The sequence below is a fragment of the Vibrio sp. JZG10 genome, from assembly GCF_054064075.1.
The window spans coordinates 1-57,671 of the sequence record NZ_JBSUGE010000022.1 but is presented as its reverse complement, the minus strand read 5'-3'; the positions used below and the strand labels follow the sequence as shown (position 1 = coordinate 57,671).

47 protein-coding genes, 1 tRNA gene and 1 pseudogene (1 of these 49 running past the window's edge) are annotated in these 57,671 nt (G+C 43.1%); 14 read left to right on the top strand and 35 right to left on the bottom strand.

Going from position 1 to position 57,671, the window contains the following annotated elements:
* Both ACWYVB_RS20175 and ACWYVB_RS20170 read right to left on the bottom strand, forming a co-directional pair.
* Positions 1-791: the 5' end (the start) of a methyl-accepting chemotaxis protein gene (locus ACWYVB_RS20175; protein ID WP_012841645.1), read on the bottom strand. 1,093 nt of this gene lie to the left of the window's left edge; the window shows 791 of its 1,884 coding nt (coding positions 1-791); the start codon lies at positions 789-791; the stop codon falls past the left edge of the window.
* 230 nt (positions 792-1,021) lie between these two features.
* Entirely contained in the window at positions 1,022-2,593 is a 1,572-nt protein-coding gene (locus ACWYVB_RS20170) for a BCCT family transporter (protein ID WP_005394723.1), read from the bottom strand.
* A gap of 387 nt (positions 2,594-2,980) precedes the next feature.
* Between ACWYVB_RS20170 and ACWYVB_RS20165 the strand changes: the two genes are divergently transcribed.
* Positions 2,981-3,457 carry a MarR family winged helix-turn-helix transcriptional regulator gene (locus tag ACWYVB_RS20165; RefSeq protein WP_031780419.1) on the top strand — a complete coding sequence of 159 codons (477 nt, stop codon included), beginning with the start codon at positions 2,981-2,983 and terminating at the stop codon, positions 3,455-3,457.
* A 40-nt stretch (positions 3,458-3,497) separates the two neighbouring features.
* On the opposite strand, the gene ACWYVB_RS20160 is transcribed toward ACWYVB_RS20165, so the two are convergent.
* The 6 genes from ACWYVB_RS20160 to ACWYVB_RS20135 all read right to left on the bottom strand — a co-directional run bounded on the left by ACWYVB_RS20160 (position 3,498) and on the right by ACWYVB_RS20135 (position 9,501).
* Positions 3,498-4,136 carry a response regulator gene (locus tag ACWYVB_RS20160; protein ID WP_005394727.1) on the bottom strand — a complete coding sequence of 213 codons (639 nt, stop codon included), beginning with the start codon at positions 4,134-4,136 and terminating at the stop codon, positions 3,498-3,500.
* Positions 4,129-5,484, bottom strand: a complete 1,356-nt coding sequence (locus tag ACWYVB_RS20155; RefSeq protein WP_005394729.1) for a cache domain-containing protein — start codon at positions 5,482-5,484, stop codon at positions 4,129-4,131. The genes ACWYVB_RS20160 and ACWYVB_RS20155 overlap by 8 nt, the downstream gene beginning before the upstream one ends.
* Before the next feature lie 151 nt (positions 5,485-5,635).
* Entirely contained in the window at positions 5,636-6,922 is a 1,287-nt protein-coding gene (locus tag ACWYVB_RS20150) for a TRAP transporter large permease (RefSeq protein ID WP_005394731.1), read from the bottom strand.
* A gap of 12 nt (positions 6,923-6,934) precedes the next feature.
* On the bottom strand, positions 6,935-7,474 hold the full coding sequence (locus tag ACWYVB_RS20145; protein ID WP_047009966.1) for a TRAP transporter small permease subunit: 540 nt from the start codon (positions 7,472-7,474) through the stop codon (positions 6,935-6,937).
* A gap of 115 nt (positions 7,475-7,589) precedes the next feature.
* Positions 7,590-8,681 carry a TRAP transporter substrate-binding protein gene (locus ACWYVB_RS20140; protein WP_074191503.1) on the bottom strand — a complete coding sequence of 364 codons (1,092 nt, stop codon included), beginning with the start codon at positions 8,679-8,681 and terminating at the stop codon, positions 7,590-7,592.
* A 415-nt stretch (positions 8,682-9,096) separates the two neighbouring features.
* A complete protein-coding gene (locus tag ACWYVB_RS20135; RefSeq protein ID WP_005394736.1) occupies positions 9,097-9,501 on the bottom strand; it encodes a hypothetical protein in 405 nt (134 codons plus the stop codon).
* A 273-nt stretch (positions 9,502-9,774) separates the two neighbouring features.
* On the opposite strand from ACWYVB_RS20135, the gene ACWYVB_RS20130 reads away from it, so the two are divergent.
* Positions 9,775-10,440 (top strand): DUF2982 domain-containing protein, encoded by a 666-nt coding sequence (locus ACWYVB_RS20130; protein WP_048625698.1) that lies wholly within the window; start codon positions 9,775-9,777, stop codon positions 10,438-10,440.
* An 18-nt stretch (positions 10,441-10,458) separates the two neighbouring features.
* Here the strand turns inward: ACWYVB_RS20130 and ACWYVB_RS20125 are convergent, their stop codons facing one another.
* From ACWYVB_RS20125 to nrfB, 15 genes are all read right to left on the bottom strand, one after another.
* Complete coding sequence (locus ACWYVB_RS20125; RefSeq protein ID WP_048625699.1) at positions 10,459-11,115, bottom strand: MBL fold metallo-hydrolase; 657 nt, start codon at positions 11,113-11,115, stop codon at positions 10,459-10,461.
* Between the two features lie 95 nt (positions 11,116-11,210).
* Positions 11,211-11,759 carry a DUF882 domain-containing protein gene (locus ACWYVB_RS20120; RefSeq protein WP_074191505.1) on the bottom strand — a complete coding sequence of 183 codons (549 nt, stop codon included), beginning with the start codon at positions 11,757-11,759 and terminating at the stop codon, positions 11,211-11,213.
* 166 nt (positions 11,760-11,925) lie between these two features.
* Positions 11,926-13,488, bottom strand: coding sequence for a L,D-transpeptidase family protein (locus tag ACWYVB_RS20115; RefSeq protein ID WP_456300799.1), 1,563 nt, complete (start codon positions 13,486-13,488; stop codon positions 11,926-11,928).
* 120 nt (positions 13,489-13,608) lie between these two features.
* Complete coding sequence (locus ACWYVB_RS20110) at positions 13,609-14,691, bottom strand: DUF1513 domain-containing protein (RefSeq protein ID WP_395219246.1); 1,083 nt, start codon at positions 14,689-14,691, stop codon at positions 13,609-13,611.
* Complete coding sequence (locus ACWYVB_RS20105; RefSeq protein ID WP_457529913.1) at positions 14,672-15,709, bottom strand: imelysin family protein; 1,038 nt, start codon at positions 15,707-15,709, stop codon at positions 14,672-14,674. Before ACWYVB_RS20105 ends, ACWYVB_RS20110 begins: the two co-directional genes overlap by 20 nt.
* Before the next feature lie 10 nt (positions 15,710-15,719).
* Complete coding sequence (locus ACWYVB_RS20100) at positions 15,720-17,102, bottom strand: di-heme oxidoreductase family protein (protein WP_167426426.1); 1,383 nt, start codon at positions 17,100-17,102, stop codon at positions 15,720-15,722.
* A gap of 97 nt (positions 17,103-17,199) precedes the next feature.
* Positions 17,200-18,462, bottom strand: coding sequence for an imelysin family protein (locus ACWYVB_RS20095; protein WP_047009973.1), 1,263 nt, complete (start codon positions 18,460-18,462; stop codon positions 17,200-17,202).
* Between the two features lie 176 nt (positions 18,463-18,638).
* Positions 18,639-19,295, bottom strand: a complete 657-nt coding sequence (locus ACWYVB_RS20090) for a GTP cyclohydrolase II (RefSeq protein WP_005394759.1) — start codon at positions 19,293-19,295, stop codon at positions 18,639-18,641.
* Positions 19,296-19,511: 216 nt separating this feature from the next.
* A complete protein-coding gene (locus ACWYVB_RS20085; protein ID WP_005394761.1) occupies positions 19,512-19,688 on the bottom strand; it encodes a hypothetical protein in 177 nt (58 codons plus the stop codon).
* Between the two features lie 146 nt (positions 19,689-19,834).
* Entirely contained in the window at positions 19,835-20,245 is a 411-nt protein-coding gene (gene nrfF, locus ACWYVB_RS20080) for a heme lyase NrfEFG subunit NrfF (protein ID WP_005394762.1), read from the bottom strand.
* Entirely contained in the window at positions 20,232-20,765 is a 534-nt protein-coding gene (locus tag ACWYVB_RS20075; RefSeq protein WP_457529910.1) for a DsbE family thiol:disulfide interchange protein, read from the bottom strand. Before ACWYVB_RS20075 ends, nrfF begins: the two co-directional genes overlap by 14 nt.
* Complete coding sequence (locus ACWYVB_RS20070) at positions 20,743-22,647, bottom strand: heme lyase CcmF/NrfE family subunit (protein WP_085343485.1); 1,905 nt, start codon at positions 22,645-22,647, stop codon at positions 20,743-20,745. Before ACWYVB_RS20070 ends, ACWYVB_RS20075 begins: the two co-directional genes overlap by 23 nt.
* Before the next feature lie 9 nt (positions 22,648-22,656).
* Positions 22,657-23,628: a cytochrome c nitrite reductase subunit NrfD gene (nrfD, locus tag ACWYVB_RS20065; protein ID WP_301640048.1), complete on the bottom strand. Its 972-nt coding sequence runs from the start codon at positions 23,626-23,628 to the stop codon at positions 22,657-22,659.
* Entirely contained in the window at positions 23,625-24,311 is a 687-nt protein-coding gene (gene nrfC / locus ACWYVB_RS20060) for a cytochrome c nitrite reductase Fe-S protein (RefSeq protein WP_257896802.1), read from the bottom strand. The genes nrfD and nrfC overlap by 4 nt, the downstream gene beginning before the upstream one ends.
* A gap of 1 nt (position 24,312) precedes the next feature.
* The gene (nrfB, locus tag ACWYVB_RS20055) at positions 24,313-24,915 is read right to left on the bottom strand and encodes a cytochrome c nitrite reductase pentaheme subunit (protein ID WP_256949198.1); all 603 of its coding nucleotides are present in this window, start codon (positions 24,913-24,915) and stop codon (positions 24,313-24,315) included.
* Positions 24,916-25,382: 467 nt separating this feature from the next.
* Here nrfB and nrfA point away from each other — a divergent pair, with 467 nt between their 5' ends.
* Positions 25,383-26,792: an ammonia-forming nitrite reductase cytochrome c552 subunit gene (gene nrfA / locus ACWYVB_RS20050; RefSeq protein ID WP_457529938.1), complete on the top strand. Its 1,410-nt coding sequence runs from the start codon at positions 25,383-25,385 to the stop codon at positions 26,790-26,792.
* A gap of 87 nt (positions 26,793-26,879) precedes the next feature.
* On the opposite strand, the gene ACWYVB_RS20045 is transcribed toward nrfA, so the two are convergent.
* The 3 genes from ACWYVB_RS20045 to gyrA form a co-directional block, all read right to left on the bottom strand.
* Positions 26,880-27,434 carry a hypothetical protein gene (locus ACWYVB_RS20045; protein WP_258651771.1) on the bottom strand — a complete coding sequence of 185 codons (555 nt, stop codon included), beginning with the start codon at positions 27,432-27,434 and terminating at the stop codon, positions 26,880-26,882.
* 42 nt (positions 27,435-27,476) lie between these two features.
* Positions 27,477-28,100: a TPR domain-containing protein gene (locus ACWYVB_RS20040; protein WP_085343491.1), complete on the bottom strand. Its 624-nt coding sequence runs from the start codon at positions 28,098-28,100 to the stop codon at positions 27,477-27,479.
* A 123-nt stretch (positions 28,101-28,223) separates the two neighbouring features.
* Positions 28,224-30,944 (bottom strand): DNA topoisomerase (ATP-hydrolyzing) subunit A, encoded by a 2,721-nt coding sequence (gene gyrA, locus ACWYVB_RS20035; RefSeq protein WP_085343492.1) that lies wholly within the window; start codon positions 30,942-30,944, stop codon positions 28,224-28,226.
* 480 nt (positions 30,945-31,424) lie between these two features.
* Here gyrA and ubiG point away from each other — a divergent pair, with 480 nt between their 5' ends.
* From ubiG to yfaE (ACWYVB_RS20010), 5 genes are all read left to right on the top strand, one after another.
* Positions 31,425-32,132, top strand: coding sequence for a bifunctional 2-polyprenyl-6-hydroxyphenol methylase/3-demethylubiquinol 3-O-methyltransferase UbiG (gene ubiG, locus ACWYVB_RS20030; RefSeq protein ID WP_457529905.1), 708 nt, complete (start codon positions 31,425-31,427; stop codon positions 32,130-32,132).
* 501 nt (positions 32,133-32,633) lie between these two features.
* Positions 32,634-34,916 (top strand): class 1a ribonucleoside-diphosphate reductase subunit alpha, encoded by a 2,283-nt coding sequence (gene nrdA, locus ACWYVB_RS20025; protein WP_005394788.1) that lies wholly within the window; start codon positions 32,634-32,636, stop codon positions 34,914-34,916.
* An 81-nt stretch (positions 34,917-34,997) separates the two neighbouring features.
* Complete coding sequence (locus tag ACWYVB_RS20020; protein WP_074191521.1) at positions 34,998-35,147, top strand: ferritin family protein; 150 nt, start codon at positions 34,998-35,000, stop codon at positions 35,145-35,147.
* 146 nt (positions 35,148-35,293) lie between these two features.
* Positions 35,294-36,427, top strand: coding sequence for a class Ia ribonucleoside-diphosphate reductase subunit beta (gene nrdB / locus ACWYVB_RS20015; RefSeq protein WP_140167530.1), 1,134 nt, complete (start codon positions 35,294-35,296; stop codon positions 36,425-36,427).
* On the top strand, positions 36,427-36,675 hold the full coding sequence (gene yfaE, locus ACWYVB_RS20010) for a class I ribonucleotide reductase maintenance protein YfaE (RefSeq protein ID WP_074191523.1): 249 nt from the start codon (positions 36,427-36,429) through the stop codon (positions 36,673-36,675). The genes nrdB (ACWYVB_RS20015) and yfaE (ACWYVB_RS20010) overlap by 1 nt, the downstream gene beginning before the upstream one ends.
* An 87-nt stretch (positions 36,676-36,762) precedes the next feature.
* Here the strand turns inward: yfaE (ACWYVB_RS20010) and ACWYVB_RS20005 are convergent, their stop codons facing one another.
* Entirely contained in the window at positions 36,763-37,254 is a 492-nt protein-coding gene (locus ACWYVB_RS20005) for a hypothetical protein (RefSeq protein WP_074191524.1), read from the bottom strand.
* A gap of 199 nt (positions 37,255-37,453) precedes the next feature.
* Here ACWYVB_RS20005 and ACWYVB_RS20000 point away from each other — a divergent pair, with 199 nt between their 5' ends.
* On the top strand, positions 37,454-38,491 hold the full coding sequence (locus ACWYVB_RS20000) for a ComEC/Rec2 family competence protein (RefSeq protein ID WP_140167531.1): 1,038 nt from the start codon (positions 37,454-37,456) through the stop codon (positions 38,489-38,491).
* Between the two features lie 148 nt (positions 38,492-38,639).
* Positions 38,640-40,859, top strand: coding sequence for a ThiF family adenylyltransferase (locus ACWYVB_RS19995; protein ID WP_180793370.1), 2,220 nt, complete (start codon positions 38,640-38,642; stop codon positions 40,857-40,859).
* Positions 40,860-41,020: 161 nt separating this feature from the next.
* Here the strand turns inward: ACWYVB_RS19995 and ACWYVB_RS19990 are convergent, their stop codons facing one another.
* The 3 genes from ACWYVB_RS19990 to ACWYVB_RS19980 are packed head-to-tail and all read right to left on the bottom strand — an operon-like array spanning position 41,021 to position 46,654.
* The gene (locus tag ACWYVB_RS19990) at positions 41,021-41,671 is read right to left on the bottom strand and encodes a hypothetical protein (RefSeq protein WP_140167533.1); all 651 of its coding nucleotides are present in this window, start codon (positions 41,669-41,671) and stop codon (positions 41,021-41,023) included.
* Positions 41,661-45,233, bottom strand: coding sequence for a VPA1269 family protein (locus tag ACWYVB_RS19985; protein ID WP_140167534.1), 3,573 nt, complete (start codon positions 45,231-45,233; stop codon positions 41,661-41,663). The genes ACWYVB_RS19990 and ACWYVB_RS19985 overlap by 11 nt, the downstream gene beginning before the upstream one ends.
* Positions 45,230-46,654 (bottom strand): site-specific integrase, encoded by a 1,425-nt coding sequence (locus ACWYVB_RS19980; RefSeq protein WP_074191529.1) that lies wholly within the window; start codon positions 46,652-46,654, stop codon positions 45,230-45,232. The genes ACWYVB_RS19985 and ACWYVB_RS19980 overlap by 4 nt, the downstream gene beginning before the upstream one ends.
* Positions 46,655-46,780: 126 nt before the next feature.
* Between ACWYVB_RS19980 and nrdB (ACWYVB_RS19975) the strand changes: the two are divergent.
* Together nrdB (ACWYVB_RS19975) and yfaE (ACWYVB_RS19970) are read left to right on the top strand one after the other, a co-directional pair.
* Positions 46,781-47,785: pseudogene (nrdB, locus tag ACWYVB_RS19975) on the top strand (class Ia ribonucleoside-diphosphate reductase subunit beta); the annotation flags it as partial.
* Positions 47,785-48,066: a class I ribonucleotide reductase maintenance protein YfaE gene (gene yfaE, locus ACWYVB_RS19970; protein ID WP_005376817.1), complete on the top strand. Its 282-nt coding sequence runs from the start codon at positions 47,785-47,787 to the stop codon at positions 48,064-48,066. The pseudogene nrdB (ACWYVB_RS19975) and the gene yfaE (ACWYVB_RS19970), both read left to right, overlap by 1 nt.
* Before the next feature lie 95 nt (positions 48,067-48,161).
* On the opposite strand, the gene ACWYVB_RS19965 is transcribed toward yfaE (ACWYVB_RS19970), so the two are convergent.
* Complete coding sequence (locus ACWYVB_RS19965) at positions 48,162-49,394, bottom strand: CinA family nicotinamide mononucleotide deamidase-related protein (RefSeq protein WP_457529900.1); 1,233 nt, start codon at positions 49,392-49,394, stop codon at positions 48,162-48,164.
* A 193-nt stretch (positions 49,395-49,587) separates the two neighbouring features.
* Here ACWYVB_RS19965 and ACWYVB_RS19960 point away from each other — a divergent pair, with 193 nt between their 5' ends.
* Both ACWYVB_RS19960 and ACWYVB_RS19955 read left to right on the top strand, forming a co-directional pair.
* Entirely contained in the window at positions 49,588-50,490 is a 903-nt protein-coding gene (locus ACWYVB_RS19960) for a DUF3943 domain-containing protein (RefSeq protein ID WP_074191814.1), read from the top strand.
* Positions 50,491-50,716: 226 nt separating this feature from the next.
* Positions 50,717-51,229 (top strand): glycine cleavage system protein R, encoded by a 513-nt coding sequence (locus ACWYVB_RS19955; protein WP_005394795.1) that lies wholly within the window; start codon positions 50,717-50,719, stop codon positions 51,227-51,229.
* A gap of 78 nt (positions 51,230-51,307) precedes the next feature.
* On the opposite strand, the gene nspC is transcribed toward ACWYVB_RS19955, so the two are convergent.
* The 4 genes from nspC to ACWYVB_RS19935 all read right to left on the bottom strand — a co-directional run bounded on the left by nspC (position 51,308) and on the right by ACWYVB_RS19935 (position 57,671).
* The gene (gene nspC, locus ACWYVB_RS19950; RefSeq protein ID WP_005394797.1) at positions 51,308-52,441 is read right to left on the bottom strand and encodes a carboxynorspermidine decarboxylase; all 1,134 of its coding nucleotides are present in this window, start codon (positions 52,439-52,441) and stop codon (positions 51,308-51,310) included.
* Positions 52,442-52,544: 103 nt separating this feature from the next.
* Positions 52,545-53,789 (bottom strand): carboxynorspermidine synthase, encoded by a 1,245-nt coding sequence (locus ACWYVB_RS19945; protein ID WP_005394799.1) that lies wholly within the window; start codon positions 53,787-53,789, stop codon positions 52,545-52,547.
* A gap of 18 nt (positions 53,790-53,807) precedes the next feature.
* Positions 53,808-56,684, bottom strand: coding sequence for a diaminobutyrate--2-oxoglutarate transaminase family protein (locus tag ACWYVB_RS19940; protein ID WP_457529897.1), 2,877 nt, complete (start codon positions 56,682-56,684; stop codon positions 53,808-53,810).
* 911 nt (positions 56,685-57,595) lie between these two features.
* Positions 57,596-57,671, bottom strand: a tRNA-Gly gene (locus tag ACWYVB_RS19935).

The window sequence follows — 57,671 nt, the reverse complement described above, 5'->3', positions numbered from 1 at the left end:
GTTGCGCGATCCATTTCAATCGCGAACATCCAATGCGTGCCAGGTACTTTATTAAAGTAGTAAAGCTTCTCTTTGCCTTTGATTACCGTATCTTCGATACGACCTTCATCTGCAGCGCGCTCGATTGCCTCTTCTGAAAAGTCTTTTAGAACACTGGTGATAGGCTTAAGCGTTAAGCTTTTATCAGGATGCGCTAGGAACGTACCTTCGTTCATATCGATTAACATCGCATGCGCGTTTTCACCTGCATCTAGGTTAATCACGTCGCTGATGAGCTGATCGATCAGTACATCTGCACCAACAACACCAACAAACTGACCATTTTTCATTACTGGCTCAGCAATGGTTACAAGCAGCGCATTAGTGATTGCATCTTGATATGCAGCTGTGATGATCTGCTTACCTGCGGCGTTAGCATCTTTGTACCAAGGACGAGTACGAGGGTCGTAATCAGCACGGTTACGCTCAGGGTGAGAGCGATACATATCACCGTTTGGTGTACCAAGGAAGATGTCATCAAAGCCACCAGCCTTGCGAGCTTGTTGTAGGAAAGGGACAACGTCTTGCTCTGTCGAGTAGTCGTTGAATGCGGTAGCAATATCTTTACGGATATTGACCCAATCAGAAATTCCTTCTGACGCAGTAGTACTTAGACTTTGCGCACGTGAATAGACACCTGAACGAGTCTGATCAAATAATTGACCAGCCGACAACCAAGTAAGTGCTGTTGCCATCACAACAACAGCAGAAAGGCTTGCGCCAATAAGCTTTTGTTTTAATGATAATTTCATATTTATAGTTTTTGAGTTGGGAGAACAGTTAAGGTGTGTGAATATTACACACTTTTTCACGACTATTCACTAATTTTTAAAAAACAAAATAGCACATTAACTCTTTGTAAAATATGAACTTTCATGTGTCATTTTTTTGTCTCACCGTCATAAAAACCGCACAAAAAAAGCCAGCAAAATGCTGGCCTTTTGATTACTTGTTACTCAGACAGATTTATAAAATGCCTGAGTTATTGACGTTCTGTTCTCATACCCATCAATAAGCTCACACACATTGCAAGCAGAATGAAGGTAAACGGTAGTGCTGTAGAAATTGCACCTGCCTGAAGCGCTTGAACTGCTTCTGAGCCACCAATCCACAGTAGAGCAACCGCAATTGCACCTTCCATAAATGCCCAGAAAACACGTTGAAGTACAGGAGCGTCGACTTTACCGCCCGCTGTGATGCTGTCGATAACAAGTGAACCAGAGTCAGAAGACGTGATGAAGAACACAAGTACCAACACAACAGCAATGATTGAAAGCATGCTACCAAATGGAAGAACATCGAACATTTGGAACATAGCAAGTGAAACGTCAGTCAAACCATTCGTGCCCAACTCACCTACTTTATCAACAACTTGCTCGATCGCTAGACCACCAAATACTGACATCCAAACAACAGTAACAGCGGTTGGAACCAATAGAACGGCTGTAATGAATTCGCGAACGGTACGACCGCGAGAAACACGCGCAATGAACATACCTACGAATGGTGACCATGAAATCCACCAAGCCCAGTAGAATACTGTCCAGCCTTGGAACCATGCCTCATCTGTACGGCCAAACGGGTTACTTAGCGGAATAATATTCTCTACGTATGCCATAAGTGTGGTTGGAATCGAGCCTAGACTCGCCGCCCAACCGATAAGACCAACAAGAATCAGTAGCAAGAACGCCACAACCATGTTGATGTTACTAATGACTTTAACGCCACCATCAATACCACGTACGACTGAAACAACAGCAAGCAAAGTTACAACGGTAATGACGACGATTTGTAGGCCCAGGCCTGGCTCAACACCAAATACGTGATGAATACCACTTGCCGCTTGTTGTGCACCTAAGCCCAGTGACGTTGCAAGACCAAACAAGGTCGCAAGAACGGCCAAGATATCCACGATATGACCAGCCCAGCCCCACGCGCGATCACCCAGAAGCGGGTAGAAGATCGAGCGCATAGAAAGCGGTAAACCTTTGTTGTAGGCAAAGAATGCTAAAGAAAGTGCTACAACACCGTAAATTGCCCATGGGTGAAGACCCCAGTGGAACATCGTCGCACCCAGTGCCAATCTCGCTGCTTCTGGTGTGTTTGCTTCAACACCGAGTGGCGTTTCATACCAACCAGTGAAGTAAGCGACAGGTTCTGCGACACTCCAGAACATTAAACCGATACCCATACCAGCCGCAAATAGCATTGCAAGCCATGACATGAACGAGTAATCGGCAACAGCGTCTTTACCACCTAGGCGGATTTTACCCATTGGCGAAACGATAAGTGCCAAACAGAAAATAACGAAAATATTACCTGCAATAATGAACAACCAATCGAATGAACCAATGATCTTCCATTTCAGCCCATCAAGTGCCGTCTTTGCGGTATGTGCATCTAGAACTAATGCAGCGACAAGAAACAGCGCAATTAAACCTGCACTAATACCAAAAACTGGGTTATGAACATCAAAACCCCATTTTTGAACGTTGTCTTGACCTACCGTATAGTCGGTACTATCGATACTGTACTTATCTATACCCTTTGTCATCGTTCCTCTCTATTTTTGTACTGTTTTTACGTACCAAACAAAAAAATCTTTCGAACACGATACGTTTTACATTCCGTGAAGGCGCAAGATCCTATCATTTGACACGTTTTTGTCTATCTTTTTGCTATGAAAAAATCCAATAACTTACTTTTCACTCAGCAATTTCCGCCTTTAAAAGGATAAACCACTAGCGCAATAGTTAGACCACAAACATTTATTGCTATAATAATTTTAGGTCTTCTTATTTTGTCTACACGACGCGACAAAATGAAATTGGAGACACTACTTAAAATTGTAGTGGTAATTTTTGATTCCACCCCTTTAAATAAGGGCGCATTTAAGTTAGTGTCGCCTCGATAAATGTTCCCTACAGACTGGATGAATAAATTGGAAAAGTACGAAGAAGTATTGGTCTCGATTCGTCAGATCATCCGCGCTATTGATTTACATTCTAAAAAGCTGAGCAAAGAGTCTGGATTGACCGCTCCACAGTTGATTTTGATGCGTGCTATCAATGAGTTAGATAACGTAACGATTAAACAGTTGTCTAGCCACACTAACATGAGCCAAGCGACCGCAACGACCATTCTAGATAGACTAGAACGAGGCCAGTTTGTTGAGCGTCAACGCAGTGTTCAAGACAAGCGTAAAGTGCATGCTGTACTTACGAGCAAAGGCCAAGAAGCCCTAAAGCAAGCACCAACGCCATTGCAGGAACACTTCATTAATCGATTCCAAAAATTGGAAGAATGGGAGCAGTCTCTGCTGCTATCTTCCGTTCAACGCATCTCAACAATGATGAATGCAGAGGATATCGATGTCGCTCCAATGCTAGAGCTTGGCAGCATTACAAAAGTCGATTAATTTCGCTCTCACGTGCTCGCTTTTTGCGGGCACTACTCTCCTACTCCGTTAACCCTGTTTCAAACGCATATTTCGCTAGCTCCGCCGTCGAATGTAAATCCAACTTGTGCTTAATGTTGTGGCGATGCGTCTCTACCGTTCGGTAGCTAATGTTAAGTAGTGTGGCGATTTTCTTACTGCTGTTTCCTTGAGCGACTAATTTAAGCACCGCTTCTTCCCTGCGGCTAAGTGGATTCGTTTTTTGAGTGGCTGGCACCACCTCTTGGGTAAAAAGCGTTTGTGTGACAGACTCACAGAAATACGTTGAACCTTGATTCACCGTTTTTATTGCTTGCACCATTTTCTCGGCCGAGATTTCCTTGAGCATGTACCCTACTGCGCCAGCTTGCATGACCTTCATGATGTATTCACGGTTATCGTGCATGGTCAGCATAAGTATTTTGCTCTCTGGTCGCTCTTCTTTAATTACCCCAGTCGCTTCAATACCGTTCATTATCGGCATGCTAATGTCCATCAAGATGACATCAGGCTGAAGGTGCTTTGCGACTTCAATCGCTTCCAGCCCATTGCTTGCCGTACCGACCACTTCAATGTCAGGCTCTAACTCCAAGCGAGCCATGAAGCCATCTAAGACCACTTGATGATCATCAACAATCACCACACTAATCGGTTTATCCATAAACTAATTCATCCAAATTAAGCAGCACGGTAATCTCTGTTCCTAAACCAAGCTCACTCATCAGTTCAAACTCACCACCAATGAACTCTACACGCTCTTGCATGTTCCTTAACCCAATCCCTTGTTGGTGCACTGCTTGGTTAACCACAAAGCCAACACCGTCGTCACGTATGAGTAATTGCAGCATATTGCCCATTTTTTGCAAAGTAACCGTCACTTTTTTCGCTCTTGCGTGTTTTTCGATGTTGTTCAAAGACTCTTGAGCAACACGATACAAGGTCGTCGCGACCTCCGACGTCAGTTTGTACTGCTGAGTATCAAAATTACTCTCGATATCGATCCCAGAGTGAGAGTGAAAGTCTTGCAGTAAAGTGGTCAGTGCCGCCTCTAAGCCGATATCATCGAGGGCGCTAGGGCGAAGTTGATGAGAAATATGCCTTACTTCATTTATCGCGGTGACCAATGAGCGTTGCGATTTGTCTAAGTGGGATTTGAGTTTTTCGTCTTCCAGTCTATGACTCATTAAATCCAAATGACATTTACTAGAAACTAACAACTGGTTGATTCCATCATGCAACTCTCTCGCTAGATGCTTTTTCTCATCCTCTTGAAACATAACGGTTTTATGTGCCAACTCTTTAAGGTTTTTATCGGCAAGACGGTGTTCATGCAAATTGATCGCTAAAGTGAGAACGATAATTACAGCAACGGTCACCGCTAAGATCACGACGACCGAGAAAAAAGTCGTTTCGATATTTTTGTTCACCGCAGCACGCATATTGGCAACTTCTTGACTGACGTCCTCAATATAGAGCCCTGTCCCTATCATCCATTCCCACTTATCGAGCCATGCGGCGTAGCTAAGCTTTGGGACGACCTCACCCGTAGATGGCTTTTGCCACAGGTACTGATGAAATCCACCACCTGATTGAGCTTGATACAACAAAGCTTCGATTAGACGATCGCCATTCTCGTCTTCAAGATAGAGTAAGTTCTCCCCGACTAGCTCTGGGAGAACAGGATGTACAAGGTTGGTACCGTATTTATCGTAAGCGAAAAAGTAGCCGTCTGCTCCGTAGCTTAAACGGTTTAAAATCGCTTTCACGCGTGTTTTAGCAACGCTCTCTTCTAAGGTTGGATCGTTGTAGATATAAGAAATGGAGTCAAAGGCGACGTCGACCGTGTCTTTGAGCGCCGCCTCTTTTGATTGGATCAGGTTTTGATGAAAGATCTCTACCTCCCTTTTGCCAAGAGTCTTGGTTTGATAGATAGAAATCCAACTGATACTCGCTGACACCAATACCACGGGTATCAATGTCAGCAGAATTAACTTTGCTTTGAGAGGCATCCCTTTCCTCCATGAAACGCTGCTTTACAGCTCACTATCTTAGCAGCACAAATAACTCGACTTCGTCCGCCTAGACATAAATAGCAGCTTAACAACTTGTCTCAAAAGGTAAAAACTCTCAGTTCACAAAATCTCTTTTATTATCGAGTGATCAACTCATGCCATAAAAGCCTGGGAAAAACAGCAAAGAAGCCAACACGACAATTTGAATCGCGATAAACGGCATCACACCTTTGTAAATATCTCGCGTAGTGACACCTGCTGGTGCGACGCCTTTTAGATAGAACAAACTAAAACCAAATGGCGGTGTTAGGAATGATGTCTGTAAGTTCATTGCGATAAGAATCGCAAACCACGTCATGTTGATACCCATCAACTCAGCGACCGGCGCAATAATTGGCACGATGATAAAGCAGATTTCAACGAAGTCGATAAAGAAGCCTAAAATCAGAATCACCACCATGGTAATGATGAGGAAGCCCCACTTTTCTCCAGGCAATTCTAACATCCACTCTTCGACTAGATAATCACCGCCGGTGTAGGTAAAGGCCATTGAGAAGGCGGTTGCCCCTAGCAAAATAGCAAAGACCATTGCGGTTACTTTAACGGTTTCTTTCGATGCATCATAAATCATCGACCAACTAAACTGCTTATACAGTAACGACAGAACTATCGCACCAGCGCCGCCCAGAGCCGCTGACTCTGTTGGCGTTGCAATCCCAGCAAAGATGGAGCCCAATACCACAATGATCAGTGCTAGTGGCGGTAAAACGGCTTTCAGCGCGGTGAACACTTCTTGCTTTCGACTGATCGACTCATCGCGCTCTATCGCCTGTGCGGCTTGAGGATTCAACTTCGCGTAAATAAGAATGTAGATAACATAGGCGCCGACGAGCGTGATACCGGGCCAGATTGCAGCTTGGAATAAGTCCCCGACCGGAACGCCGAGTACATCCCCTAACAAGATCAACACGATAGAAGGCGGGATAATTTGTCCCAAGGTACCAGACGCACAAATAGTCCCGCACGCCAAGCCTTTGTCGTAATTGTATTTAAGCATCACAGGCAATGAGATCAACCCCATAGCAACAACCGATGCGCCGACTACGCCCGTTGACGCGGCAAGTAATGCGCCAACTAAGACTGTCGAAATAGCAATACCACCACGGACGCCGCCAAACAGACGTCCCATCGACTCAAGCAGTTGCTCTGCAAGCTTCGTCTTCTGAAGTACTAGTCCCATGAAGACAAACAATGGTACGGCCATTAGCACCGTATTTTCCATAATGGATTGAATACGATATGGCATGAAAGCAAACATCTCGATGCCTTCAGCCCAAACACCAAAAATCAGTGCAATACCGCCAAAAGTAAAGGCAACGGGGAATCCCAATAAAAGCGCAAAGAGCGCGACAAAAAACATCACTATACCGATCATAATGACTTCCTTTTACGACTTACCGTTATTACCGGCATAGATAAGATGAGGGTTAACAATCTTGTTGATCGAATGCAGCAGCAGTCCAATGCCACTGACTGCCATAAAGAAAAATGACAGCGGAATCATCGCCTTGATGATCCAACGATATGGCAATCCGCCTGGGTCACCAGACGTCTCGCCTAGCGCGTAACTTTCTTTGGCGAAATCAACACCAAACCAAGCCACCAGTAGGCAAAAAGGGAATAAGAAAAATAGCGTGCCTATGATGTCGATGATGGATTGTGCTTTGTAAGATAAGCGTTCATAAAAAATGTCGACGCGAACATGGCCACCAGACTTAATCGCGTAAGGCACACCAAGCAGAAATACGGCGGAGAATAGATGCCATTCCATTTCTTGGAATGCAATGGATACATCGTTGAATACATATCGCATCACAACGTCGTAAACCACATTCACCAACAATAAAATAAACAGGATGCTGGACAACCATCCGAGAAAATCGCTAAAGCGGTTAAATAATCGCTCAATATAAATAAGACTTCTCATTCCGAACTCCGTGGAACGTTTGGATACACTCCGCTATGGTGCGGAGCATTCATTATGAAGTTTTCTTGGGCTTCGTTCGCAGGCTAAACCTCTCGGCATCGCCTGCGTCATAACGTTATTGTTGAGCTTGACTGTTTAAGTAAGCTCGGTGTGAAATGTCTGACCAAGGTCGAACTTGATTCATGTAGTTCGCTTGCGACTCTTGAATTTCTTTCGCCAAAGCATCTTTTTCTGCGTGCTCTTTCAACAAACGGTCGTTTGCTTCTCGCAATGCAGTCACTACTTCAGGCGGGAAGTCTTTGACTTCAACATTTGGGTATTCAGATTTGATAGATGCCCAGTTTTTGCCACTTTCGTGTTTCGATTGCGTGTACATATCGTAAGCGGCGGTTTTCATTGCTACTTGCAAAATCGCTTTTAGATCATCAGGTAGACGGTTCCAAGTACGCTTATTAACAAGGAACTGAAGCTCAGTTGCTGGCTCATGCCAACCTGTGTAGTAGTATGGCGCGATTTTGTGGAAGCCCATGCGCAAGTCCAATGATGGACCAACCCACTCCAAGGCATCAATTGTGCGACGCTCTAGAGAGGTATATAGCTCACCAGGGGCGATATTCGTTGGTTTTGCACCTAACTCTGCCAAGATCTCACCAGCAAAACCAGGGATACGCATTTTCAAACCCTGCAAATCCTCGACGGACTTGATCTCTTTCTGGAACCACCCGCCCATCTGAGTATCGGTATTACCGCCAGGGAAAGACATCAAATTATGTGGAGAGTACACCTTCTCCATCAGCTCCATACCACCGCCGTAGTAAAACCACGCATACTGCTCAGTTGGTAGCATACCGAAAGGCATAGAAGTGAAGTAAAGTGTGTTTGGAACCTTGCCCTTCCAGTAGTAAGACGCCGAGTGGCCCATGTCGTATTGACCAGACTTAACCATATCAAACACCCCAAAAGGCGCTTTGTGCTTGTTTGCGGAATCAATACGGATTTGCAGACGCCCGTTGGACATCTCCTCTGCCATTTTTGCCATGTTTTTTGTCGCATCACCAAAAATAGGGAAGTTAGGTCCCCAAGTTTCAGCAAGCTTTAAACGATAGACTTTTTCAGCAGCATTTGCAGAAGTCACAACGAATGTCATCGCGGCAACGACAGCGGTTGTTTTGAGCACTCGTTTTAAAGATTTTTGGATTAGACTCATCGTTCACGTCCTTTATCACCAAGGTTATTGTTGTCATCCATTTCATTAGGATTGGCTGTATTCGGTATAAAAGATGTAACAATGTTGTCGAATGCGAAATGGGCATGAACACGGAAGCGAGTAATTCATCAATAAGACACTAGCCTTAGGTATTACGTATAACTACGTAGGACAGCTGTTATGCAACAAGTTTAACCATCATGAAATTAATGAGTTACTTTTCCCTTAACGATGTAAAAAGAAAAATGATACGTACGTACTTCTCTGCCAAAAAATTTACATAGTATTTAAGAAAATGTGACAAAGCACTTATTGGCAGCGTTAAAATCAATACCTAATGGATTACTTTCAATACGAAGATAAAAAAAATACCCCGGCATTGGCCGAGGTATTCAATCTAGAACGGTAGCGGTAATTAAACTGCTTTGTAGATAACTTTGTTACCTGCTAACTGCTCTTTTTGAACTAGGTTTTCTTCAAGAAGCTTCTTCAGTGCGCCAGTAGCCCATGATGCCGCTTTAGTATCTTCTTGACCTGCAGCTAGACCAATGCCTTTAGGGTTAATACCTTCAGCATTTGCTACAACGATGTCTAATACTTGTTGTTGCTTAGGAGTAAGGGCAACATCAACTGTTTTCACTGCAGCTACTTTTTTCTCAGCTACTACTTTCTCCGCAACAGCTTTTTCAGCAACAGAAGGTGCTACTGCTTTTTCGGCAACAGGCTTCACTGCTTTAGGTGCTGCAGCTAAGTTTGCTACTGTCGCTTTAATGCGTTTTTGCAGTTTCATCTGCACTTTACGCTTATGAGCAAGTCTCATTGAATATTTCTCCAGTTCACTGCATCTCAGCAGGGATGAAAATTTGAAGCGCGTTTTATACCAAAATTCACAAGCAATTTGTAGGTTTTAGCGGCGAAACGCGATGAAAAATGCGCTCAAAGCATAGAACGTCTACTATTTAATCAGATATTTTATGAACGGATTTATTGAATACTGGGTATAAAAACAGAGGTTTCTTTTATTTCAAATGCAAGTCAATGCACATTTAGTCATCCACGCATTTTTGATCAAGTATTCGATGAGGTTATAAGCATGGAAACGCTGCACCTAACAAATTCACATTTCAAACCCGACTCCCCTATCAACAGAATACTTTTGTTGCTCGTTGCACTGATAACCCTGTTTTTGGTTGTCATTTCTCCGGGATGGAAGCAAGCCATGTTGTCGGTCATTTTGATGTCTGCAATTGTTGGTTTCGCCATCTTGATGATCAAAAAAAGCCAAGTCACTTTTACGCTGACAGCTTCTCACTTCCAACAACATCTTTTTAAAGGCGGATGGGTCGTCCGATGGAGAAATATTGAGTCAATAGGGATTTGTAGCTACCAGCAGGAAGGGTGGCATCAGCCGCTACCTTGGATTGGTATTCGTCTAAAACACTACTCACCTTATTTGGATTCGATCTGCCCTCGTATAGCGACAGAAATTCTCCTTAGCCAACGCGCACTACTTTATTTAGGTGCGAAGCAGAATCAGTGTGAAGAAAAGTTTGAAGATATGGTGCTTGATCCTAAGCCATACATAAACAGCAACGGGGTTGAGTATAAAGGCTTGCTGGCGATGCTCGCCAACCGTATGAAATATCAAAGAGGATTTTACGGCTACGATCTATTTATATCAGCAAGTGATCTAGATCGTGAGGCTGAGGACTTTGTGGGACTGACTCGGCGATACTTAGCTGCCGCCGAGCCAGAATAATGCTTACTACACGCGCTTTTAGTAAAGCGGCATCTCGTCAGCAACGAACGGGTTAGTTTTACGTTCGTGACCGAAAGTCGATTGAGGGCCGTGACCTGGGACAAACGTGACATCATTGCCTAAAGGCCACAATTTCTCTTTGATAGAGCTAATCAAGGTATTGAAATCACCTTGTGGGAAGTCAGTTCGGCCAATGCTACCGTTAAACAATACGTCGCCCACAAACGCCAATCGCGCTTCTTCACTATAAAGAACAACGTGACCAGGGGTATGACCTGGTGTGTGGAATACCTTTAATACTTGATTACCAAATGTGACAGTGTCACCCTCATTTAACCATTGATGCGGTTCAAAAGCTTCAGTCAATGGGAAACCAAACATTTGGCTTTGCCCTTCTAGACCTTGTAGCCAAAAATTATCCGCTTTATGAGGACCAATGATCTCAGTACCACCAAGCATTGCAGCCAGCGGCTCTGTTCCGCCAACATGATCTAGGTGACCATGGGTTAGCACCAAGTTGACGATCTCGATGCCAAGCTCTTTAATGAGCATAGCAAGTTGCTTTTCGTCACCGCCTGGGTCAATAACGATGCCTTTCATCGTTTCATCACACCACACGATAGAACAGTTTTGAGAAAAAGATGTCACTGGGACAACTTGGTATTTCAGAGCCATAGAAAACCTATTACCAAACAAATTTGCGTTAAAACTGGCGCAACTATGACACTAACCCCATGCGACTTCAAGACCTGCTGAGGCTTGCTATTGACTTACCAAGAACGCACAGCACCTGTGTCGATATGGACAAAGTTACTACTTGGATAATACCCAACACCACCAGCTTTCAAGCTAATTGCTGCATCGCGTACAGTAGACAATTTCACTCCATCAAGACGGAAGTCTATGGCCTTACCTTCCATGTGAAGACTTTTCTTTGCCACTCCGCTAGCCCCTTTACGCAGGGACGCATTGGTCAAAGGCGAACGGTAACCAGAAATTACAATGACTTCTGCATCTGTACCGATCAGCTTTTGAATCTGGCTGATTTGATCGAACAAGCGTCGATCCATAGGATGAACTTCGTTTCGACGGTGATCACGACAAAACTCATTCAGCTTTTCTAGTTCATCATCAAGATAGCGTTTACCATCGAAATAGCATGTTTCGAGGAGCTCTCCAGTATTAAGGTTGTTCATCGCCAACTCACGTGGCTCGTCAGGGAATGAAGCCCATGAAATCGATGGCAAGGCAGATGCCAAAACCACGCCACCAGCGGTCATTTTAAGGAAATCTCGGCGGGAAAAATTACGACTTACCATTTCAAAAAACAATGCTCAACAACTAAACAAGTCGCGGACATTACCCAAACACATTTGTCACGTCAAATGCATAAATCGCTCCACCCTAATTTTAAGACGTGTCGATTAACGCTTAATTATTGAACAAACAGAAGATTCTCAGTTTTGTAAATTTTATTTAAAGATTTCAACTACGGTGATCGTATTTATAGATATCATCTCGGTAGTAAAGTGTTCCCTCTTCTAGCCATGCGGTTTGATAAATAATGTGCACTTGGATGCGTTCTCCTAAAGGAACCGACGTGTTAGAGCGACGCGTACTTTCCCGTTTTTTCGCTAGGCGTTCTTCTAATCCCTGAGTTTTGAATAAGAGCTCCGCCAGTTGGTCGGCATGTTCAACGCGGACACACCCGGAACTGAATGCGCGTCTATCTCGTTCGAACAAGTTTTTACTTGGCGTATCATGCAAATAGATAGCTTGGGGGTTTGGCATATTAAACTTATACAATCCCAATGCATTGTGTAAGCCCGATGCCTGTCGCATACGATAAGGAAATGTTCTCGGATTCACCGTCGCCCAATTGATGGTTGTAGGATCAATAATTTCGTTTGACGTCCAAGACCGGATGATTTGAATGTTGTGGTTAATCAAATACATCGGATTACGTTTTACTTTAGGAATGATATCTTTCACCATTATGGTCCATGGCACATTCCATGTGGGGTTGAGAATGACGGAGTCAAGAGTCCCCGACATGATTGGTGTTTTTCTTGAGGCTCTGCCAACCACAACTTTAGACTCGAACAACGGTTGACCATCGTGCCAATACGTTACTTCATATCCAGGTACATTTACAAAGACAACATTATCTCTGTCTTTAGACCAAATCCTTGAACGTTCTGAGTTCAGCGCCAATAGATGCAATCGTTCTTGAGGAGAAAAGTTGATCCATCGAATGGTATTCGGGCCAATCACCCCATCCTCTTTCAAGCCATGAATACGCTGAAACTCTTTCACCGCTAACTCTAATTCTTCATCATACTGTTGGGTCGTGATATCTAAATACGATACATCCACACCAACCACTTCCATACGCTCAATCAGAAGCGGTTTATTTTCTAATTGGTCACCGACACGGGCAAGGCCCGTTTGTTCATAGATTGGATATTGATACTGAGCGTGCTCGGATAAAGAGGAGTAAGCGGAATAAAAAGCTTCGTCCGTTTGTAAAGGAGAGCGAAGGCTTGCTAAGAATTGACCAAGTTTGCCAACCGTAATTTCGTTACTCAGTACGGACAAAGTATCGATGCTAGGAGCAGGTAAAATCACGTGGGCTTTGTTAGCAAATAACCAGTTGATACCTTCTTCAGGGAGCTGCTCGAGATAGCTGAGATACATCAAGAGTGAATCTGTCATTACCAAATCAAAGTCGAGGTTATCTCCCTGCCATCGAACTTGGTTTATACGATGGAGTTGATTCTCGAATTCGTCCGTGACGCCAGCAAGAGCAACCAGGTTTACTTGAAAAAGAAACTGCTCAATATCGCTTTCATTTTCCCAGTTCAAACGGTAATTAGTACTTTGATAAAGCTGGTCAATCACCTCTGGATAATGGATCATTTTTTCGACAGACAGCTTTTGTACCGCTCCCTCTTGCTCTGTTTGTGCAGAAGCTTCGAGAGAAACGACGGTAGAAAAGCTGAAAAACGGCACCATAAGTGCCGTCATGATTAAAACCCTAGCAAACACTGAAACGATCCTTGCGCTACTTGCCATAATGAAAAGTATGGCAAATATCTCACAGCTTGCAGGTTTAAAATTAAGAATCTGATGTTGAAATTAACATCAAGTTTCTTTATCTATTTGGGTTCAAACAATCTTTGACCAATGGTTATCCCATTGAACACCACTAAAAGAAGCGCTTTTATGTGTCGTTGGCCTTTGCTCAACCACTTTGCCAGCACCAGAGCTGACTCGGAACTCATCGCCATAGACCACAACACCAGAGGCGTCTGGTAACGCACTTAGTTCTACCAATTTTCCTGTAGATTTAGACCATATCCCATAACAACTGCCTGGAGGAGAAGTCGCAAGGATCCATTCATCCGTCGCCGCGATACTCGCGACATAGTGATTAAATCTCGCCCACTCTTCGGGTTCCGCATGCAAAGATTGCATCTCACCACCACGAGTGTGCATCGCAAGTAAAGCTGGGTATTCATCCGGCTCTCCACGATATTGCTGACCACACAGTACCGTCTCTGCACCATCATGCGCTAAATGACGGATGCTCAACTTATGATCTGGTAAAGAGACTTGATCCAACAGCTCACCTTCTTGTGAAAGGTAACTCAGGCTTGGTCTCATGCTATCAAGATTGAGCGGTTCACGGCCGTTGGTGTGTACGCCACCGACACCAATCGCTAATGCGCCATCAGGCATCATGATCACTTCATGAGGGCCAAGGCCAAAACCCGTTAACTCATCGATTTTTTGATATTTCTTCTGCACATCATAAACACCGATGATCCCACGGCTTGTGCCCCTTTCCCCTTCTGTAGCAAATAGCAACGTGCCGTCACGGGAGTAAACACCATGACCATAGAAATGGCGATCCGGTTTTGCTAGCTGCAGCTTGATCATCTGCTCAGAGCGATAATCAAACACCATGAAGAAAGTTCCTGGTCGACGACCAAAGACCACTGCGTGACCTTGTGGGTTGGTCGCCACACCATGACCACGCTCAGGAATCGGCAACGAAGATAGCGGCATACCATGCTCATCGGCCACTACCGCTGCGTATTTATCTCGGCCGATGATTGAGCAGCCAATCAACGCTGGTTGACGTGAACGTGTTGAAGCACAACCAAATGGCATCATAGGTGCGGCCGCACCAAAGAGTGCGGCTTTCAGTAAGGTTCGGCGGGTTTGATCAGTCACCATCGGTTGCATTAAATCCTATAACCACGCCAAGCTCGATCGCCACCTCTTCATGGATCAAGTACTTCAATTGCTCTAGCTTATTGTATTGAGCGAGTACCATGCGGTAGCCTTCTTTACTTTGTAAAGCCGTGAACAAACTCTTATCTTCCGGCCATGTTTCCAACGCCATTTCAAACTGGTGAACAACACGGTCTGCGAGACCTGCATGGCCTTGCTCTCTTAGTAGAGTATCTAGACCATTACCGTTGGCAAGATACAGCGCTTCCATTGCTTCAAGGTTTGCTTTTAAGTTTGAAAGCGACGTCTCTGAACGCCAAGATTCAGAAAAGTAAGGACGAGGCTGACCAATTTTAGCTAACGGTCTGCTCAGCTTTTTCATACTGTAGTCAAGCTGATTAGAGAGCAGCGAAATGTATTCGGATTTCCATTCCGTCATCTCTAACGACTTCCAAGGATTTTGTGCCCAAGAATCTGCGATGATCTGCGCTTTGTTCTCTAGGTTTTCAGCAATTGCAACACCTGTCGCACAGGTATTGCTGTTGCTAGATAAGGTCGACGCTTTATCGTAAAGCAGCCATTCTAGTGCACCTAGGCCTTGTACAGTAACACTTTGCGTGGAGATCTTTTCCGCACTCCAAACTTGGTCAGATTTCGTCAGCACAGACATTTTTCGGCCAGTGGTGTTCTTTTTATCTGGCCAAAACTGGACATTCCAACTTTGCTCCAACGCCGTAGCAGGGCCACGCTCTTGACCTTGTAATGCCATCCACGTCAGCATAGTTTGGTGCCATTGCTGTTTTACTTGCGCATCATCTTCCGTCTCTGATGAGCAGTAATCCGCGAAGCTTTGTTCAAGTTCTGTGGTTTGCGCTAAAAACGTCTGCGCAGATTGAAACTCAACTTCGTAGACCGCTTGAGAAATATGACTTGTACTCTCAGGCTTGGCAGAGCTTGAACCGACTGTCGATTGGCAACCAACCAAACTTAACGTTGCGGCAATCGCACTCACTAACAGTGTTTTTTTCATGGTTGCTTCCTTATAGAGAATTCAGAAACGCAATCAATGCATCACGTTCTTTTTTGTTCAGTGCTAGCACGTTTTGTTTGGCCGTTTCCGCTTCACCGCCGTGCCACAATACCGCTTCCATCAGATTACGGGCGCGGCCATCATGTAAGAAGTAACTATGCCCGTTTACTTCTTCGGTATAACCAATGCCCCATAGGGGTGCCGTTCGCCATTCACGGCCGTTTGCTAAGTACTCAGGACGGTTATCGGCTAAACCTTCACCCATGTCATGCAGAAGCATGTCTGTATATGGATGGATAAGCTGCTCAGAAAGCGCTGGTAACTCTGGTCGCTTCGCCGTTTTGACACTGGTCTTATGGCAGCTTTCACAGCCAGAAGCCGCAAAGATTTTCTGACCGAGTTTCACGCTAGGATCGTTCATATTTCGGCGAATAGGTACGGCTAAGTGCTGGCTGTAAAACTCAACGAAGTCGAGAATATTTTCACTCACTTCTGGTTTGCCGCCATTTGGCATGTCGTCACAAATACTTTGTTTCGAGGTACAGTTTTCATTGGGGAATAAATGGCTCGTCAGACCCACATCACCATTGAATGCTGCTGCATTTTGCTGCATTAACGTCGGTTGTCCGGCTTTCCAGCCAAAACGACCAATCGAGAAGTCGTCCTTCTCAATATCCCAAACCTTGTTTACTTTACCTGAGATACCGTCTTTATTTGCATCTTGTGCATCAGCCCATGCAAGTAGCGTTTCGTCAGGAATACTCTCTAACAAACCAAGGCCGATCATTGGCGGTGCAACACGCGCTGAAAATTCCGTATCAGGGTGCATATCGCCGTAACCTAGATCGGTAATATTCAAATGAGGTTTTCTTAGTGTCACCGTCGCGCCGTCTTTAAACTTCACTGGCACATCGGTGTACGTGATTTCGATTTTTCCTTCTGGCGTTTGATCTTGCAGGGCAAAGTCTTGGAGCTGGCCGCCATAAGTCGGCTCAGGTATAACACCGTCTCTGATGTACGCTGTTTTTTGTTCTGACGTCATCGCAGGGATGCTCAAACGCACTAACATGGACACCGCATGCAAATCATTTTGCTCTGGAGGGTGACCACGACCATCTTTGATGTGGCAGTTTTGACAACCATTTGTATTGAAAAGAGGTCCCAAACCATCTCTGGCATCGGTAGACGCTGGCGCTTGTACCCAAGGGTTGCGGAAAAAACTATTGCCCACGCTAAAATCAAGACGTTTACTCATAGGAAGGTTCGCGGCAGGAAGAGAATACGCGTTGGCGCCTTCTTTTTTCACGCTCGTTTGTCCACCAGATTTCACATCATACGCGATAGCAGTAGAAGAAAAGATCACGGCCAAGGCCGAAATTAAGTAAGGCTTCATATCATTGCTCTAAAACACAACAAGAGGGGTGGGATAACAGCGAGTTAAAACGGTAAAGGGCTCAAACGAGCCCTTTCAATTATTTTTTGTACTTTGATTAAAACTCGTGGTCTGCAGTATCAGGGCTTAGGCTATCAATGCCAATGATACCCGCAGCACGTTCAATTGAACCGGTTTGAGCAACCAATGACATGATGGTGTCATTCACTAACGTGTTGCCTTGTGCATTACCCGCTGCAATTAACTGGTCGAAGTGTTGGTTGTTCTTCTCCGCAGACGTAACCAATTTACCAACTTGATTACGCGTAACATCAAACTGCTTCTGGATCTCTTTAGCTGCTTGTTTGTCTTTTTGAGCCACTAGGTCAGCAATACTCGGACCAGAAAGCAATGTGCCGTCTTCACGCTTGTAAAGACCTGTGTAAACGTTATAGATGCCCTGCTCGTTGTAATAATGAGAGTTGTGCGTATTGTCTGAGAAACAATCGTGCTCATCTTCTGTCGAGTTTGCTTCCAACGCCACCTTCATACGCTCACCAGCAAGCTCACCTAAAGACAATGAACCCATACCGAACAACATTTTACGTAGGCCATTATCCGCAGAATCATTAAGAAGCGTTTCACGGTAGTTGCCTTTCACTTCCGCAGACCACTGTTTTTCCATCCATTCAAGGTCTTGAACCAGTAGATCGGCTGCCGCTTTTAGGTACTCACCACGACGGTCACAGTGACCATTCGTACACTCAGAACCGACAACGAAGTCTGTGTAAGCGCGCTGACCTGCGCCTGCGTTTGTGCCGTTTAGGTCTTGACCCCAAAGTAAGAATTCAATCGCGTGGTAACCTGACGCAACGTTTGCCTCAGAACCACCTACTTCGTTGAGATCCGCTAGCAATTCTGGAGTAATTTTTGAAACGTCTAGTTTAGAAGCACCAATCTGTAGACTGGTGTTTGCGATGATGTTTGCAGCAGCGCCTTCGTTACCGAGTTCATATTGGTAATCTGTCGCTACGTAGTCAATTAGGCCTTCATCAAGTGGCCATGCATTTAACTGCCCTTCCCAGTCATCAACAATCGCGTTACCAAAACGGAATACTTCAGATTGTTGGTACGGAACACGAGAATCTAGCCACGCTTGTTTTACTTCTTCAAGCTTATCCGCTGATGGCGATTTTAGAAATTCGTCGATTTTTACGTCGAGCGTTTTCGCCGTTGTCACTGAGTCAGCAAAGACTGCATGTGCAACGTCTGCATAATGTTCAACGACTTGTTGTTTCGTTACTTGGGCAGCAACGGTAGAACCACTGGCAATGAGGAGTGATGCAGCAATAGATTGGACTAAAACTGTTTTTGCATTCATCTGAAGCATCCTTGTTGAGCAATTTATTTGTTTTATTCGTAGTGCTAATTATTCTTATTTGCACTATTAGTCACGAGATAATACAAATTTACAATTTATTTTCAACTCTAGATACAAAAAAAGCCTCATCATTGTGAGGCTTTTAACATGCGAAACTGATAATTTAATAAATAAAATCAGAATTTTAGATTGTGCTTACCATGAGAAACTTTTGCTTTTAGGTAGCTTTCATTACCATCTTTAATATGTGCAGAGGTATTGACAACCTCAACAATCTCGATGCCGTATTCTGCTAATTCACGGATTTTCTTAGGGTTGTTGGTCACAAGGCGAATTTTACTTACGCCTAATGCTTCGAGCATTTGCGCTGCTTCAGTGAAATCACGCAGGTCATCGTCAAAACCCAAATGGTTGTTTGCTTCATAGGTGTTCATACCTTGGCTTTGCAAACGGTACGCATCAATTTTGTTGTATAGACCAATACCACGACCTTCCTGACGTAGGTATAAAATAATACCGCCAGATTCGCCCATGCGTTGAATGGTTTCTTCTAATTGCTCACCGCAATCACAACGGGATGAGTGAAAAACATCACCAGTAAGACATTCTGAATGCATACGCACCAAAGGCGTTTCTTGCGTTTGATCCGCTTGCCTAAAGATAACTGCCACATGCTCTTTATCTGTCTTCAGGCCACGAAAAGACAGGATTTCAGCATCGATATTACTTTTAGCCCCGACTTTAAAATCTACTCTGGCACGTACTTCCGCCATATCTATACTCACTCGATTTATTGCTTGATGCGCTTGATGCGTTTTCGTTATTGCATTCATGGGATTCACTCATTGCTCTTCAAATATGGGGATTGATACCGCATTTTTCAATATAGAGATCACAATTGAGAGCAGTTATCCCCTAAAGACAGCCAAAGAGAACAACTCCCCGCGCTGACGAATTGTTATAGTATAACAATTTTGAAAAACTACAATAAAAAACCCCAGACAAAATTTGTCTGGGGTTGATAATGAGTTGTATGTAGGGGTGATGATTTAATGTGTTTGGCTACGTTTCCAAACCGTAAGCTCTATCCATACCGCTTCGAGTTCTTGAATTTCTTCTTCGGTTAATACGGCAAGAGACGATGTAACTTGAGGCAGTTTCGAGGTTTGCAATGCACGAATCTGCGAATAAAAGTCTTTTTTTAACTGTAATATAACTGAATCCACTGCGTGCACCTACTTAGTTCTTTTATTACTTCTCCAGCTCAAATCGTTGATTTTCTTTATACTGGAATCTTCATAAATTCGGAAAAATGATAACATTCTGTTTGTTATCTGCACGATTTATTTCCCATAGTGGAATAGTGGTCACATTATTGACGCTTTATCATTTTGATCGAAAATAGGATAAAAAAGATCAAAAGTAATAGAGGAAAGATCCACAACGCTGCTGTCGAATAATTAAATGGCGGCTGATACAAAACGATATTCCCATATCTCTGAACCAAATAATCTTTTACCTCTTGATCCGTACTTCCTTCGTTTACCATCGAGTACACTTTCAATCTTAAATCTTTAGCGGCTTGTGCATTAGATTCAACAAGGTTTTGGTTTTGACATTGTGGGCATCGCAAAGCCTTGGCTAATGCATTTGCTCTTTGTTGCAGTTCAACGGAATGAAATTCAAACAGATCAACATGCTGCGTAATTTGCTCTGCTTTGACCCAAGAAGAACACAAAGAAAACAAAACAATAATGAAGTAAGCATATTTAAAGTGAGACATTAAAATACCCCGAAAATAACGAGTTCCATTTGTCTATTGTTAACTTACCTCTATATTTGATCAAAACATTGCCATTTTGATCAATTAAGTAAGTTTCAGGTGTTCCTATTACACCAAGTTCAACCGCCAGTTGCCCATTAGGATCGGATATAACTTCGGTATATGGATTGTGTGAAGAGCTCAAATAGCGTTTAGCCGCGCTCTCTTTATCTCGATAGTTAAGACCAACGATGGGCACACCTTGTCGAGCTAAGTTGAGCAAATCATCATGTTCTTGTTTACAAACCCCACACCAAGACGCCCAAACATTCAATAGCACATAACCTTGATTTTCTAGTACTGCATCGGTAATTCGATTGCCTGAAATAAGTGAGTAAGCGGTAAAATCCGGGATAGATAACACACGATTTTGTTGTATCTCCACGTTTGGTCTATCGAACAATGCCATTGTCGCGGTGACAACAAAAATCGCAACTAACAATATGAGAACGATCAGTTTAAGCGTATTTTTCGATCTCATTACCTTTTCCCCTTCGATTCGTCATACTCCCCAAAGCACTTATTACGATTAAAGCGCCACCAAACCATATCCACCAGATACCCGCCCGATATTGCACTTTAATTGCGTAGGCGCTGTTGTCGAGCTTGTCACCCAAAGTGATGTAGTAGTCTCCATGCCATAGTGATCGAATAGCGGGCTCGGTCATATTCATCACGCGGACAGGGTAATGCCGTTTCTCGGGTTGAAAGTTCAGCGCCTTACCGCTCTCCAAATAAAGATCAACACTCCCCTGTTCTGCGGTGTAGTTCGGCCCAACTAACCATTCAATCCCGTGGTAATCAACGGTGATACCCGCTTTTTGATACGAGCTACCAGGCCCTGCCCGTAAGTTGTATTCATACGAATAGTCACTATTAAATACTGCCCCGCTTGCAGCCAACGCAAAGCCAACATGAGCAAGAAACATAGGCATTAATTTGCTCTTGTTTTCTGCACAAAACAGCAATAGCACATGAGAAACCACTACCCACGTCGCTAATACCAGAGTAATCAAAGTCGTTATATGAAGCTCTTTAGTAGCAAAAACGAAAATAGCGCTAACCGCAATAACATGAATACCGACAAACCCAATGGTTTTAACGGCATGAGGACTGGCTCCTTTCGTCCACTTCAACACGGGCATAAAGGCGAGAAAGGTCAGAGCAAGTAATGTAAGGGGAAAAACGAGGCTGTTAAAGTAAGGTGCCCCAACGGATATATTACCCAAGCCAAGCAGTTGATAAAGCATTGGGTAAAAGGTACCGAGGAAAACAATCGCCATACAAACAACGAGAAGTCCAATAGCGATGTATACCATGTAGGCACGACTTATTAACGAATCGAGCGTAAAACGAGGAATATGTAGCCCTCGCATAATGAGCACACCAAAGGTGACAATCACCAAAATGCTGAGAACAGCAAGAAGTACTACACCTTTGGTTGGATCAACCGCAAACGCGTGTACTGAGGTTAATACACCCGATCTCACCACAAATGTGCCGAGAATACTCAAACTGAACGTCGCAAAAGCCAATGCGTAGGTGCTCCAAATTGCTCCTTTATTACGCTTCGACAACACACCGCTATGCAGTAGTGCGGTACCCATTAACCAAGGCAGCAAAGACGCGTTTTCTACCGGGTCCCAAAACCACCACCCGCCCCAACCTAACTCATTGTATGCCCACCAAGAACCGATCAAAATTCCAATTGTTAGCGTACCCCAAGCAAAGAAAGCGGCACTACGGGCAACACCATACCATTCATTTATAGGTCGTTTCGCTAATAACGCAGCTAAGGCGAACGCCAGTATCGCGGCATAACCAACGTAACCCAAATACAACAGCGGTGGATGAATAATAAGCCCGATATCTTGCAACATCGGATTGAGATCTCGTCCCTCCAACGCTAGTGTCTGAGCATACTCAAAAGGATTGGACGTGGTGAGGGTAAACCAAGCGAAAATAGCAATAAGTAAGTTCATGATACCCAAGCAATCGCCTGTATATTGAGTGCAAACTGGCGACTTGATAGCAATAAAAGACGCCCATAAGCTCAACGTAACCACCCAAAACAACATAGACCCTTGATGGCCGCCCCAAGCAGCTGCAATCTTAAACGCGATAGGTAACTGGCTGTTCGAGTGTGTAACCACATACTCAAGCGCAAAATTATCCTGAATAAAACAGACTATCAAAAGCGCCAAACAAACTAAGGAGGCTAAGCTGATAATATGAGACGTTGCGGTTTGGTGTGGCAACACTCCCTTCTTCCGCAGCGTAAAGCAAACCCAATGCAGCAGCGTCGCACATGTCGATGCGACAGCCACCAATATCAACAAAAAGAAACCGAGCTCAGCCTCCATTTTGCCTCCTTACACGATGGTCATTTGACCGGCATAGAGAATGAAAGTACGCAGCATGAGTACGCCAACCAAACTCAACGTTGTGACCGCAAAAACGTAACTTCCCCTATGACGAACTTCAGAAGGCGTCAACCAATTAAGAGTCAAAGGCGTTATCATGCCGATGAGCACCACCCCAACCCAGAACCACTGAGCCCAGAACCCACTCGAAATGGCATTCCAAGCCGCGGCTTCATTTTGCCCGCCACTAAAGATAAGCCCAGTAAAGAATGTCACTAAGACAAACAGCTCAAACAATACTACTGGGCGTTCAAATCCGTGTACCCAAGACACACTTGGGCTGCTGGTCGACTCTTCAAACACCAAGATGCCGAACATCAAACATGCTGCTGCGCCAGATGACAAACTAGAGAATAGGAATAAGATTGGCAGTACTGGATTGTTTAGCATTGGGTAAGTCTTCAATGCAGACAATAAAAAGCCGGTGTATGCCGCAAGCACGATGGCTAAGAAGCCCAAGAATAATTCAATTGCGTTGTTGGCTTTCCCCGCCTTAATCAAAATGCCATCAGCAAAATCCAGCAGTTTGCTTGGTAACTTCCCTTCACAAAAGCTGATGATTTGATGGCGGAAGATAACGCCGATCCAAACAAACAGCACTAGCATGTACACTTGGAACAAGATCACGCCCATCGACATCACGGAAGTCGGGTTGTAGTAAATCATGATCTTCCAAAACTCAAGCGGTTTAGTTAAGTGGAAAATCAAAATCACTAAGCCAGAAATAATGCCAAATGGCGCTAGCCAAGCCATTGCTTTTATAATGCCATTGTTTGCGGGATCACCTTCAATCACTTTGCGTTTTAAATAGATAGAAATCATCACCGCACCTGCTGACATCCCAGCGAGGAATAAGTAAATCGCAATAATCCAATCCCAGACTAACGAGTCAAAGTGGAATGCACTTTCGAAGCCGTTCATGATGACACCTCCCCTTTGCTATGCGGAATTTTGTACAGTTTAGGCTGCGTACCTAAATGCGATTTATCGCGATAGACAACATGGCTTTCAATGGCTTTGCTCACCTCACTAGTTGGGTCATTCAAATCACCAAAAATGAGAGCTTTTGTTGGGCAAGATTCCACGCAAGCTGGCTGCTTACCTTGTGCTAGATTGGTATCACGGCAGAAGTTACATTTATCCGCAGAGTGATCGACTGGATTAAAGAAACGCACTTGGTAAGGGCAAGCCGCTAAGCAATAACCACATCCGACACATTTCTCTTTGTGTACATCCACAATGCCCGTCGTTTCATCTTTGTATGCTGCGCCTGTTGGGCACACATAGACACATGGTGGGTTATCGCAATGCTGACAGGATTCGCGAGTAAACTGGTATTCCACATCTGGGAATTTGCCAATCGGTTCACTGCGATGAATTTTAAGACGTGTCACGCCCTCAGGGACCTTGTTCACTTCTCGACAAGCATCGGTACAAGCGGTACAGCCAATACAAGCATTTTCATCATGAACCATACCCATGCGCTTTGCTTGTTTACTGTTGCTGGCATAAAGAGAAGAGCTAACAACGGAAGTGCCTGCAACGCCTGTAGTTAAAATCAACGCGCCGCTACCGGCTAAAAAGTTTCTTCTCGAACATTTCATGCTATCTCTCCTCTTCTTTGGCAAGTTCAGGTTCGACGGCAAATTCAGAGTGACAATCCACACACTGCTTGATCAGTTGTTTTCTGTCGTACGACAACGCTTTGGTTTTCGCTGCGTGTACATCGTGGCAATTTGAACAAGTGAGGTTTTTGGCGTGCACATCGTGCGTCCAGTGGCTTTCTCTCAGTTGTGTCGGTGCATGGCAATCCACACATTGGCTGTTGGCTTTAAGAATCATGCTTGGATCAAGGAACACTTTGTCGTGTACCTCTTTCGATTGCGCGGCAGAAAACTTAATCACATCAGGTGCCCCTTCACGATGGTCGGGACCAATGTTGCTATGGCAATTGGTGCAATTAAGTTGCTTCCCTTGGCTGAGTAGAGCTTGCGGGTCATGCGATAGATTCAGAGTATCTTTAGCATCCTTATGACATTGAAGACATTTATAGTCTCGGTCACGGATCAACTCGACTTGATGACGCTCAGCTCGAGCACCTTCAACTGGCTCTGAAGAAGTCGCATGGGCGGCGGTGAAAAAACCATAGATGGCAAAGATGAAGAGAAATTTCAGCATTGTCTCTATGGTCAATTTTATATTGCCCATATTTTTCTTTCCTTAGCTCGATAATAATTGATAACTGTTATCAACTATTATTTGAGCAACAATTAATTTCCTCTGAAGATATTTTTACACCTTCAAATGACATCAATTCTTATTTTGGAAAGCCACAACGCTAAACCTGTATTTATAATACCTCTATAATTCCTAAGAGGTAGAATCACATGTTCAAAAAGCGACCTTAATCACCTTATTTTTAGAATGGTTATACCCATAACACGCTGTGATTAAAGGGGATTACAACATACCACTTTAGGGGTATATAAACTTAAACATGATTAAGATCACTAGCATAAATTGATCTAAAACAAGGCCAATTTCGGTCACTATTTCATCTATTCAATTCACTATTAATATTAACGATAGATCTCCGATTCTTATTTGGAATAGCTCCTCACAACGCTGCTAATAAAAACGAATATGGAGATAACACCGTGAGCATAAAACACTGGATGAGCGCACCTATCGCGGTTGCGACCTTATTCGCCAGCCAATTATTTTTGGTTGGTGCTCCTTTGGCGGCTGAGGATACTGGTCTCATAGAGCCTCGCAATGATACCTTTGAACAAAACCATCCTGACCAATATCACTCTTGGAAAGCCACATCGGAAAGCGAGCATATTGAAGATGCCTTAAGTGAAGACCCAAACATGGTGATCTTGTGGGCTGGTTATGGTTTTGCTAAAGACTACAACAAAGCGCGCGGTCACTTTTACGCGCTTGATGATGTGAGGCAAACCCTCAGAACTGGCGCACCAGCAGACGAAAACTCCGGGCCAATGCCGATGGCTTGTTGGAGTTGTAAAAGCCCAGATGTCGCCCGCGTAATTGAAGAGCGCGGTGAAGACGGTTATTTCGAAGGTAAATGGGCACGCTTAGGCTCAGAAATCGTCAACCCTATCGGTTGCTCCGATTGCCACAACACGGGCTCTGAAGCCTTCAAGAAAGGCGAACCTGCGCTGGCACTGACTCGCCCATACGTCGAGCGTGCTTTTGATACTATTGGTAAAAACTTTGATGAACAGTCTCGCCTAGATAAGCAAGCATCGGTCTGCGCTCAATGTCATGTCGAGTACTACTTCACAGGTCAGACTAAAGCAGTCAAATTCCCATGGGACATGGGGACCAACGTCGCTGATATGGAGAAATACTACGACGCGTTGAACTTTAAAGATTGGACGCACGCCGTTTCTAAAGCACCAATGCTTAAGGCCCAACACCCAGGTTTCGAAACTTGGAGAGCGGGTATTCATGGCAAAAACAAAGTGGTGTGTGTGGACTGTCACATGCCTAAAGTAACCAAAGAAGACGGTACGGTATACACCGACCACAAAGTGGGTAACCCGTTTGATCGTTTTGAAGACACCTGTGCGCAATGCCATACTCAAACCAAAGAGCAGCTACAAGGCATCGTTTCGACTCGCAAAGCGCAAGTACTAAACATGAAGCTAACCGCCGAGAAGCAAATTGTGGCAGCGCACTTTGAAGCTGGTGCCGCATGGGAAGCAGGAGCAACAGAAGCAGAGATGCAACCTATCCTACAAGATATTCGCCATGCACAATGGCGTTGGGACTACGCGATTGCTTCTCACGGTGTTCACATGCATGCTCCTGAGGTAGCACTTGAGGTACTAGGCACTGCAGTTGACCGCGCTGCTGACGCTCGTACTAAGTTGGTTCGTTTATTAGCAACAAAAGGCATTACTGACCCTGTTCAAATTCCAGATATCTCGACCAAAGCAAAAGCGCAACAAGCACTAGGTATGGATATGGAGAAGATGAACGCAGATAAGAAGCACTTCTTAGAAACGGTGGCACCAGAATGGGATAAAGCAGCTGCTGAGCGCGAAGCAACGTACTGATCAGTATCGATTACACTAGGTTAAATGGATAAAACGAAGGGCGCACGTTGCGCCCTTTTTGTTTGATAGAAGGCAGAGGAAAACAGATTAGCGACGAGGAAGTCTCGGCCTAGGCTGAATATGTGGACGGGTTTTAGGCATCTGCACATTTGGGCGTGTAACTGGGCGCTGGATCTTCGTTTCCGGCAATGCTTTTCTTTGTTGAACCTTTTCTTTCACCGCTTTATCTTGTAAAGCCGTAGGCTCGATGCGCTCGGGGCGGTTCTCCCACTTGGTTTGAATCTCCTGCTTTTGCTCGTCAGGCAGCGATTGCCAATGATCGTCAAGCTGTCGCTTCATGTTATCGATATTGGCGGACATATCGTCGTCTTTCCAATCTTCGACTTTGTCTTTGATGGATTGCTGTTGCTCTTCATCCAAGCCATTCCACCACTCTTCCAGTTTCTCTTTATATTCATCTCCGTTGTCGCAACAACCCGGATAGTAATAAATCCAGTAATCGTCATGATCGTACCACCACGGTTCGTAGTAACCTGAAGAATAATAAACCGTAGAGGAAGAGCCAGAATGATTGGAAGAGCTACAACCCACTAACACGGAGCCGTACAGCACCACCAATATTCCGAACGCTTTATTCTTCATTCATCCCCCCACCTTTCTTCTACTACTAATTAGAGTCTACGCCTACAACAGCTCTTTAGCTTTATTGATCGAGTTAATAATTTGTACTCGATCCAAGCTTGGATCGTTAGAGTCGAGTAATAGCACCCAAGTATCAATGGCTTCCTGAAAGCGGAATGAAACAAAGTGGTCGTTGGCAATCAAAGACAAAGCCGCTTCATTGTGCGGTTCTATCTGCAAAGCTTGCTCCAAAAGCAAACTGACTTCTTGCGTCATTGATTGCTGGTGAATGTAGTATAAGGTCGTCGCTTTCGCAGCAAGTTGCGTGGCACCGACTGGCTCAGTCAGTTGGATTGCGTAATCAAAACAAATCAGCGCGCCATCCAGTTCTCCCTCTAGCAGGTAGCCCTGCCCTAGCTGAAACCACAATTCGGCATTGTTTGGGTCTTCACGCAATTGGTCTTGAATTTCCTGCATGATATCGCGAGCAGTCATCATTCGAGAGACTTCAGCTTGAATAGGTTGTGGAGGAGATTGACGCAACAATAAGAAGCTAGCGCTGGTTAACACTAGTACCAAAGCACAAAAACCGAACCATTGTGCCGCTCTTACTCTTGAAGCGCTTAGCGATAATACGACGACGAATAATCCCATCAAAGTGATGGCAATGAAAAACCAAACAGACATAACGCGCTCCCTAGACAAACTGAGTATTAGTGTACTGGTTTAATGCTTGTATTGCGTTGATAGAGGTACAAAAAAGCCGAGCAACTGAGGCTCGGCTTTTTACATTAGAATAGTGACGAAAGATTACTCTTCGTTACCTTCCTCTGCATCATCAGCGGCTGGCGCTTCTGGAGTATCTTGCTGCGTATTTTCGTCTGTTGACTCTAACGCTTCTGCTTCTTCACCAGCAGGCAGCTCTTCTTCATCAACTTCTTCAATACGTTGTAAACCAACAACAGATTCGTCTTCCGCAGTACGGATAAGCGTTACACCTTGCGTGTTACGACCAACCTGGCTAACTTCACCCACACGAGTACGTACTAGTGTACCAGCGTCGGTGATCATCATCATTTCATCACCCTCAACAACCTGGATAGCACCAACTACCGGGCCGTTTCGCTCAGAAACTTTGATAGAAACGACACCTTGAGTGCCTCGACCTTTTGTCGGGTACTCACTCAGCGCTGTACGTTTACCGTAACCGTTTTCTGTAACTGTTAGGATGTCGCCTTCGTGTGAAGGAACGATAAGTGATACAACTTGGTCATTTTCAGCCAGTTTCATACCACGCACACCAGAGGCGGTACGACCCATAGGACGAACACCTTTAAACTTGATCTCTGGCTGACCATTCTCATCAAGAACTGGCTTACCATTTTCGTCAAGTACTGGAATTTCTTCTGCTTCTTTAAAGCGAACCACTTTACCCGCTTTAGAGAACAGCATGATTTCGTTTTCGCCGTTAGTGATATCCACACCGATTAACGAATCGTCTTCACGTAGGTTTACCGCAATCAGACCATTTGAACGAACATTTGCAAACTGGTTCAACGGCGTTTTCTTAACCGTACCGTCACCTGTTGCCATGAAGATGAATTTGTCTTCAGAGAATTCATCAACACGCAGAATCGCGGTAATACGCTCACCTTCTTCTAGTGGAAGGATGTTCACAATTGGCTTACCACGAGCAGTGCGGCTCGCTAGAGGCAATTGGTAAACTTTCAGACGGTATGTTTTACCGCGAGTAGAGAAACACAAGATGTTATCGTGGGTATTCGCCACTAGAAGACGCTCGATATGGTCTTCATCTTTCATCTTGGTCGCACTCTTACCTTTACCACCACGGCGCTGTGACTCGTAGTCGCTCAGTACTTGGTACTTAACGTAACCACCGTGCGATAGAGTAACCACAACGTCTTCACGTGCGATCAGCTCTTCCATGTCGATATCATGGCTCGCAGCTGTGATTTCTGTACGACGAGCATCACCAAAGCCGTCACGAACCGCTTCAAGTTCTTCGCGGATCACTTCCATCAAACGCTCAGTGCTTGCAAGGATATGCATGAGCTCAGCGATTTCTTCTAGAAGTGTTTTGTATTCGCCAAGAATCTTCTCGTGTTCTAGACCTGTTAGTTTGTGTAGACGAAGATCTAGGATAGCTTGTGCTTGTTGCTCAGTCAGGAAGTACTGACCATCGCGAATGCCGTATTGAGGTTCTAGCCATTCAGGGCGTGCTGCATCTGTACCAGCACGCTCTAGCATTGCTGAAACGTTGCCTAAATCCCAACCACGAGCGATAAGACCCGCTTTTGCTTCAGCCGGTGTTGGCGCCTTACGGATAAGCTCAATGATTTCATCAATGTTGGCAAGCGCTAGCGCTAAACCTTCAAGGATGTGGGCACGTTCACGCGCTTTACGTAGTTCGAAAATAGTACGACGAGTCACAACTTCACGACGGTGATCAACGAAGCACTTCAACATATCTTTCAGGTTGAATAGCTGTGGTTGGCCATTGTTTAGGGCCACCATGTTGATACCGAAAGTGGTTTGCAACTGAGTCTGAGCGTATAGGTTGTTTAGAACCACTTCGCCCACAGCGTCGCGCTTACATTCAATAACAATACGCATACCGTCTTTATCTGACTCGTCGCGCAGTGCACTGATGCCTTCAACTTTCTTATCTTTAACTAGCTCAGCGATCTTTTCGATCAAGCGAGCTTTGTTTACCTGGTATGGGATCTCAGTGACGATGATGGTTTCTTTACCATTCTTCTCCACTTCGATGTCCGCTTTCGAACGCATGTAGATTTTGCCGCGACCTGTTTTGTACGCGTCTACAATGCCTTTACGACCGCTGATCAGCGCCGCCGTTGGGAAATCAGGACCAGGAATGTAATCCATTAGTTCATCAATAGTGATTTCTTCATTATTGATGTATGCAAGACAGCCATCGATCACTTCGCCAAGGTTATGAGGCGGGATGTTGGTTGCCATACCTACTGCGATACCAGAAGCACCGTTAACCAATAGGTTTGGAATTTTAGTTGGAAGAACCGCTGGGATCTGCTCAGTACCGTCGTAGTTTGGTACGTAGTCTACGGTCTCTTTGTCTAGGTCAGCCAATAGTTCGTGGGCAATTTTTGCCATTCGAACTTCGGTGTAACGCATTGCCGCAGCAGAGTCGCCATCGATAGAGCCAAAGTTACCTTGACCATCGACCAGCATGTAACGAAGCGAGAACGGTTGAGCCATACGTACGATTGTGTCGTACACAGCACTATCACCGTGTGGGTGATATTTACCGATTACGTCGCCGACAACACGGGCTGATTTTTTATATGGTTTGTTCCAATCGTTGCCTAGTACGTTCATCGCGAATAAAACGCGGCGGTGTACTGGTTTTAGGCCATCACGCACATCTGGAAGAGCACGACCCACGATGACTGACATCGCATAGTCTAGATATGAACCTCTAAGCTCATCTTCAATGTTTACGGGCGTGATCTCTTTAGCTAAATCGCTCATAGAGCCATTATCCCTCTATTATCTGATCGTAATTACGATACGTGTAAGGTGCAAAAATATAACACACAATTCATCACTTCGGCATCACTTTCCCTCTCCTTTTATCAGGTTGTGAGCTTGGTTATGAATCAAATGTCGAGAATTTGCACACTCATCCCATATCTTTCTGATTAGTGGTTATATTTCGGTCAATATTGAGCAAAATCGGACTCTGTACGTATGGAACTTAGTTGAAATCGTTAATCCCAATATATCCACACAACGTCAAAAATGCCGGTTTTAGAGTATTGTCACTGGCACTAGTTCAAGGATGAACCAAAAACATGCAAGCCCTTTCAAAGTTACAGGAGCCTGTTGTTGCCGCACCAGTGAACTCTGTCATTGTCCCTTCACTAAGCACGTCGAGGTTGTTTGGTTATAAAACGTTGGAGTATACTGACGCCCTCTAAAGGACTCAGATTGAATGCAATAAAACCAATTATGACTAAAGCACAAAATGTCGACCCAAGTGAAATTAAGAAATTCGAGGACATGGCTTCTCGATGGTGGGATTTAGAAGGCGAGTTTAAGCCACTTCATCAAATTAACCCACTTCGTTTGAACTATGTACTTGAAAAAGCAAATGGCTTGTTTGGCAAGCGCGCACTTGATGTCGGCTGTGGTGGTGGCATTCTTGCTGAAAGCATGGCGAAAGAAGGCGCTATTGTGACTGGACTTGATATGGGCAAAGAACCTTTAGAAGTCGCACGACTACATGCATTAGAAACAGGTACTCAACTGACCTACATTCAGAGCACAATAGAAGACCACGCTATAGAAAACGCAGGGACTTACGATGTCGTGACTTGTATGGAGATGCTTGAACACGTTCCAGATCCTCTCTCCGTTATCCGATCTTGTGCTGCGCTAGTAAAACCTGGTGGTCACGTGTTTTTCTCAACCTTGAACCGAAACATCAAGTCATACTTGTTTGCTATTGTCGGTGCAGAGAAGCTTCTTAAGATTGTTCCTGAGGGGACTCACGAGCACGAGAAGTTTATCAAGCCTGCCGAAATGATGAAGATGATAGACCAAACAGACCTGACGGAAATGGGCATTACGGGGCTTCATTACACCCCTCTAAATGACAGCTACAAACTCGGTCGTAATGTAGATGTAAACTACATCGTTCATACTAAAAAATACTGAACGCTATTAAGTTAAAAAATGTGTTTTGTGATTGACATTTTTTGTAGAAAATGAATCGAAAGCGGTAGCACAAAGTTGCCGCTTTTTTTGTCTTTTTATGCCTAAAATTCGTGCTCTAGATTCCATTTTAACCAACCTATTTTTCGTAGATAAAAACGGCCAAAGATCAAGGAAAATATTTTTGCATGCGGTTATTTCTAAACCGATCTCAAAACCGTGCTTTTAACCATTCAAGTCTGCCCTTTTCTCATCGGTTAGTGTTCACTTACTGATTTTTTTCATTTTGTCAGTTATCCACAAGTCATCCCCGATCTGTACCTTGATAAATCAGTGTAATAGCACTATCTTGTAACCCGCAAACAAATGAACCCCTATATGTTGTGTTTAAGCGACAATATATAGATAGACTTTGATCACAAAGCCGCCGCAAGCTTTACTCATATTGCACATAAACAAACAAAAATACGGCTTTTATCAGTTTTCTTAGGGAAATAAAGCAGAATGAACCAACAACTTACCGTCACCAAGCGTGATGGCCGTAAAGAAAGTATCGATCTGGATAAAATCCACCGCGTTATCACTTGGGCTGCAGAAGGTCTAGATAATGTTTCGGTTTCTCAAGTAGAACTTCGCGCTCACATCCAGTTTTACGACGGCATCACAACGACAGATATTCACGAGACAATCATCAAGTCTGCGGCAGACCTGATCTCTGAAGAGACTCCGGATTACCAATACCTAGCTGCTCGCCTAGCGGTATTCCATCTGCGTAAAAAAGCGTATGGCCAATACGAGCCACCAACGCTTTATGATCACGTGTCTCGCCTCGTCGATATGGGTAAGTACGATCAACATATTCTAGAAGACTACACAAAAGCAGAACTCGACGAACTTGATGCGTACATCGACCATAAACGCGACCTAAACTTCTCATACGCGGCAGTTAAGCAGCTAGAGGGCAAGTACTTCGTACAAAACCGTGTAACGGGCCAAATTTACGAAAGTGCTCAGTTCTTATATATCCTTGTAGCAGCGTGCCTATTTGCGAAATATCCAAAAGCAACGCGTCTTGATTACATCAAGCGTTTCTACGATGCGACATCGACATTTAAGATTTCTCTACCTACGCCAATTATGTCTGGCGTGCGTACCCCTACTCGCCAGTTCAGCTCATGTGTTCTGATCGAGTGTGGCGACAGTCTTGATTCTATCAACGCAACAGCAAGCTCAATTGTTCGTTACGTATCTCAGCGCGCTGGTATTGGTATCAACGCTGGTCGTATCCGTGCATTAGGTTCAGAGATTCGCGGTGGTGAAGCGTTCCACACTGGCTGTATCCCGTTCTACAAATACTTCCAAACCGCAGTAAAATGTTGTTCGCAAGGTGGTGTTCGTGGTGGCGCAGCGACTGTATTCTACCCAATGTGGCACGGCGAAGCTCGCTCTCTAATGGTGCTTAAAAACAACCGTGGTGTTGAAGAGAACCGTGTTCGTCACATGGACTACGGTGTTCAGTTAAACAAACTGATGTACCAACGTTTAGTTGAGGGTGGCAACATCACACTATTCTCACCTTCAGACGTACCGGGTCTATACGACGCATTCTTCGAAAACCAAGAAGAGTTTGAGCGTCTATACGTGAAGTACGAGAACGATCCTTCAATCAAGAAAGAAACGGTTAAAGCGATTGAAATGTTCACTCTGCTAATGCAAGAGCGTGCATCAACAGGTCGTATCTACATTCAGAACGTGGACCACTGTAATACTCACAGCCCATTTGATTCTGAAGTAGCGCCAGTTCGTCAATCGAACCTATGTCTAGAAATCGCACTGCCAACGAAGCCATTAACTAACGTTGAAGATGACTCGGGCGAGATCGCACTATGTACGCTTTCTGCCTTCAACCTTGGTGCTATCAAGTCTCTAGATGATTTCGAAGAGCTATCTGATCTTGTTGTTCGTGCGCTAGATGCACTGCTTGATTATCAAGATTACCCTCTACCAGCGGCATACAAATCGACGATGAACCGTCGTACGCTAGGTGTTGGTGTGATCAACTTCGCTTATTACTTAGCGAAACATGGCGTGAAATACTCTGACGGTAGCGCAAATGGCCTGACTCACCGTACGTTCGAAGCAATGCAGTACTACCTACTAAAAGCATCGGTAGAACTGGCGAAAGAGCAAGGCAAGTGCCCTTCATTCGACGAAACGAACTACGCGAAAGGCTTACTGCCGATTGATACGTACAAGAAAGATATCGACCTAATTTGTGACGAAGCGCTGCACTACGACTGGGACAGCCTACGTAAAGAAATTATGGAGCACGGCCTACGTAACTCAACACTGACTGCGCTAATGCCTTCTGAGACTTCTTCTCAGATTTCAAACGCCACTAACGGTATTGAGCCACCACGTGGTTATGTTTCAGTAAAAGCTTCGAAAGACGGTATTCTGAAGCAAGTTGTACCTGAGTTCACTGAACTTAAAGACAACTATGAACTGCTTTGGAACATCGGTTCGAACGACGGTTACCTACATCTTGTGGGTATTATGCAGAAGTTTGTTGACCAAGCTATCTCTGCTAATACTAACTACGACCCGTCACGTTACGAGACTGGCAAGGTACCAATGAAGAAACTACTTCAAGACCTGCTAACAGCGTACAAGTTTGGTGTGAAAACGCTTTACTACCATAACACTCGTGATGGCGCAAAAGATGAACAGAAAGACGCTGTTCAACCACAAGATGACGATTGTGCTGGCGGCGGTTGTAAGATTTAATCTACCCGCACCTAACACTCCGTAAAGACAGACTATCGATAACCTCCCCTTATGGGGAGGTTTAAAAGGAATTGAGGCATTATGGCTTACAGTACTTTTAACCAAAAAAAGAATGACCAATTGAAGGAACCAATGTTCCTAGGTCAATCAGTAAACGTTGCACGCTACGACCAACAAAAGTTTGAGATTTTCGAAAAGCTTATCGAGAAACAACTTTCTTTCAATTTGTGACATAAAAACTCACACAAATGCAATGTGAGTAACTAAATCACTTTAAAAACAGAGATTAAAGACCCCAAAAATTTATGTGACACTCACATAAATCCCAAAATACAAACAAAAATCGATTTATGTGAAACATACTAAAGGAGTAAATTTTGAAATACTCAACTTTCAATACAACTAAAAATGACCAACTAAAGGAACCTATGTTCTTCGGTCAAAATGTAAATGTCGCTCGATACGACCAAGAGAAATATAAAGCAATATCTTCGATTACTGAGAAGGCACTTAGCTTTTTCTGGAGACCAGAAGAAATTGATGTCAGTCAAGATAGGATCGATTACCAAAACTTACCAGATCATGAGAAACACATTTTCATATCCAACTTGAAATATCAAACCTTGTTGGATTCTATTCAAGGGAGAAGCCCAAACGTCGCACTTCTTCCTATCGTTAGTATTCCTGAGCTTGAAACTTGGATAGAAACTTGGTCTTTCTACGAAACGATTCACTCAAGATCCTACACGCACATAATCCGCAACATTATCAACGACCCTTCAATTGTATTCGATGATATTGTTGAGAATGAAGAAATTAAGAAACGTGCTGTTAGTGTCTCCAAATACTATGACGATCTGATCGAGTCAGTACAGCAATACCAACTCCTAGGATTAGGTTCACACGAAGTTAACGGTGAAAAAATCGTAGTTTCACTTCATGGCTTAAAGAAAAAACTTTACCTATGTTTGATGTCAGTAAACATCCTTGAAGCGATCCGATTCTATGTTAGTTTTGCCTGCTCATTTGCGTTTGCAGAGCGAGAACTGATGGAAGGTAATGCAAAAATCATTAAGCTTATTGCTCGCGATGAAGCTCTGCACTTGTCTAGCACACAGCACATGATCAATATTCTTCGTAATGGACAAGATGGACTTGAGTACATTCAAATTGCAGAAGAATGTAAAGAAGAATCGCAACAAATGTTTGTTGATGCAGCCAAACAAGAGAAAGAGTGGGCAGAATACTTGTTCAAAGATGGATCAATGATTGGTCTAAACAAAGAAATCTTGTGTCAGTATGTCGAATACATTACGAATATTCGTATGCAAGCCGTTGGTTTAAAACCCGCATTCCCTGATGCCACAAGTAATCCAATTCCTTGGATCAATTCATGGCTTTCATCGGATAACGTTCAAGTGGCACCACAAGAATCAGAAATAAGCTCTTACTTAGTCGGTCAAATTGATAGCGCCATCGACGCTGATGACTTCAAAGGTTTTGAACTGTAATGAAACATATAACCTTCAATGAAAAGAAGGTCGTATCAAATCATGATGAAGTAATTCTAGATGTTTTAGATTTGCATAATTTAGATGCTGAATCTCAATGTAGGAACGGTTTTTGTGGCGCGTGTCGATGTAAATTAATATCAGGTCGCGTGAAGTATATCAACGAACCAATTGCCTATTTTGAAGAAGGAGAAATCCTTCCTTGTATCTCAATTGCTGAATCTGATGTTGTTTTAGTCACCAGTTAGATAGAACTCTAGGAGGTGATGATTTTCACATAGCGAAATCATCACCAATTCCTATGGTTAGTTCTCACTACTTAATCAGCAATGATATTAGTCATCTTTGTGATTATTTACTCGTTTAGTTATGTAATCAGTCTGCTTTTTATAGGAGAAAACAAATAAAACTAGTATCAAAAATACTAAAACCTCTTTCCACCATGTTTTTAACCATGACAACTCAGGAACGACATGCTCGTATAACATTGTTAAGGCTAGGCAAAAAAACATTGAGCATAACGTTCTGTACATATTATTGGCTTCTGAAAGTATAGGGATCAAGGGATCTGCCTTTGATGCAGTAACATACTTGCCATAGTCTGCAAAGTTAAGGATGTGACACTTTTTTAGAATAGGCTCAACAATGATTGACCCGATACGGCTAATGATAAGTCCGATGAAATAGTAAAGAAAGACACCAATAACAATATCTTTTTGGATGAGACTGTAGCTTGAAACTTTTTCCAAAATTGCCACATAAACAATCCCTGGAAAAAGATAATTGAACAAATTATAAGAAGACAGTTTATCTAGTAACTCTTTCATTGTAATTGCCATCGATTTAGAGAAATAAGGATACTGAAAGCATAGCACTTAAGGCTATCTTATACACGACCTGTAATGAATACTTCTTGAAGTTTTATTTAATAGGTTATTTCGTCAACAAGTGACATCTAATAACAAAACTATGTGAATTTAAAATATAGAAAAATATACAGCATATTTATGCTTTAAAGGAGGCTCTATGAGTGATTTTATAAAATACCTACCTGTCGGCAATGGTGACAGCATTTTAATTAAGTCTGGAACGAAAACAGTCCTAACTGACATTAAGTACTGCGCTCCATGTGATGATGCTTATGATATATCCAAAGATATAAAAGATGCTTGTAGTAATAATCATTTGAATTACTTCATTTCGACTCACCAAGATAAAGACCATGTTCTAGGCTTTACGGAACTGTTCCATTGTGGAAAGCCAGAAAGCTGGAAGAAAGATGAAGGGAAAATATTGGTAGACGAAATCGTATGCTCCAAGCGTGCTTTAAGTGAAGAGTCAACAGATGCCTCCAAAGATGTCCTTAAAGAAATTAAACGAAGAAACAAATTGACTGGCTCTGAACGATGTAAGGATGGTAATCGACTATTAATTGTTGCTGAAGGAGACAGCATCGAAGTAGGGACTAGACTAAAGGGTAAAGTTCTTTCACCCAATTGTGATGAAGTTGATGGCGAAAGCAGAAACAACAGCAGCGTTGTCATTAGCTGGGCGTATCAAACCTCATCGGACTCCACTAAAACTAAGATTCTACTTGGTGGTGACGCTGAGTGTGAAGTTTGGGAGCGTTTAGATGATGATTATGGTTCTGATGATTTAGGTTGGAACTTATGTACAGCTCCTCATCATTGTAGTATGACGCCTTTTGCATCTAAAGAAGATGTTCAAGATAAAGATGCTGATTACATCGATAATGAAAAAGCGATAAGTGCTCTGAGCCATCGTTTAGGTAGTGCTTTTGTCGTATCGTCATCTAAAGAGATTAAACGTAATGATGATAACCCACCACATTACAAAGCGAAAAATAAATGGTTAAACATTCTAAAGAAATCAGCAACCGATGAGACAGCAAAAGATCGGTTTTATTGTACTTCGACTCACAATGAAGGCAAAGCTGCTCCTGTTTGCTTTATATTAAATGATAAGGGCATTCGGTTGGAGAAAAAGAACTCAAACAGTAAAACAAAATCTGCTGCATTGAGCACTACCACCAAGTATGGGTGAAATTAGTAGAAAGGTTTCACTATAGCTATTAGGTAGATACGATAGGTTGTACTCCGCATAATTGCGATCTTATTAATTTTAGGCGCAAGATCGGCTCTTAGAGATCTACCTACTTTAGCCAATGTCAGTATTAATAGGTATCAAGCAGATGAAAGTTATCCATGATTGGATCCTCAATGATATTCGATTGTTAAAGCAATGTGATGGTGTACAATGCATCCAATACAACATCGTTGGAGAACTCGTATTTGTAACGTTTACATTAGAGTTTGCTTTATATGCACAAGCATCTGAGGAAAGAGTTCAGTCTCCTGAAAATATTAAATTAGTCTATAAAAATACTTCACAATTGAATCAACCCGCAGTGTTGGCTGTTAGAGACGGCTTTCCTCGCGACTTACCACATTTAAATCCTACGGCTCTAGACCAACCACCATCAATATGTTTGTGGCGGAAAGGTGGAACAGAAACTCTTTACAAACAGAGAGGTATTATTGAAGTTATCCGCATCTTACAACAATGGCTTGAGGATGCTTCACTAGAGCAGTTGGAAAAAGATGGCTGGGAACCCTCTCCCAGAGCTAGCTTCTTAAGCTTCCACTGTGATGTTCCTAAACTACAACAAATGGTTGTTAACTCGAATAACTCTAATAGTATTTTCGTAGCAAATAGCTTCGGGTTGTTTTTCGAAGCAAACGAGAAATTTATCTATGGTTATTCGAGTGGTAATAAAGTTCTAAATAAAAAAACCTTCGATATAAATAAAAAAGTAAAGAAAGAAGAGCAGTTAACACAGCCATTTAATCTACCCTCAGATAAAATCGTAAAACTCAAAATGGTAGTTGCCATACCTCCTATTGATTTAATCGATAGCAAACATAACGCGAGTAAAATTGATTCTATTGAAGACTTGCGATGCTATGGTAACTACAATTCACTAAATACAGTACTTGATATTATAAACAAAGAGCTTTCTGATTCAAAAGATGATCGAGGAACGATTGTCGTTGTTGCTCACCGTAGACCATTCTCGCTCATTCCTGAAATTCAAGGGCTATCTGAAAACCCAATAGAAAGAGAGATTGAAATAGTTCCATTTCTTATTCGTAGAAACAAAGGGAACGTATCCGTTCATTTTCTATCTCTCAGATCAAACGTCAATGCTAAAGTATTTAGCGATATATCGAATTATGCGGTCACTCAAGGACAAATAGGTATCATTGGGTGCGGTGCTCTAGGCTCAACAATCGCAGACCAACTAGCTCGTGCTGGTCATACCGAAATTACATTATGGGATATGGATTGTCTTGAAGCACATAACTCAGCAAGACATGTTTGTACTCATTCTGTTTACGAAGTTCCAAATGTGATTACAAAAGCGGATTTAATGGGTAAACACATCGAAAATCTTTCAGAAGATCATAAGATTAGCGTGAGTTCAAAAAATCAGAATTTCGAATTAGAGCAGAATCGAACATTTTGTCGTAATGCAGTGCATTTAATCGATACAACGGCTAGTGATTTAGATAGGTATTGGCACAATACACCAGGATGTCCTGTTTCTAGATTATATATTTCAGATCAAGGACGCATTGGCTTAATTCAAACTCAGCCAAAGAATGGCATACCTGATATGCTAGATCTGGATGCTAAATTGTACTTATCGGCAAATCAGAACGCAGAAATACATAATTGGTTATCGAGACAAAGTGGCTTGAGCACTACGTTAGTAGGCTTAAGCTGTAGCAGTGACACACTAAAGATGCCTTGGTCAACAGTTATCAATCACGCATCGTCCTTACTGCCCTCACTAAAAAGGCAGTTCACAAAGGATGTACCATTACTAGGGGTGAATGTAGTCGATGAAGACGGTGTTCCTATGGGTTACAAACAACTCGGAGATTCAAGTTCTTTATCATTTATTTCTAAATCGGTTATTGATAATAATAATACCCAATGGAGAGTTACGATCAGTACTGAAGTTCTCCAGAAGATTCAAAGCATCAAAACCAAGCATAGCCCACGAGAAGCAGGAGGTTATCTTTTAGGGCTTTATAATATCGAATCTCATAGAATATCAGTAGTTTTTGCTTCTGAAGGAAAATTTAATTCGACCAATTCGAGGTTAGATTTAGAACCGATAGAGAATGACCCTGAAGTGCCATCTGTTTTGAAAGATAGTTGCGAGATGTTAGTCCCATTAGGTACGTGGCATAGCCATCCTAATTCTAAATCTAAAGAGTCATATACTGATATGACAACTTACAATAATGCCATTAGTAATTCTGAACAATTGTTGCCTTTTGTCATGTTAATTCAAGGTAACGATGAGCCAAATATATTAGTTGGCTACAATAGAAATATTTAGCTGTACTAATTCAGTACCTGATTAGTTACCCACTTTTTGATTTGGTAGCTGTCAAATCAGGTACTGAGCTGTATTGTAGTGATAAATCGCCACTTGCCCGAATTACTCTCTAAGCAGTAAAGTAAAGACTTGATAACTTTCTTTTCCTGTAGCGACTTCTCTTAACCGTTTATGATGTTGTTTATCACTAACACTTCGGCAGGTGTCAACAATACTTTTCCAATTGCGTTGACAACCCTCGCTCGGTCTTTATCGCCCATTATTTTCAAATCATCTGTAACCTCAATTAAGCTAAAGAGTTTTTTGATTGCCTCTTTTTCATCAACAGAAAACTTGGAAGATGGCACGGCGTCTACTGAACCTTGAGCATCAATTTGAGAACGGATCATTGAATTAACACTGATTGCGCCTTGGTTCTTAAAGTTATGAGAAAGTATTTTTTCAAGATGCTTAATTCTGTTTTCAAGTTGCTTGATGTAGATCTTAGTTTGAGGAGAACTTACCCCTGAAGAGTCACTGTTATTGCTAGATTTACGCGAAGCCGAAACCACTTCACAATAAGTGTCTATTATAGGCTTGTAGACGCCCTTGCTATCATTATCCAACGTTCCCTTCGCTGGTTTTCCTCCACGATTTTGTCGAATAAACTCGGCAATAGATGTTATGGTTATTACCATTCCGTGCTCTAAGTGATGTCGGCAAGCTGCTTTCACGTTGCTCATGCCAGTTTGTAGCCGTTGGTCTGTGTATTCCTTAAGTAGTTCCTCTACATATTTGTCAGCTTTTTCTAGTTTTTCTTGATTAATTTTCATACTCTATACCTGCTGAACTTGTAGAAAATGATTTGTCTAACCTTTTCAACCCTTCGATCAATTTTGATGCTTTCGTCGGATCCTCAAATAATAAACGAGGGTCAGCAAAAGCCTCATCTGTAATATCTTCACCCAAAAGCTCTTTGGTACGAACTGCTGCAAAAAGTACCGCCGCTCGTTTCACTTCATTGCTCGGAATGTACAACAGTGGGTTACTAACGGAAGCTTCGTTGAATATTTTATTGAGGAATTGATCTAAGTTATTAACATGGACTTCTGACTCAGAGGGGTCTAGACCAAGCATGGCCGCCTGCATGGAAAGCTCCATAGCTGCATCCAGCATATTCAAAGACTCATAGGTTGGCTCTACACAATATTTTTGATCGTTCATTAGAACTGGCATTGTCGAATTTTCGATTTCCATTTGCTCTAAACTTGCTTGCAACATTTTCTGGCGTCTTCTCAACTCTGTAACGCGATGACAAAGCAATTCTGTACGTTGATCTGCTTTATCATTTAATCTAGCAATAACGAACTCAGGGTCTTCAAGATTATCGTAGGCATCGTTAATCTGTTCATAAATCTTAAAACGTTCGTCTGTTAAAACTTTAACCTCGGTGGCACATTCGTTGAGATAGTAAATTTGTTCAGCTATAAACCGAGGACTAGAACGCCAATACCTACAATTCCCACATCTAAAAGCCCCACCTTTTACGCTTGTTAGCGAAGGTATATCGGTTCCATTTTGTCCTGCTTTTACGATGACTCCACCATCTTGACAGTCGAAGTTCATGCAAACTCCTCCTTTCATGAATCGTGGATGACCGCCTTTTGAAAAATCAGGTGGAAATAAACTAAAGTCTTCAACCAGTGCCGCATTGTCTATCCAGTTGATATTGTTAATTCCAGATTCCAAAGCATCTTTTTCATTCGCAATAGAAATGCCAGATTTTCTCTGAGCTTCCAACAGCGCCTTTTTATACTCTTTCTCACCGATTTTTCTGTAGTACATAGTCATAATGCTTGTGTTATGACCCACTAGAAGTTTGACGATATCTTTATCTAGACCAGAATTCAGAAGTTCAGTGATTCCGTAGACGCGTAAGCTATGCAAATCAAATAATGGCGTTCCGTCTTCGGCAAACGCTATCTTACTCTTTGCATGATGAGGATTTTTACGCTTATATCTAACTTCAGCTTCTTTGAGAACTTCAATGAATACCTTTCTCACTATCGCATGAGTTGGTGGCAAATAAATCGTCCCCATATCTGGGGTTATGATAGAAGCTTTTGGAGAAGATATGTCACGAAACAGTGGTATAAATCTAGGTAACTGCTCGAACACTGCCTGAGAATATTTCCCAGCATCTTCATCCACAGTTCGAACGGGAATCAAGTGCTTAGGTGAGTATTTATCGTTAAAAGCCTTCTGCTTTTTTATGATATCTAATACAGCATCGACATTTTCTATACCACTATCCACAACCCACGGAACTGAATAGCCCGTATGTCCTTTTTCCTGTAGTGTATAACCCTTTGTTTTATTAGTGTTGAAATATAGTGAAAGCTCGTCAACGCCTTCCTGTTGCTCAGATTGAATAAAAGCAGTCTTGCCAAACTTCTCATTATGAGTTTTCCCATCTGGATATACGAAGTTAGCTGTTGAGGCTGTGTTGATAACATATTTTTGACGATCTAAATCCCATATTTTTTCATCTAGTAACCCTTCATCAAGCCACCTTCCTTGATGTGTTCGTGCAGGAAGAATCATTAGAATGTGCAAAATGCGTGCTGCATTAGGCATAAATACAGTTTCGTTTGTAGCTGTCATATAGTTATATAGGGTGACAGTAAAAGAAGGAAACCTATCTCTGACAAACTCATAATCGCTTTCCGTTAACACTTCCAAACATGTGTCATATAAGTCACTCGGCATAGAGCGTCTAGATGTCGTGGTTCTTTTCCCAGCAGCATCTTTATAAATATCTTGGCTCGGGGGCATCGGAACAGCTTTCGTTGAACCTTGACGTTTTTTTGCATTAAAGATATGGGTTAGTGCTAGCCTAACTTGACTCCATACAGTTTTTTTTGATTGAGGTGAGCCAAAATTTGAGTGATTTTCTAGATAACGCCAAAAAGAGAACTCTTCACTATGAAGAGGATGATAAAAGTGATAAACCTCCATTTGCTCAACAGAGGTCAATTGTTCAGACTCTTTCGAGTTGTACTCAATAATAAAATCAATGAAGTGATTTAGGTATTGCATCTTTTGAGCGTTGCCCTGAGTCTTTGAGTAGAGCCTTAATTCGTTTAGCAACTCCTCTGGCAACTGGTTTTGGTATCGATTAAGAGTTGTGCTTGTTCTTGATAAATCACCTTCTAGAATGCGCTTAGTAGCACTTTTATTTAGCGCCCCTAAGTTAAATGGCTTAAAGTTAGGTTGATTGCGATAGGAATCTGTACGCTCTAAGTGTTGAATCACTTGTTTAAGCGCTTTCCTTGGATGCTCTGTCACCGACTCTTCATAACCCAGCTTGTCATTCATTTGCAAAGTGCATTTTACGTAATCAAAACAAAGCATTTCAGGTAGATCCTGCATTGCATTCATATTTGTACTGCAACGAAGACCTCGTAATAGGCGCATTTGCTCTGCTTGTGCTTGAGGTGAAGAAGCGCCTTTTGTGCTACTTATCTGAATGGCTATTTCATCTGTATCAGGGAAGATAAAAGGATAATTTGTGCGCCCCATAACCGCAGTGGCTTTTGAGTAAGGTGTAAATATTGCATTTTGTTTGATAAAATATTGAATTGCTAGACTAAAGCTAGCTCTCAATCGATAAACAAACATTTGATATAGATTAGTATCACCGTGAAAGTAGTGTGATTCAAAGAGATCTATAAAACCTGTGCCTATCTCGTAATAGTTATCTGCTTTGGTTCCAGCATTAGCATTTAGCACCAATGCACCTAATAAAGATACGAATGGAGACTCAAGGAAAGACTGCTTGTCATAAGGCAATTTAAGCTTGCCTTTCGTTTTCTTAATTTGACGAGGCGTAACGTCACTAAATAGAGACTCAAGTAAAAGCGTTATGAATTCCAAGTCAGAGAATTGAAGCTTGTGTTGCATCGCTTCAAAGTCGATGAGAGCTGGAACAATATATGGGTCGGTCGCAACAAACCTGTAATGTAATTGAATTTTTTCACCATTTAGCACAAATCCATCATCAATTACATTTTCGATTAGCTTGCACTTAGATTGGATATCTCCTTTATCAATACCCGATATAGAAGCTAGACGGTTAATCGCCCCGATAGTCAATGGTCGAATTTTCTGCTCTAGATTTCCCCTTTCATTGTTAATCTGTAGAAAGTCCACAACCTCTTTCTTATACATTGTTCGAAAAAAATCATTTAGAGTCTTACCTACATTACCAATCAGGGTCATGTCTATGACGCATGTATCAATGGTGGGGTTATACCTGACTTCTTTATCGTTATTGATATAACCTAGAGCGGTTTGAAGTACTTCCATGTCAGTCGTGATAGATATATGACTCATTCAAATAATTCCCTGAAAGTTAAGTCGTTAAACTCTGTATATTCTTTTTTCGCAACCTTAGCCCTAACTTTTGCAGAGGTAGGTTGAGCATAGCGTTCTGTTGACGAAAGGTATGCATGCCGCATGAAAACTTTGATATCCTCTAATTGCCAATCAAGAGCATTCTTGAGGTAGAAGCCGCAAAAATGTCTCAACGAGTGCGGTTGTCGAACAAAACCAAGCTCTTTCAAAGAACGCCTTTCAAAATGTTTTCGATAAGCGCCAAGTGTCATGGGACATCCATTATCTAAACATAAAAGCCAGGGATGCCCTGCCACTCTGTTTTGCTTGAGGAGCTTAGGCAATAGAACTGTACTAAAAAAGATACGTGCAAATTCATTAGACCAACTCAACACATAGCCATATGTCGGATGAGAAACTTGAAGAGTCATAGCCTTATCGCCAGCAAAGTATTTATCGTCTTTGTTAGAAATCATGCATCTTGGAATAGGGTTTGATAGGAATTCGATATCTCGTTCTGTTAAATCCGATTTATCCGTAATAGTTGAGGTATGGCGGTTAAGGATTGTTCGTCGTTCAACTAATCGATTACTATCTGGATCTAAAGTTTTCCCCGTGATTTGATTGTCAGAAACAATTATATCAGCCAGTCCATCATCAGAAGGAACGACATCATAAATCAAAATATTGGCGACTTCTGAGCCTCGAAGGGCTGTAAATGCTTGCAGTATATAAGCTGCTTGATAATTGATATTTTTTTCAGACTTAATGAACTCCGTTAATTCATTAGGAGGAAAAAACTTTGTTATTTTTTTTGACCCCGTTGTATTCCTTACATCGTAGTTTTCAGATGTAAAATGTAGCCTCCCCCCACGAAACTCATGCGAGTTTTCATCTTGATAACCAGTTCCCTCCAAGTGAGAAAGCAAACCTCTATGCTCAGGATCTACCTTTCGTGTCTTTCGTGCATTTTCAATAAGTACTTGATCAACCCCACTCAACGGTGTATCCAAATACGTCTTAGAAAACTTCTCAAATTTGATGTATGCGCTAATTAATCGTCTTACGGTGCTTAATTTAGACTCTTGCCAATAAAGACCTAGCTTGCAATTACCATTTGAATCTACTGTCCCATTTAGTTTTGCTTCAAAATAGGCGTATAGCAATTCACTAGGGTTACGTAGCCAGTCATCTTGCTTTTCTGGCTGACACTCAAAAAAAACCAATATATCTGAAACTACATCAATAACTGGTTGCAAGTTAGATGACTTACCTCCTCCAAGGGCATACTCATGTTTAATGAACAAAAGCAATGCGAAGTTAATTTTTCCTTCTAGCGTAAAAACTAGTGGAAAGTCTCTGTTACCAAACTCCTCCGTTTTGACATATGTCATGTAATACGTTTTCTTAAACTTTTTCATATGTAACCAAAGACAATGACACCCAACCTATGTGAACGTTAACATGTCACATTTACACAATCAAGACTTATGGATCGATCTGTAAAATTCCAACTTATGTGACTTATGTGTGATAATTTCTTGTCTCAAAAATCTTTCTTCTGGCGTCCAGAAGAAGTAGACGTATCTAGCGACCGTATCGATTACAACAAACTGCCAGATCACGAGAAGCACATCTTCATCTCTAACTTGAAGTACCAAACGCTTCTAGACTCTATCCAAGGTCGTAGCCCTAACGTGGCACTGCTGCCGCTTGTATCTCTGCCGGAACTAGAGACTTGGATTGAGACTTGGTCTTTCTCTGAAACGATTCACTCTCGTTCTTACACGCACATTATTCGTAACATCGTGAACGACCCTGCTGTGGTATTTGATGATATCGTTGAGAACGAGCACATCCTGAAGCGTGCAAAAGACATCGCGCACTACTACGACGATTTGATTCAAGCGACGAATGATTACCATCGCTACGGTGAAGGTGAGCATGTCCTTAACGGTGAAACGGTTAAGGTTAGTCTGTACGACCTTAAGAAGAAACTGTACATCTGTCTGATGTCTGTGAACGCTCTAGAAGCGATTCGTTTTTACGTAAGTTTCGCATGTTCTTTCGCTTTCGCAGAACGCGAACTAATGGAAGGTAACGCGAAAATCATCAAACTGATTGCACGTGATGAAGCGCTTCACCTGAACGGTACGCAACACATGATCAACCTGCTACGTAACGGTCAGGATGATTTCACTTTCATGCAAATCGCAGAAGAAGCAAAACAAGACTGTTTTGACCTATTCAAAGAAGCGGCTGAGCAAGAAAAAGAGTGGGCAGAGTATCTATTCAAAGATGGCTCGATGATCGGTCTAAACAAAGACATCCTAAGCCAATATGTTGAATACATCACCAACATCCGTATGCAAGCAGTAGGTCTACCTGCAGCTTATCCAGAAGCAACAACCAACCCAATCCCATGGATTAACGCTTGGTTGTCTTCAGATAACGTTCAAGTTGCACCTCAAGAAGCGGAAATTTCTTCTTACCTTGTGGGTCAAATTGACAATGAAGTTCGCGCAGACGACTTCGAAGGATTCGAGCTGTAATGGCAACACTCAAAATCAACAAACTCATCAGTATTGAATCCAACCCTTCCAATACAATTTTGGAAACAATGGAGCAAGCTGGCTTATTACCAGAATACAACTGTCGTGATGGGCACTGTGGCGCTTGTCGCTGCAAGTTGGAATCTGGTGAAGTGGAGTATGTTGGTTTTGCCATGGCTTACACGCAAAGTGATGAGATATTACCTTGTATCTGTAAAGCAAAATCGGATTTGTCACTCAGTGGCGTTAACTACGCGATGAAAGAAAAGCAGCGCGCATAACGTGACTCGACGGTATAAAACGCAAAAGCCAAGGTGATTACCTTGGCTTTTTTGTATCTACGTGTTTTATCTCTCAGGCTGTTATAGGTCTCTGGTTATAAAGCACTACCTGGGAGATGCATCTCTTTAACTTTCTCTAAAAATGCATAATGTGCAAACATCGGTTTACGTTCTAGGTAACGACGCAACAAGTCTAGTGCTGCCGTGCTGATCACTTTAACTTGATCATTGCGCGGATACTTTTTCGAGAGTTTATATAATGCTCCCCACTCGCCTGACGGTGTCGATAAAGCGACGGAAAAAACACCCTCTTCAATATCGCCAGTGACGAGTGATAAATCCGTCCCACACTTCTCTCGCGTCGCTCCTGCCAGAGCAAACGTTTCTGCTAATGGGTCTCCGCTGTTGCTCATCGCTTGAGTCTGGCTTGGTAGTACCCAACCATGTCCAAGTTGCCTTTCAGCGTTTTCATCACTATTTAACCAATAAGTTAAGTATCCACCACTGCTTTTTTCGGAAACCGACACGGTTAACTCTTTATCCACCAACAGCTGGCCGACATTTTCAATCATAGGTAAATCAATACTAACGGTATTGCTTTCAAGATGCTTATTGATCATCTGTACCAACTTCAAACGCTGTTCAAGCTGGTCAGAAGGGCCAAAGAGTTTCACTTCAATAAAAGGTAAGTAAGAGCGATAACCAAGCTCATACCCTTGAGGAAGTTTTAGCTGATCAAGCTTGTCCGAGATGCCGGATTCGGAAAGGCCAAACGTATAGATTCGACTACAACATGAACCTTGCACCTCTGGAAAAGCTCTTCTCAGATCAGGCAAAATTTGCGTCTCTGCCATAAGCTTAAATTCACTTGGCACACCCGGCGTAAAATAAAAAATGGCATCATTAATCAGCATCTTGAAACCACAGGCCGTGCCTATCGGGTTATCCAGAATCTCAGCCGTTTCTGGTAGCATGGCTTGTTTTAAGTTACTGTCTGGCATTGGGATGCCACGTCGAGCATACAAACTTTCTAGATGCTGCAACCACTCTTTGAAAAGCACGAGTTTACACTCAGCAGCTCTCGCGGCAGCAGCCGCACTCATATCATCGGTTGTTGGCCCTAAACCACCATTCACGATCACCACGTCATTGTTGAAGCTCAACATTAAAAACTCTTCAACCAAGCTCGACAGGCTATCACCAACCGTTGAACGCTTTGTTAAGCCAAATCCATGTTGATAAAACAGGCTAGACAACCATGCCGCATTAGTATCAACAATATCACCGTGGAGCACTTCCTCACCGGTACTAAGCATTGCTATTTTCACAACTGACTCCTGAACATAAGCACAATCCTATTATTCGTTATAGTGCTTATTTTTCTTTTTATTTGGACGAATCTCGACGAGATATATTGGGACTAAATAAGGATCAAGTATTTAAATGGTTGATGTTTTGAGGGATAATTGCGAGCCCGATCATCACACCATCAACTCGGAGACCTTTGTGTCAAAATCATCCATGTTCAAGAAAACTCTAACTGGCCTTTGCTTGACTTCGTCAGCGCTTGCGCAAGCAAGTCAGTACGATATGACCAGTCATACGGAGTTTTCTTACACACCTGATTGCTTGTCAGGTTACTGCGAAACGACGACTCTGTACACCTTCGAGTCTCAAAATCGCGGTCTTATGTTTGAACAGAATAATGATGATTCATTAAATCTTGATGCAGGGCTTCAGCCTAAACATCTCATTATCCCTCAAGATAAAGACTGGGATTACCTCATGGGTCAAACATACACCATTCTTGGCCTGAGTATCGCAACCGTTGGTATGATGACTTTCCTTCCAGAAAGTATCACTAAATGGGACGAAGAAGACCGAGACATGAGTAAGCTGGGTCAAAAATGGAAAGATAATGTCTCTGACGGGCCTGTTTGGGATCGTGATGAACATGTCCTCAACTACATCATGCATCCTTATTTTGGCGGCGTTTACTACACAGCCGCACGCCACGCTGGCTATAACGAGTTTCAGTCATTCTTGTACTCCGCAACCATGTCAACGTTCTTTTGGGAGTACGGAGTAGAGGCATTTGCAGAAGTGCCATCTTGGCAGGATATTTTTATCACACCATTCTTTGGTGCTGTGGTTGGCGAAATGATGCTCACTGCTGAGCAAGATATTGTAGCAAACGGCGGCGAAGTCATGGGCTCTGAAACCGTCGGTGATGTATCACTCTTCTTCCTAAACCCTGTTGGGCATATCCATTATTGGGTAACCGATGCATGGGGCGGTAGTGCAGAACTACAATTTAATTCATCACCTTGGTTTGGTAATCAAGACGTCGCAAAATTCGCAATGGACGCAGGCGCCAACTACGATAGCCAATTTTACGGTGTCGAACTAAAAGTAACATTTTAGCCTTGACTTGAGTTGATACTCAGTAGAAAAGCAGCCTTATGATGGCTGCTTTTTTGTGCCCTAAACATCGTTTTAATTATTTGCTTCACGAATTAGTGTCAAAAATTGACTTTCATCAAACATAACCCTCTCCTAGCACCTACACTAAATAAAAGGATTTATTCCAATAACTTAAGTAGCACGTTTATTCGTACTGCGTCCAAACCTTATTCCAGGAGGGGACATTATGAACACCGTATTTATTGTTAATTTTGTCGGACAAGCGTCACCCGCAACTATCAAAGAACTCGCAGCAATTACTCATGAAAATGGCGGTAAATGGCTGATAAGCAAAGTAAACTTTATCGAAGATCAAGTTGCAGGTGTCATCAAAGTAGAGCTTCCAAGAGAAAATGCCGACATCGTTAAAGAGGCGTTCTCTTCATGTCAAACTCTTGTGGTTAGGTTCGTTGACTCGGATCCTCACTCGCATCGTGAAGACACCATCTTTCAGCTTCGCTTAGATGCCAACGATAGAGCAGGTATTGTGAATGAAATTACTCACGTTCTCGATAATCAAGGCATTTCAATTCTAGATATGGATTGCCAACGCGTATTCATTGCAGGCGGCGGTGGGGTAAGCTCCAGCTTATTCAGCGCAAAAATGGCGATTAAATTGCCTAGCGAGCTAGAGATAGAGGACGTGGCTAATGAGTTAGAATCTCTGAGTGAAGACACTCGTGTAATTGTAGAAAGCTAACTGCATACCTTTAACTCTTCCCCAATGAAAAAGAGCAGCAATTCAGCTGCTCTTTGTCGTTCTAATACTCAATACGTTTTATTTCACTGACCACTGAGACAGTGAACGTTTGAAATCAGAGTAGTCAAATTCATTCAGTTTTTGAATGTCACCATTCGAGCGTTCACAGTAAACCGAAGGCATACGTAGACCGTTAAACCAGTTCAGTTTCACCATGGTGTAACCTGCACTATCTAGAATATGCAGACGCTGTCCGATCTCGAGAGGCTGTTCGAAGTTCGCCACGCAAAACTGGTCACCAGCTAAACAAGAGCACGATCCAATCACGTATTCATGTTCACCGTTTTCAGATGCTTCAAGAATTGACGCTGGCTCGTTGTAGATAAGCGTATCCAAACGGTGGGCTTCTGTTGCCGAATCGACAATCGCCGTCTTCTTTACATTCTCCACAATATCAACCACTGTTACAACAAGATCGGTTGTCTTAGTGATGATCGCTTCACCCGGCTCTAGATACATTTGTACGCCGTGTTTCTCTGAGAATGCTTTAAGCGCTAAACCCAACTTCTCGATGTCGTACCCCGGCCATGTGAAGAAAACGCCGCCACCCATGCTTACCCAGTCCAGCTTATCTAGGTACTCGCCAAACTGCTCTGAAATAGCATCGAGTAAGCCGATAAACGCATCCACGTCTTTGTTCTCACAGTTCATGTGGAACATTACGCCATCAATACCATCAAAAATTTCCGGTTTGATGTGATCAGCCTGAACACCAAGACGAGAGAATTGACGAGCTGGGTTTGCTAAGTCTTGCCCTGCGTAGCTCACACCTGGGTTTAGTCGCAAGCCAATCGATGCTTTACCTTCGACAATATGACGATAAGCCGCTAGCTGTGACTGAGAGTTAAAGATCATCTTGTCACAGATGTCCGCCACGTCGCGAACGTCATCTTCGCTGTAACCCACACTGTATGCGTGTGTCTCACCACCGAACGTTTCGTAGCCAAGCTTCACTTCAAACGGGCCAGAGCTGGTTGTTCCGTCTAGGTAAGGCTTGATGATGTCGAATACACCCCATGTTGAGAAGCACTTCAGTGCTAATACAAGCTTCACACCAGAGATGTCTTTTAGCTGTTTTGCTTTCTCTAGGTTCTCAATCAGCTTGTCTTCATTGATCATGAAGTATGGCGTTTTTAGTTCGTTTTGTTGCATTTTGATACCTTACGTCCCTTCGCCTTAGCAAAGGCACTATAAAATCGAACAAAGCCGACGCAAGTGCATCGGCTTAAACGTACAAATAAGAGTCGCTAAATTCTTACTTCAATTTATGGATAACAGGTTGTCCTGGCTCCAGTTCTTGAACATGCCAATCTAGACCAATCGATGGCATGGTTTCTAGGAATGGGTCTGGATCTAGCTGCTCCATGTTGAACACGCCTTTGTCTGCCCACTTACCACGGAAAAACTGCAAAGCCGCGGTGATCGCAGGTACGCCAGTGGTGTATGAGATAGCTTGGTGTTCAACATCTTCGTATGCAACTTCGTGATCTGCGTTGTTGTAGATAAATACGCTGCGATCTTTACCGTCTTTCTTACCTTGTACCCAAGTACCGATACACGTTAAGCCTGTATAACCTGGTGCGAGAGATGTTGGGTCCGGCAGTAGCGCTTTCAATACGTGTAGAGGTTGGACTACCGTGCCGTCGTGCAGCGTCAGTGGGTCTGGGCTGAGTAGACCAATATCGCGCATTACGTTGAAATAGTTCAGGTAACGGTCACCGAACCCCATCCAAAACTCAATGCGTTTCGCCGGGATGAACTCTTGCATAGATCGAACTTCGTCGTGCGCCATTGAGTACACTTTATGTGAACCACAGTTCGGGAATTCAAACTCAAGCATACGTGAGTGACAAGGTACTTGTTTCCACTCGCCGTTTTCCCAGTAGAAGGAATCACCTTGAATCTCAAGCATGTTCGTTTCTGGGTCAAAGTTAGTTGCGAACTTCTTACCGTGGTCACCTGCGTTTACATCCATTACGTCGATAGTATCGATTTCATCGAACAGATGTTTCACCGCGTATGCAGCAAACACCGATACTACGCCCGGATCGAAACCGGCACCAAGAATACCTGTGATACCCGCCTCTTCAAACTTCTCACGGTAGCCCCACTGCCAATCGTAAGCTTGAGGTACTTGTTGGCCTTCAGAACACAAATCAACCGCAACAGATGTATCAAGGTATGACACTTTAGCTTGGTAACATGCTTCCATAATAGACATGTTCACCCAAGGAGGACCCGCGTTGATCACTAAGTCAGGCTGCACTTCTTTAATTAAAGCAACTAAAGAATCTACGTCGTCCGCGTTTACCGCACGAGCTTCTAGTTTCTTAGTTGAATCTTTCAGATTGTTTTTCTTCTGAATCGATTCGATGATTTTCTCACACTTACCTACGGTACGTGATGCGATTGTGATATCACCCAGAACGTCGTTGTTTTGTGCTGCTTTATGTGCAACTACCCAGCCAACGCCGCCTGCACCAATCTGTAGAATTGCCATAGTTTTCCGTTACCTTTGTTAAACTAGCTCTGCCGCTAGCGTATTGATTTTTGAGAGCAAAGATTCAAAGTCCGCCGTCGTCAGACACGGGTTCAAAATCGTAAATTTAAGCGCGGTTTTATCGTCGACAATGGTTTCACCCAATACCGCGATACCGCGTGTTAACGCTTCTAAGCGCAACGTTTTGTTCAGTTCGTCAAGATCCGCTGATTCATGTGTCGCGCGGAACAGAACCGTAGATAGTGATGGTTCAGCCAACAACTCAAAGTGTTTGTTATCTCGAATCATGTCCGCAACTTCAAGCGTCTGACCAAGTAAATGATCGTACATATCGCCTAGGGCTTTTGGCCCCACGCTTTGCATCGTCATAAACACTTTTAGCGCATCAAAACGCTTAGTTGTAGCAATAGACTTATCCACCAAGTTCGGTAGTTCGTCGTGTTCGCGGTTCAAGTAGTCTGCATGATGAAGCAGGAATTTAAAGTTAGACTTGTCATTCACCAACAGCGCGCCACAACTGATGGTTTGGTAAAACAACTTGTGGAAGTCTACGCTGATGGAGTGTGCACGCTCACAACCTTTCAGACGGGCTTTTTGGCTACTTAGAATCAGAGCTCCACCGTATGCACCGTCGACGTGCATCCACATGTCATGTTTCGCTGCCATATCGGCGATAAAGTCTAGGTCATCAATAGCACCGTGATCCGTTGTGCCCGCTGTGCCGACAATTGCAAATGGGATCAAACCTTCTGCTTTTGCCTGATTTAGAACTTCGTCTAACTTAGTGACATCCATCGTTCCATCGGCATTCGCATCGACGGTCATAACCGCTTTTTCACCCAATCCCATCCAAGACGCTGATTTTTGAACCGTGAAGTGGGATTTTTTCGAACATACAATACGCAGCTTGTCTGCGTATTCAGGAAGGCCAAGCTTTTGAATTGAGTGCGCACTGAGTTTGTCAGCAATCCAATCACGCGCAAGCATCAAACCCATTTGATTACTTTGCGTGCCGCCGCTCGTGAAGATACCGTCCGCTTTTTCACCTAACTCGTATTTATCGCATAGCCAGTTCACAACTTTCTGTTCAACATAAGTCGCTGATGAAGCTTGATCCCATGAGTCCATTGATTGGTTCAAAGCCGCAATCATTGCCTCTGCGGCAATAGCAGGCATCAACGGTGGAGTATGAAGGTGAGCGATACAATCTGGATGTTGAGTAAAAATCGCGTTTTTCGCGACCAACTCGGCTGCATCATCAATAACCGTTTTGAGAGGCACATTTTTATTGTCAAGATCAACAGCATGGATCGCTGCTTCCAATGCTTTTGGATCCATACCTGAGTATGGTGCAGCAACCTGTTCAAACACTGATTTCATTGCTGTCGTAGTGTGATTCATCACCGAAGCAAACTCATTGCTGCCCAACTCTCCAGTGTGGATGAAATGCTTCTTCCATTCATCTTGTGGCTGAGTTTCGATGTGACTACCGCCGGCTGCTAAAATCGCGTCTTCAAATACACGTAAAGCAAAGTCGATTTGCTCAAACGAGATGATAAGAGGAGGAAGGAAGCGAATTACTGCACCTTCACGTCCGCCTTTCTCAACGATCAAGCCACGCTCAAGTGCTGCGCGTTGAATGGAAAGAGTGAGTTCACTATCCGCTTGAGGTTCGCCAAATTTATTGAGCTCACCGTTTGGATTTTTAATCTCCACACCAAGCATCAAGCCTTTGCCACGTACTTCTGCGATACAGTTCACGCGCTTTTGAATGCTTTCAAGACCATAGCGCAAATACTGGCCCGCAATATTGGCATGCTCAACCAGATTGTCACGCTGGATGATTTCTAATGCTTTCGCACCAGAGACCATGGCTAACTGATTGCCACGAAACGTACCTGTGTGTTCGCCCGGCTTCCAAGTATCATGCTGCTTGTTGATAACCAATAGCGACATTGGTAAGCCACCGCCAATAGCTTTTGATAAACACAGGATATCTGGAACAATTCCCGACTCTTCAAATGCGAAATTGTAGCCAGTTTTACCAACACCACACTGGATCTCATCGAAGATCAGTAAAATACCGTGTTCATCACAAATACGACGTAACTCTCGCAGCCAGAATGCTGGCGCAGGAACAACACCACCCTCACCTTGCACTGGCTCAACGATGATCGCAGCAGGCTTCATAATGCCCGATTCATCATCGTTTAAAAGACGATCGATATAGCGAATGCTTGCTTTCGCACCTTCATCACCGCCAAGTCCAAATGGACAACGCAAATTGTATGGGAAAGGCATAAAGTGCACGTCTGACATTAAACCAGTTCGACGCGCTTTCGTACCTAGGTTGCCCATCATGCCCATTGTGCCGTTAGTCATACCATGATATGCGCCACGAAAAGCAAACATGGTGTTACGACCAGTAGTCTGCTTTGCGAGTTTGATCGCGGCTTCAACTGCATCGGCTCCAGACGGACCACAAAATTGGATAACGCTGTTCTCACTTAACTCTTGAGGAAGAAAAGATTTAACAGATTGAATAAACGTCGTTTTTGCTGATGTTGCAATATCTAGCGTTTGATATGGCAGACCCGAATCTAATTGCTCTTTCAGAGCTTGGTTTATTTCAGGATGGTTATACCCCAAAGCTAGAGTGCCCGCCCCCGCAAGGCAGTCTAAAAAGATCTGTCCACGTGTATCTTCAACCAAGCAACCAAAAGCTTGTTTGATTGCGATTGGCAAGCGACGTGGATAAGAACGCACTTCAGATTCATGCTCAGCCTGATCAATCAATACTTGATCTGGCGTTAAGTCATACGTTCCCTCAACGATAGGAACCTGAGACGAAAAAATGTTTGCGATATTGCTATCGACTTCAAAGGCAGTGCTCATACTACATAATCCCTTGAATTATAATAATTCTATATCCTGTATTAATAATCATTGGAATGAAGTTACAGGAGATGTGTATACCCCTCCGCATTTGTCAGTGCAAAATGACAAATACAGATCATCTGCCACGATATTCGTGACTTTATATGTAAAAGGGATTAATCAAGGTTCCGTAATGCACCCGTTTTGTAAAACAGGACATTTCGGCAGTATGAAGCTGATTAGTGTGTGTTTATTCAAAGGTTTCAATGTTGGGTTTCCCATTAATATGCCGCTTTTACAGCATTAGTATCCCGTCTATCGACAAAAGGCTTTGCCGATACCTACCCTACGCAGTGTCACAATCAGCTTGAATGGTCACTACGCGTATCCCCCAGAGATCAAACGTTGTTAATTACGCTCCGAGATTGCGCGCGAATTTATCACAAAATAAAATCTTCTGGCAACGATTTTTCATATTAGTAACAGTGACGCAAATCACAACAAAGTTCCCCCTAGTGATATTTATACATTCATACTCATCTACAACGCTTTTCTTCTTTTCTCAAATACCTGTTATTTAAACAAATATCCTTACAATATCAGCACCATGAACCAAAACGGTTTATGAACATACCACTCTTTAATCGTAGAACATTATTTTCAGTATCCAAGGTATTTAACAGAGCTAGTATTTACGTTACTGCTCAGCCTAAAGCGATGAGTCTTTATTCACAGAACTTTGATTGACTAAACTTAAACTAGCTGGATGGGTATGGCCATGAAGTGACGTTGCTATGGCTAAAATTAACAAGAAGTTAAGTTAGTAAGCTGAAGGAGCTCAGTGCTTAACGAAATCCATCACAGAGAAGAAATTTAAGATTTGAAGAAATACAAAAAAGGCCCAGCATTTTGATGCTGGGCCTTAAACCTGGAGCGACACACGAGGTTCGAACTCGTGACCTCAACCTTGGCAAGGTTGCGCTCTACCAACTGAGCTAGTGTCGC

What these genes read in the sequence shown, in the direction of transcription:
- ACWYVB_RS20075 (WP_457529910.1), bottom strand. Translation starts at nt 20,765, where the DNA reads ATGAGATCGAAAAATACGCTTAAACTGATCGTTCTCATATTGTTAGTT.
- ACWYVB_RS20070 (WP_085343485.1), bottom strand. Translation starts at nt 22,647, where the DNA reads ATGGAGGCTGAGCTCGGTTTCTTTTTGTTGATATTGGTGGCTGTCGCA.
- ACWYVB_RS20105 (WP_457529913.1), bottom strand. Translation starts at nt 15,709, where the DNA reads ATGAAAAAAACACTGTTAGTGAGTGCGATTGCCGCAACGTTAAGTTTG.
- ACWYVB_RS20125 (WP_048625699.1), bottom strand. Translation starts at nt 11,115, where the DNA reads ATGGCTCTGAAATACCAAGTTGTCCCAGTGACATCTTTTTCTCAAAAC.
- yfaE (WP_074191523.1), top strand. Translation starts at nt 36,427, where the DNA reads ATGAAACATATAACCTTCAATGAAAAGAAGGTCGTATCAAATCATGAT.
- ACWYVB_RS20160 (WP_005394727.1), bottom strand. Translation starts at nt 4,136, where the DNA reads ATGGATAAACCGATTAGTGTGGTGATTGTTGATGATCATCAAGTGGTC.
- nrfF (WP_005394762.1), bottom strand. Translation starts at nt 20,245, where the DNA reads ATGTCTCACTTTAAATATGCTTACTTCATTATTGTTTTGTTTTCTTTG.
- ACWYVB_RS20020 (WP_074191521.1), top strand. Translation starts at nt 34,998, where the DNA reads ATGGCTTACAGTACTTTTAACCAAAAAAAGAATGACCAATTGAAGGAA.
- ACWYVB_RS20130 (WP_048625698.1), top strand. Translation starts at nt 9,775, where the DNA reads ATGGAAACGCTGCACCTAACAAATTCACATTTCAAACCCGACTCCCCT.
- ACWYVB_RS20045 (WP_258651771.1), bottom strand. Translation starts at nt 27,434, where the DNA reads ATGAAGAATAAAGCGTTCGGAATATTGGTGGTGCTGTACGGCTCCGTG.
- yfaE (WP_005376817.1), top strand. Translation starts at nt 47,785, where the DNA reads ATGGCAACACTCAAAATCAACAAACTCATCAGTATTGAATCCAACCCT.
- ACWYVB_RS20170 (WP_005394723.1), bottom strand. Translation starts at nt 2,593, where the DNA reads ATGACAAAGGGTATAGATAAGTACAGTATCGATAGTACCGACTATACG.
- nrfA (WP_457529938.1), top strand. Translation starts at nt 25,383, where the DNA reads ATGAGCGCACCTATCGCGGTTGCGACCTTATTCGCCAGCCAATTATTT.
- ACWYVB_RS19985 (WP_140167534.1), bottom strand. Translation starts at nt 45,233, where the DNA reads ATGAGTCATATATCTATCACGACTGACATGGAAGTACTTCAAACCGCT.
- ACWYVB_RS19980 (WP_074191529.1), bottom strand. Translation starts at nt 46,654, where the DNA reads ATGAAAAAGTTTAAGAAAACGTATTACATGACATATGTCAAAACGGAG.
- ACWYVB_RS20090 (WP_005394759.1), bottom strand. Translation starts at nt 19,295, where the DNA reads ATGAATGCAATAACGAAAACGCATCAAGCGCATCAAGCAATAAATCGA.
- ACWYVB_RS19945 (WP_005394799.1), bottom strand. Translation starts at nt 53,789, where the DNA reads ATGGCAATTCTACAGATTGGTGCAGGCGGCGTTGGCTGGGTAGTTGCA.
- ACWYVB_RS20155 (WP_005394729.1), bottom strand. Translation starts at nt 5,484, where the DNA reads ATGCCTCTCAAAGCAAAGTTAATTCTGCTGACATTGATACCCGTGGTA.
- ACWYVB_RS20145 (WP_047009966.1), bottom strand. Translation starts at nt 7,474, where the DNA reads ATGAGAAGTCTTATTTATATTGAGCGATTATTTAACCGCTTTAGCGAT.
- ACWYVB_RS20040 (WP_085343491.1), bottom strand. Translation starts at nt 28,100, where the DNA reads ATGTCTGTTTGGTTTTTCATTGCCATCACTTTGATGGGATTATTCGTC.
- nrfD (WP_301640048.1), bottom strand. Translation starts at nt 23,628, where the DNA reads ATGAACGGCTTCGAAAGTGCATTCCACTTTGACTCGTTAGTCTGGGAT.
- ACWYVB_RS20110 (WP_395219246.1), bottom strand. Translation starts at nt 14,691, where the DNA reads ATGCAACCGATGGTGACTGATCAAACCCGCCGAACCTTACTGAAAGCC.
- ACWYVB_RS20095 (WP_047009973.1), bottom strand. Translation starts at nt 18,462, where the DNA reads ATGAATGCAAAAACAGTTTTAGTCCAATCTATTGCTGCATCACTCCTC.
- ACWYVB_RS20005 (WP_074191524.1), bottom strand. Translation starts at nt 37,254, where the DNA reads ATGAAAGAGTTACTAGATAAACTGTCTTCTTATAATTTGTTCAATTAT.
- ACWYVB_RS19955 (WP_005394795.1), top strand. Translation starts at nt 50,717, where the DNA reads ATGAACACCGTATTTATTGTTAATTTTGTCGGACAAGCGTCACCCGCA.
- ACWYVB_RS19995 (WP_180793370.1), top strand. Translation starts at nt 38,640, where the DNA reads ATGAAAGTTATCCATGATTGGATCCTCAATGATATTCGATTGTTAAAG.
- ACWYVB_RS20120 (WP_074191505.1), bottom strand. Translation starts at nt 11,759, where the DNA reads ATGGTAAGTCGTAATTTTTCCCGCCGAGATTTCCTTAAAATGACCGCT.
- ACWYVB_RS20100 (WP_167426426.1), bottom strand. Translation starts at nt 17,102, where the DNA reads ATGAAGCCTTACTTAATTTCGGCCTTGGCCGTGATCTTTTCTTCTACT.
- nrfB (WP_256949198.1), bottom strand. Translation starts at nt 24,915, where the DNA reads ATGGGCAATATAAAATTGACCATAGAGACAATGCTGAAATTTCTCTTC.
- nrdA (WP_005394788.1), top strand. Translation starts at nt 32,634, where the DNA reads ATGAACCAACAACTTACCGTCACCAAGCGTGATGGCCGTAAAGAAAGT.
- ACWYVB_RS19960 (WP_074191814.1), top strand. Translation starts at nt 49,588, where the DNA reads ATGTTCAAGAAAACTCTAACTGGCCTTTGCTTGACTTCGTCAGCGCTT.
- nspC (WP_005394797.1), bottom strand. Translation starts at nt 52,441, where the DNA reads ATGCAACAAAACGAACTAAAAACGCCATACTTCATGATCAATGAAGAC.
- ACWYVB_RS20000 (WP_140167531.1), top strand. Translation starts at nt 37,454, where the DNA reads ATGAGTGATTTTATAAAATACCTACCTGTCGGCAATGGTGACAGCATT.
- ACWYVB_RS19940 (WP_457529897.1), bottom strand. Translation starts at nt 56,684, where the DNA reads ATGAGCACTGCCTTTGAAGTCGATAGCAATATCGCAAACATTTTTTCG.
- ACWYVB_RS20135 (WP_005394736.1), bottom strand. Translation starts at nt 9,501, where the DNA reads ATGAGACTTGCTCATAAGCGTAAAGTGCAGATGAAACTGCAAAAACGC.
- ACWYVB_RS20150 (WP_005394731.1), bottom strand. Translation starts at nt 6,922, where the DNA reads ATGATCGGTATAGTGATGTTTTTTGTCGCGCTCTTTGCGCTTTTATTG.
- ACWYVB_RS20140 (WP_074191503.1), bottom strand. Translation starts at nt 8,681, where the DNA reads ATGAGTCTAATCCAAAAATCTTTAAAACGAGTGCTCAAAACAACCGCT.
- ACWYVB_RS19990 (WP_140167533.1), bottom strand. Translation starts at nt 41,671, where the DNA reads ATGAAAATTAATCAAGAAAAACTAGAAAAAGCTGACAAATATGTAGAG.
- ubiG (WP_457529905.1), top strand. Translation starts at nt 31,425, where the DNA reads ATGACTAAAGCACAAAATGTCGACCCAAGTGAAATTAAGAAATTCGAG.
- nrfC (WP_257896802.1), bottom strand. Translation starts at nt 24,311, where the DNA reads ATGAAATGTTCGAGAAGAAACTTTTTAGCCGGTAGCGGCGCGTTGATT.
- gyrA (WP_085343492.1), bottom strand. Translation starts at nt 30,944, where the DNA reads ATGAGCGATTTAGCTAAAGAGATCACGCCCGTAAACATTGAAGATGAG.